This window comes from Microvirga tunisiensis (assembly GCF_009296175.1).
Taxonomy (GTDB): domain Bacteria; phylum Pseudomonadota; class Alphaproteobacteria; order Rhizobiales; family Beijerinckiaceae; genus Microvirga; species Microvirga tunisiensis.
In genome coordinates, this window is record NZ_VOSK01000021.1 from 1 (window position 1) to 53,506 (window position 53,506).

Sequence of the window (53,506 nt, forward strand, 5' to 3'; positions counted from 1 at the left end):
GGCGTCGACGAGCTACATCCAGCGCCGGCTGCAGATCGGCTACAACCGCGCCGCCTCGCTCATGGAGCGCATGGAGCACGAGGGCATCGTCGGACCCGCAAACCACGCCGGGAAACGCGAGATTCTGCTTGAAACTCCGGGGACGGGAGACGATTAAGGCTCCGTCGGAACCTTGGCCACTGCCCTGCGTCATCAGTGACCGCTGCTTGGCCATCGCACATGGCCCAGGATGGTTCCGAAGGAGATCGAATCGGATGCGTCCCGTCCCTCTTGCCAGCCTGGTGACGGCGCTCTTCGCGGGTGCCCTGCCGGCCATGGCACAGACGCTTCCGATCGAAATGATCCTGCCCCCCGCCCGGCCGGCTGCGACTCAGGGCTTCAGCCCGTCGCCCCCTCATCTGCCGACAGCCTCCTTCCATCGCGCCACACCCGAGACCCAACCGTCTCGGCCCGTCATCCCCAGACCGGCGAATGCGGAGCAGGTTGTGGCCGTGACCGCGCCCCTGCCGCCGAGCCGCCCCGTGATGGCGGAGACTCACGAAGCACCCGAACCGCAGCCTATCGCCATTGCGCCCAAGCCCATCGTCACCGCCGCCATGGGGCCTGTGGCCCTCCGCCAGCCGCTGCCGAACGACGTCGTGGTGGAGCGCGCCAATGCCTATTTCACGAACCTAAGCACTCTGGTGGCCGATTTCACGCAAGTGGGCGGCGACGGGCGCAGGCAGGGCGGCACCCTCTATCTCCAGCGTCCCGGCAAGGTACGGTTCGAATACGACCCGCCCGCCACCCTCCAGGTGATCGCCGACGGCCGGTCCGTCGCCGTGCGCGACCGCAAGCTCGCCACCCAGGATCTCTATTCGATCTCCCAGACGCCGCTGAAATTCCTCCTGCGCGAGCGGGTCAATCTCGGCCAGGACATCAGGATCACCGGCATCATCAACGATGGCGATTCGGTGCGAATCAACCTGGAAGACTCCTCGACCCTCGGTGGCACGTCCCGCATCGCGCTCTATTTCGACAGCCAGGTGGAGAGCCTGAACCAATGGCGCATCGTCGACGCCCAGGGCTTCCAGACGGTGGTGGTGCTGGGCAGGATCGAGCGCGGCCGCCGGATCGACCAGGATCTGTTCAAGATCCAGTACGAAGCCCTCGTGGGCGGGAACAAATAAGCGCCGCGCGCTCCGCCACGCTTCCCTCCGGCGGAAATCTGTCGTAGCCGGAAGGGATCTTCCGAAGGGCCACACCCCGTGCAACTGACCGTCTCGACCTGGAACATCAATTCCGTTCGCCTGCGCATCGACCAGGTGGGCCGCTTCCTGAAGGAGCGGCGTCCCGACATCCTGTGCCTGCAGGAAACCAAATGTCCGAACGACAAGCTGCCCCTGAAGGAGCTGCAGGCGTTCGGTTATCCCTTCGTCGTCCATATGGGCCAGAAGGGCTATAACGGAGTCGCCATCCTGTCGCGCTATCCCTTCACGGAGACCGGCGTGATGGAGATGTGCGGCCGCCAGGATGCGCGCCACATCACCGTCACCTTGAGCCGGGAAGCCAAGGCGGCGGCAGGCGTCACGATCCATAACTTCTATGTCCCCGCCGGCGGGGACATCCCCGATCAGGGACTCAACGAGAAATTCAAGCACAAGCTCGACTTCATGGCCGAGATGCGCTCATGGGGCAGCCGCTCGAAGCCCACCTCCGCGCCGGCCATTCTCGTGGGCGATCTCAACGTGGCGCCGCTCGAGCACGATGTCTGGAGCCACAAGCAGCTTCTCGACGTGGTGAGCCACACCCCGGTCGAAACGCAAGCGCTGGAGGAGCTGCGCCAGGAGGCGGAATGGGTCGACGCCATGCGGGCCCTCCGCCCCGAGCCGGAGAAGATCTACTCCTGGTGGAGCTACCGCTCGCCGGACTGGGCCGCCGCCGACAAGGGCCGCCGGCTCGATCACATCTGGCTGTCGAAGGACATGAAGGACACCCTGCGCTCCATCGACGTCACCCGCGAGACCCGCGGCTGGGACCGGCCCTCCGACCACGCACCCGTAACGGCGGTGCTGGAGCTGTAAGGGCTTCTGCGGAGCGGCATAACCGCCCAGCCGTTTCGTGGCGGAAAAACTCTGCTATGGTTTTCCCATGACACAAGGGAATGCCGTGGCTCGCGTTGAATCGGGCGCAGAGCAGGACGATAGCGCGGCCGTCGAAGCGGTCGGCCGTATCGATGCCGTCTCCTCCATCCTCGAACTCGTGCTGGACAGCACCGGCCTCGGATTCGGGGCCGTTGCCCGGGTGACCGACACCTCCTGGACCGCCTGTGCGGTGCTCGACCGGATCGGCTTCGGCCTTCCCGTCGGCGGAACGCTCGAGGTCGCGACCACCTTCTGCTCGGAGATCCGCGCCTCCAGCACGCCCATCGTGATCGATCAGGCCAGCACGGACCAAGTCTATTGTTCCCACCGGACGCCCAAGATGTACGGCTTCGAAAGCTACATCGCGGTTCCGATCATCCTGCGCTCAGGCGAAATCTTCGGCACGATCTGCGCGCTCGATCCCAAGCCGGCCAAGCTGTCCGACCCCAAGACCCTGAAGACCCTGCAGCTCTTTGCCGACCTGATCGGCTCGCAGCTCGAGCTCGACGAGACGCTAGCCGATCTCAGAGCTGAGCGGGAGCACCTGCACACATTGTTCCGGCAGATGCCGAGCATGATGAGCGTCGTCCGCGGGCCGGATCACATCCTCGAAATGGCCAACGACGCCTATCGCCGCTTCGTGGGCGAGGAGCGGGCGCTCATCGGGCGTTCCATGCGGGAGACCCTGCCGGAGCTCGCGAGCCAGGGTTTCTTCGAGCTGCGGGACCAGGTTTACCGGACCGGACGGCCCCATATCGGGCGCGGCCAGCGCGTGCTGCTGGCGGGCGATGCCGAGGGCACTCTCGAAGAGCATTTCCTCGATTTCATTTATCAGCCGATGAAGGATGCCGAGGGCCGTGTGATCGGAATCTTCAGCGAGGCCATCAACATCACCGATCACAAGCGGGCGCTCGACCACCAGGGACTGCTGATCAACGAGCTGAACCACCGGGTGAAGAACACTCTGGCGACCGTGCAGTCCATCGCGTTCCAGTCGCTCAAGAACGCCGAGACTCTGGACCATGCCCAGGAGAGGCTGGAGAGCCGGCTGATGGCGCTCGCGCGCGTCCACGACGTGCTGACGCGGGAGAGCTGGGACAGCGCCGAGCTGCGCACCATCGTGCACCAGGCGATCTCTCCCTTCGAGAGTGTGGATCTGCAGCGCTTCGTCCTGTCCGGCCCGGCGATCAAGCTGCCTCCGCGCCAGGTGCTGCCCCTGTCCATGGCGATCCACGAGCTTCTGACGAACGCCCTGAAATACGGGCCCTCTCCGTGCCGTCCGGCTGGATTTCCATCTCGTGGGACCTCGCCGCAGAGGGCGAGGAGGTGACGCTCCGATGGGACGAGAACGGCGGGCCTCCTGTCCAGCCGCCATCCGCCCGCGGCTTCAGCACCCGCCTGATCGAGCGTGGCTTGGCTCAGGAACTCGGCGGATCCGTCGTGATCGACTTCGACCCGTCCGGTGTGATTTGTACCATCGTGTTTCCGCTCGCGGGCTAGCGTATCCGGCCGCCCGCTGAAAGTGAGGGTCACCCTGGAAGCACATTGCGGAAAAGCGGCCCTTCAACCCGGCCTTTGACGGGTTGTTAACCGGTATTTGCGAAGGCTTCTGCACGACTTTCCCTAAGGTAAACAACCGTGCAGTTCCTCGCCCATCGGAAGCTTTCCCACCTCACGACGGCCGCCATGGTGGCTTTCGTCGTGATGACCGCCGCCGCTCTCTTCGCAGCCGTCTCGCTTCAGACCCGTTCCGACGTCGAGACCAAAGCGCTGGCTCAGCTCCAATCCAATGTGCGGACCTTCGTGGGCATCCTGCGCGGCTCGATCGACAATCTTGCGGTGAAGAAGGATGCCGCGGGCGCCGTCACCGGGATCACCGTGAACGACGACGCGGTGTTCTACAGCGACGAACTGGCCGATCGGATCGCCGAGGCCACGCAAGCTCCGGCGACCCTGTTCGTGAAGGACAAGACGAGCGGAAACATGGTTCGCCGCGCCACCAACATGCACAATCCCGACGGCTCCCGCGCCGTCGGCACGGCGATGGACCGCAACGGCGTCATCTTCCCCATCGTGTCGGCGGGCGGCACCTATGTGGGCAAGGCCACGATTCTCGGCAGCGACTATCTTCTGGTGAACCTGCCCGTCTTCGGCCAGAGCGGACAGGTTCTGGGCGTCCTCGGCAGCGGCTTTCAGGTCACCGCCCTCCAGGCCTCGGCCAACCGCCTCCTGTGGCAGGTAGGGGTCGTGTCCCTGGCCGCCGTCCTCGTGCTGACCCTGGCGGCGATCCTGTCGGCCCGGATGCTGTTCCGGCCGATCCCGAAGCTGGCCCAGACCATGAAGAGCCTGGCCCACGGAGAGACCGCGCTGACGGTTCCTTACCTCGCCTGGAGGAACGAGATCGGCGAGATGGCTCGCGCGGTGGAAATCTTCCGCGAGAACACGGCTGAACGTCAGCGGCTCGCCGTCGAGCAGGCCAGCGAGAGCGGCGCGAAGATGCAGCGCGCCATGAAGCTCGACGAGCTGACGCGCCAGTTCGAATCCAATGTCTCGGCGCTGACGCAAGGGTTGGCCGCCGCGGCCTCGGAAATGGAGGCAACCGCCCAGACCATGACGACCACGGCCGATCGGACCAACCGGCAATCCGTCAGCGTGGCGGCGGCAGCCGAGCAGACATCGAGCAGCGTGCAGACCGTCGCGGCGGCAACGGAAGAGATGTCGATCTCGATCCGGGAGATCGCCCGCCAGTTCAACCAGTCGTCCCAGATCTCCTTCGAGGCGGTCGAGAGCGCCAAGCGGACCAACGGCATCGTGCAGGCCCTGTCGAGCAGCGCCGAGCGCATCGGCGACGTGATCACGCTGATCAACAATCTGGCCGCCCAGACCAACCTCTTGGCGCTCAACGCCACCATCGAGGCGGCGCGCGCCGGCGAGGCCGGCAAGGGCTTCGCCGTGGTGGCCTCCGAGGTCAAGAACCTGGCGACTCAGACCGCCAAGGCCACCGACGAGATCGGCTCGCAGATCGCCCAGATCCAGGGTGCCACCCACGAAGCCGTCGGTGCCATCCACGGCATCCAGACGATCATCGATCAGATCTCGACCATCTCGACCGGGATTGCCGCCGCGATGGAGGAACAAGGCGCCACGACGGGCGAGATCTCGCGCAGCGTCCAGGACGCCGCCCACGGCACTGGTCAGGTGACGGAGAGCATCGAGAGCGTGAAGCATGGTGCGGGCGAGACCGGCGCGGCGGCAACCCAGGTCCTGAGTGCGGCCCAGGAGCTTGCCCGCTATGCGGAGAACCTCAGCCGCGAGGTCGACGTCTTCCTGACCGACGTCAGGCCGCGTGAGGGGCAAACCCCTCACGCCTCATCCGGCGCCTTTGCCGGGATGTCCTCGCCGTCGATGGCGATGAGTTGCTGGCGGACCCGCTCCAGGCCCTCCGTGAGGCGGGTCAGCTCCTCGGCCATGGCCTCCTGGATCGCCGCGGCGGCGTCCGGGAATTCCTCCAGCACCCGGCGCATGAGGCTCGGCGTCACGCGGATGATGGCCGAGGGCTCGCGGGCGGTCGCGGTCGCGCGGCGCTCGATGCGGGCGAACAAGGCCGCCTGCCCGATAAGAGAGCCGGGACCGGCCAGGAAGGTTTCGGGCGAACCGTCGTCGCTGGCGTCGAGCGCGATGGCACCGCGGCTCACCACATAGCCGCCGTCCGCGCGGTCTCCTTTTCGGAACAGCACGTCGCCTTCGCGGTAGGTCCGGCTCTCCGACGCGAAGGCGACGAGGCGCAGGGCATCCCGCTCCAGCAGGTTGAACAGCGGAGCCTGGCTTAAGACCGTGATGTCGTCGTCCAGCGCCATGACGCTTTTACGGAATCAGCTTGTAGCCACCGGGCTCGGTGACCAGGATGCTGGCATTGGACGGATCAGTCTCGATCTTCTGGCGCAGGCGGTAGATATGCGTCTCGAGAGTGTGCGTGGTGACGTTGGAATTGTAGCCCCAGACCTCGGTGAGCAGGGTGTCGCGCCCGACCACCGCCTGACCGGCGCGGTAGAGATAGCGCAGGATCGCCGTTTCCTTCTCCGTCAGCTTGAGCTTGGAGCCCTTGTCGGTGGTGAGAAGCTTCGAACCGGGGCGGAAGATGTACGGCCCGATCTGGAACACCGCATCCTCGCTCGCCTCGTACTGGCGCAGCTGCGCCCGGATGCGGGCGAGCAGCACGGCGAACTTGAACGGCTTGACCACATAGTCGTTGGCCCCCGCCTCCAGGCCCATCACCGTATCCGCCTCCGAGCCTTGGGCGGTCAGCATGATGATCGGGCTGCGGAAGCCGTTCTGGCGCATGACTTTCACCGCCTCGCGCCCGTCCATGTCGGGCAGGCCCACATCCATGATGGCGAGATCGATCCGGTCCCCCTTCACCGCATCGATGGCGCCCGTGGCCGTCTCGGCGGTCGCGACCTGAAACTCGTCATAGAATCCGAGCTGTTCGGCTAGGGTGTCGCGCAGGTCCTGATCGTCATCGACGACGAGGAGGCGGCTGGCATTCGACATCTCAAACCCTTCAACACGATGGACTGCACAAGTCGCGTAAGCGGCCTTCGAAAAGCGGACCCCCTGAGCCTCAAGCCGGTTCGTCCGCCCCTTTACCGCCGCGCACGATCCCGGACCGAAAATCGCCGCCTGGCCTTCAGCCAGCGCGAGCCTTGAGCTTTGGATCATGCTCGACGCATAAGAGTAGTCATTCCCAGCTTGACAACAAGAGGGACCTTCCATCCCTTCCACTGCCCATGAAACTCTCTCGCGTCAATGTCATCCGCGTCTTTCGCTCCCCGCTTGACCACAAGCGCGGGCGTCTCGAGGCCGGCAATCTCGTCATTCCCTGCGCCCTTGGACGCTCGGGCACTGCCTACGCCAAGCGCGAGGGCGACGGTGCCTCGCCGGTCGGGCGCTTCGCAATCCTGCAGGCCTTTTACCGCCCCGACCACATTCCCCGGCCCCGAACCGGCCTTCGCTTAAGGCCGATACGCCCCACCGACGGCTGGTCCGACGACGTGAAGGATCGCCGCTACAACCGCCTCGTCCCCCTGCCCTGCCCCACCGGCCACGAGAAGATGTGGCGGGACGACCATCTCTACGACGTGGTGCTCGACATCGCCTGGAACCGCCGGCCGATCAGACGAGGCCGCGGCAGCGCCATCTTCCTGCATCTCGCCCGCCCGGGCCTCCTGCCCACGGAAGGCTGCGTCGCCGTCGACAAACGCATGATCCGCCGCCTGCTGGAGCGGATCGGGCCGAACACGCGGATCGAGATCGTGGGCTGACCATGGGCCCTCATTACCCCTCCCGGCCATCCCGATGAGGAAAAGCTCAGTGCCTCACTTCATCGAGATCACTGGCACGAGGCCGGTGATGACGTCTTTCACTCAATTTCACGTCCGGTACTAAATTAAGCGCGGCTCTCACCCCTCACCCGACCACGCTCTCGTAAAACGTCTCCGGCCCGTCGATCTCCCGCACTCTGCCCTTGTCGATGAGCAGGAAGCGGGTGCCGATGGTTTTGACGAAGCTGCGGTCGTGGGACACGACGATGCATGTGGCTTCCGCGTCGAGGATTTCGGATTCCAGTTGCTCGCGGCCCGGAATGTCCACGTGGTTGGTGGGCTCGTCCATGAGGTAGAAGTTCGGTTCGGTCAGGCGCAGAGCGAGCAAACCGAGCCGCGCCTTCTGGCCCGGCGACAACTTTGCGATGGGAAGCCCCTGCCTCTCGATGGAAAAGCCCGCCTCCGCCAGCACCGCGCGGCTGCGCTGATCGCCGAGGCGAAAGCGCGACAGAATGAAATCGTGCGCGGTGCTTCTCTCGGGCAATTGCTGCATGTCCTGATCCACATAACCGAGGGCGAGGCTCGGAGTCACGCGGATGCCGGGCAGTCCCTCGGGCCGGTTCATCGCCTCGTGCAGCAGGCGAACGAGTTGCGACTTGCCGGCGCCGTTGCGGCCGAGCACCGCGATGCGATCGCCCTGGGCCACGTCGAGCTTCGGAACCGCGAAGAGCTTGCGCCCATCCGGCGTCTGCACGGTGACGTTCTCCAGCGCCACGAGCACCCGCGCATGGGTGCCGCGATTGGCCAGCCTGATCTCGCCCGGCCGTTCCTTGTGAACAGCGCGCGCATTCTGCTCCAGAGCATCGGCCCGGCGCTTGATCTGCGCGGATTTTATCTGCGCCGCATCGCTGCCGCTGTTGATGCCGACATTGCGCAGCGCCGAGGCGCTCTGCCGAAGGCGCTTCACCTCGCGCAGGGTTTTTTCGCGCTGCGTCTGCGCGGCTGCATCGTGCGCATCGAGCAGTTCGCGGGCGCGGCGGTAGGGATGCGCGAAGGAGATCGATTCCTCCGGTCTCAGGAAAAGGGTTCTTGTCGTGCAGGCATCGAGGAAATCGCGGTCGTGGCTCGCCACCACGATGGGCGCCGTATAGCCCGCCGCGTTGATCCAGGCCTCCAGCTTGAAGAGCTTTTCGAGATCGAGATGGTTCGTGGGCTCGTCGAGAAGCAGCAGATCGGGCTGTGTGATCCATGCACGGGCGATCAGCGCCAACCGCTGCCAGCCGCCGCTGAGCGCGCGCATCGGAAGGTTGCGCAGATCGGCGGGCGTCTCGAACTCGTCGAGCACCATGTCGACACGCCATTCGTGTCCCTCTCGCTCGTCAGCCGGGAGCGCCCGATGCAGCACGTCATGGAAGGCGAGGTCGAGCAGGTTTGCCGGAACGTCCTGCTCCACGAGGGCGACGCGCAGGCCGCGCGAACGGACGATGTCTCCCCCGGTTGGCTCGGCCAGGCCCGCAAGGCATTTGAGCAGCGTCGTTTTTCCGGCGCCGTTGGCCGCGACGAGCCCAAGGCGATCACCCTCGCCGATGACGAGGTTCAGGTTCTGGAACAGGGGGATATGGGCAACGACGCCGACATTGCGAAGGGTCAGGGAAGCCATGCGATCAATCTCACTGGTGCAACGCGCTCGGGCAACAGCCATCGAAAGCGCGAGAAGTCTCGAACGTGTCGGACGCGCGGGAGCCTTGCGGAGCCACAAGCGCGATAAGCCGTTCAGAGCTGACCAGGATGAGATGAGGACGCGGGGAGCATTTTCAGCGAAAGGGAAGCCGGTTCTGCTTCAAGAAAATGCGGCACGGAAAACCCGCCGTCAGATCCGTTCGATGGTCGGCCCTGCAACAAGCTGCTGCAGGGCATGCCAGGGGCCGAACGTGCGTTGATGCATCGCTTCAATCATGCAGCCCTCCCTGGTTTCGAATGGTGATCGGGATCCAAGGCTTATCCGGAAAGAGCCGCGGGCGCAATCTCGGGCGAGGGCCGCTTCTTGATGAAATCCACGAAGGCGCGCAGGGGTGCCGGCATGTGACGGCGGCTTTGATAATAGAGGAAGGGCCCGGAGAAGGGCTGCAGCCAATCGTCCAGCACGGGCACCAGGGCACCGCTCTTCAATTCCGGCTCGATAAATCCCTCGAAGGTGGCGATCAGGCCGAGCCCCTGGATCGCGGCGCTGATTTCCAGGTCGATGTTGTTCGCGATCACCCGGGCCGTGGGAGTGATCTTCACGATCTCGCCGTCGCGCTCGAATTCCCAAGGGTGCATCACGCCGCTGGCGAAGCGATGGCGGATGCAGGCATGGTTCAGAAGGTCCATCGGATGCGAAGGCCGGCCATGGGCAGCGAGATAGGCGGGCGCGCCGGCGACCAGGAAGCGCTGCACGCGCGGGCCGATGGGCACGGCGATCATGTCCTTCTCCAGTCGCTCGTCATAGCGGACACCGGCGTCGAATCCGGCCGCCAGAACGTCGACGAAGCTGTCCTCGGTGGTCACCTCCAGGGCGATGCCCGGATGGGCGGCCAGGAACGGGCCGATGATCGGCGGAAGCACGAGACGGGCCACCGCTGTCGGAACGTTGAGCCGCAGCGTCCCGGTCGGCGAATCGCGAAAGCCGTTCACCGCATCGAGCGCGGCGGCGACCTCGCTCAAAGCGGGGCTCAGGCGTTCGAGCAATCGCTGCCCGGCCTCCGTCGGCGTGACGCTGCGCGTGGTCCGGTTCAGAAGCCGCACGCCGAGCCGCGCTTCCAGTCGCCGCAGGGCCTCGCTCAAGGACGAGGCCGAGACGCCGCGCAAGCGCGCCACGCTGCGGAAGGAGCGCGCCCGCGCCACCGCCGCGAAGGCTTCGAGATCCGCGAGATCGACATCGCTCATTGTTCGAAAATCCAAACAGCCTGTTCTTGTTATGCCGGATTATCGCACGAACAGGAAGCGGGCATGATCCGTTGACGTCGGCGAAGAGCCGCCGGCCGACATTTTCAGGAGATCATCAGATGCAACACCGCCGCTTAGGGAAAACCGGTCCCTCCGTGTCCGCGCTCGGCCTCGGCTGCATGGGCATGTCGGGCATGTACGGGCCGGCGGACCGGGCCGAGGGAATCGCCACCATTCATGCAGCCCTGGAGGCCGGCATCACCCTTCTCGATACCGGCGATTTCTACGGCATGGGCCATAACGAGATGCTGGTCGGCGAGGCGCTCCAGGGGCGCGACCGCGATCAGGCCGTGATCAGCGTCAAGTTCGGCGCCATGCGCGATCCCGCCGGAGCGTGGCTCGGCGACGATGCCCGCCCGCAGGCCGTGAAAAGCTTTCTCGCCTATACCCTGCAGCGCCTGAGGGTCGACCATATCGACATCTACCGCCCGGCCCGGCTCGATCCGAACGTGCCGATCGAGGACACCATCGGGGCCATCGCCGACATGGTGAAGGCGGGTTACGTGCGCCATATCGGCTTGTCCGAAGTCGGCCCCGACACCATCCGCCGAGCCGCTGGCGTGCATCCGATCTGCGACCTCCAGATCGAGTACTCCCTGATCTCGCGCGGCATCGAGGACGCCATCCTGCCGGTCTGCCGCGAACTCGGCATCGGCATCACGGCCTATGGGGTGCTTTCGCGCGGTCTGATCAGCGGCCATTGGCAGGGCGAGACCACCGGCCCCGGCGATTTCCGCACCCATAGCCCTCGCTTCCAGGAGGGCAATGTCGAGAAGAACCTCGCGCTGGTCGAAGGTCTGCGGCGTCTGGCCGAGGCCAAGGGCGTCAGCGTCGCGCAGATCGCCATCGCCTGGGTGGCGGCGCAGGGCGATGACATCATCCCGCTCGTCGGCGCCCGCCGCCGCGATCGCCTCGCCGAGGCGCTCGGGGCCCTTGACGTCAAGCTCACCGAGGAGGATCTCGCGGCCATCGAGCAGATCGTCCCCAAGGGCGCGGCCGCCGGCGACCGCTATCCGTCCGCCCAGATGGCCATGCTGGACAGCGAGAGGGTGTGAGGAGGCGTGCGTAATCTCACCGCCGAGCGGATGTCATATGTTACAACAATCGGGGTCTCATTCATCGTATCGAGTCTCTCATGGGCCGCATCGTAATCGTTCCTTTTTTGCTGAGCATGGCGCTTGGCCCCCTTCTGTCGATGTCCTCAACCGCTCAGGCAGAGGATCTGGGCGCATGGCGGGTGCTCACGGCCGAGGAGGAAAAGATCCGCGTCGGAGAGACGCCAAGCAGTGAGGCCGATCCTTCAATGATCGAAGCCGACTTCGATGGCGATGGACGGAAGGACAAGGCGCTGATCGCAATCCGGAAGCCCGATGATGTGCTCGGCCTCATCGTCCTCCTCAAGAGCCGCCCTCAGATTTTTGTCCTATCCGAGCACAACAGAAGCGGTCTGGATGTTGATCAAAGCGGCCTTCCCCATTCGGGTCTTAGCGTTGCTGAGCCTGGGGCTTGGCAGCCGAACTGCTACGATGATGAGTGTTTCAAGCGTCCGCCAAAGAAAAGAATTCTGAAAAATCCAGGTATTCTTTTCTATGATGGCCCCAATACAGTGCTTTATTTTTGGGAGCCGAGAACCAAGAGCTTTGGTGGTTCCTTGATGGTCCACTAGCGGAGTTAAACCTTCAAGCCTTTGGCCGACTCCCAAAAATCGCGCTGCCGACCCGCACATGGGTGGCGCCGAGCTGGATCGCCGCGTCGAAATCGGCGCTCATGCCCATGGACAGCATGGCGAGGCCGTGGCGCCTGGCGATGGTGTTGAGCAGCGCGAAATGGGGCGACGGCGGGTCCTCCGCCGGCGGGATGCACATGAGGCCCGCGATCTCCAGGCCGTATTTGCTGCGGCAGGCCTCAAGGAAGGCATCAACCTCGGCCGGGATCACGCCGCCCTTCTGCGGCTCCTCGCCGGTGTTCACCTGTACCAGCAGGCGCGGCCTCTTGCCCTGCCTGACGATCTCCTTGGCGAGCGCTTCGGCGAGCGACGGGCGGTCGAGGGTGTGGATCACGTCGAAGAGCTCCACCGCCTCCCGGGCCTTGTTGGACTGCAGCGGGCCGATCATGTGGAGCTCCACATCGGCAAAGCGCTCGCGCAAGGCCGGCCATTTGGCCTTGGCTTCCTGTACGTAATTCTCGCCGAAGACCCGCTGGCCTGCGGCGAGCACCGGCTCGATCTCCTCCACCGGGAAGGTTTTGGAGACCGCCACGAGGGTGATGGAGGATAGGTCGCGGCCATAATCGGAGGCCGCGCGCCGGATGCTCTCCTGCACCTGTTTCAAGCCTTCGACCGCGCCGTTCTCGCTCATGGCATCCTCTCTCGCTCCGCACTGTCATCCCCGGCCGGAGATGGCGAATGCCATCACGCTAGAAGGGGATCCATGGTCAGGCACGCCCCGATGATCCCCCTTCCCGGCTCTGCGAGCCGCCGGGGATGACACACCGCGTCGAATCTTGACCGTCTCGCCCGCGCGAAACCGTTGACCGCGCGGGAGAGCTGTGTCCTAGTCCGCGCCAACGCTGCGGCGCAAGCCGCTTGAATCGCTAAACGACGGATGTGCTGAGAAAAATGAGGCCCGAGCGCTACAACGCCAAGGAAGCCGAGCTGAGATGGCGGCAGGTCTGGAATGACCGCGACCTGTTCAAGACGAACAACGACGACCCGCGTCCGAAATACTACGTGCTCGAGATGTTCCCGTATCCGTCGGGACGCATCCATATGGGCCACGTGCGCAACTACACCATGGGCGACGTGGTGGCGCGCTACAAGCGCGCGCGTGGCTTCAACGTACTCCACCCCATGGGCTGGGACGCGTTCGGAATGCCGGCCGAGAACGCCGCCATGCAGAACAAGGTCCACCCGAAGGAATGGACCTACGCCAACATCGCCACCATGCGCTCCCAGCTGCAATCGATGGGTCTCGCCATCGACTGGAGCCGCGAGATCGCGACCTGCGATCCGAGCTATTACAAGCATCAGCAGCGCATGTTCCTGGACTTCCTGGAAGCAGGCCTCGTCGACCGCAAGACCGCCAAGGTGAACTGGGATCCGGTCGATCACACCGTGCTCGCCAACGAGCAGGTGATCGACGGCCGCGGATGGCGCTCGGGCGCCCTGGTCGAGCAGCGCGAGCTGACCCAGTGGTTCCTGAAGATCACCGATTTCGCCCAGGATCTCGACGACAGGCTCGACACCCTCGACCGCTGGCCGGAGAAGGTGCGCCTGATGCAGCGCAACTGGATCGGCCGCTCGGAAGGCCTGCTGGTGCGCTTCGCGTTGAAGCCCGAGACGGTCCCGAACGGCGACACCGAGCTGCAGATCTACACCACGCGGCCGGACACCCTGTTCGGCGCGAAGTTCATGGCCGTCGCGCCCGATCATCCGCTCGCCAGGGCGGCCGCCGAGAAGAACCCCGAGCTTGCTGCCTTCATCGAGGAATGCAAGCGCATGGGCACGGCGCAGGAAGCCATCGACAAGGCCGAGAAGCTCGGATTCGACACAGGGGTTCGCGCCGAGCATCCGTTCGACCCGAACTGGACGCTGCCGGTCTATGTGGCGAACTTCATCCTGATGGAATACGGCACGGGCGCCATCTTCGGCTGCCCGGCGCACGACCAGCGCGACCTGGACTTCGTCAACAAGTACGGGCTGGGCAACACGCCGGTGGTCTGCCCGCCGGATGTCGAACCGAATGCCTTCGTCATCACCGACACGGCCTATGACGGCGACGGCCGGATGATCAATTCCCGCTTCCTCGACGGCATGACCATCGAAGAGGCCAAGGATGAGGTCGCCCGCCGCCTGGAATCGCAGACCCGCGGCAACCGTCCGGTGGCCGAGCGCAAGGTGAATTTCCGCCTGCGCGACTGGGGCATCTCGCGCCAGCGCTACTGGGGCTGCCCGATCCCGATCATCCATTGCGATGAATGCGGCGTCGTGCCGGTGCCGAAGGATCAGCTGCCGGTGGTGCTGCCGGAGGACGTGTCCTTCGACGTGCCGGGCAACCCGCTCGACCGTCACGCGACCTGGAAGCACGTGGATTGCCCGCAATGCGGCGGGAAAGCCCGCCGCGAGACGGACACCATGGACACCTTCGTGGATTCGTCCTGGTACTTCGCGCGCTTCACCGACCCGACCCTGACGGACAAGCCGACGGACCGCGCGACCGTGGACCATTGGCTGCCCGTCGACCAGTATATCGGCGGCATCGAGCACGCGATCCTGCACCTGCTCTATTCGCGCTTCTTCACCCGCGCGATGAAGAAGACGGGCCATGCCGGCGTCGACGAGCCTTTCGCCGGCCTGTTCACGCAAGGCATGGTGGTCCACGAGACCTACAAGGATGCGAGCGGCGGCTGGGTGCTGCCCTCCGACGTGCGCTTCGAGACGCAAGGCGCGGCACGCAAGGCGTTCCATGTGGAAACCGGCGCGCCTATCGAGATCGGCTCGATCGAGAAGATGTCGAAGTCGAAGAAGAACACGGTCGACCCGGACGAGATCATCGCATCCTACGGGGCCGATACGGCGCGCTGGTTCATGCTCTCCGACTCGCCGCCGGAGCGCGACGTGATCTGGACCGAGGAGGGCGTGCAGGGCGCAGGTCGCTTCGTCCAGCGCGTCTGGCGCCTCGTCGGCGATCTCGCCGAGCGCATGGCAGCCGGGAATTCCGCTGCCGCGGAAGGCCCCATCGCCACCGCCGTCCGCAAGGCGGCGCACAAGGCGCTGGCGGCCGTCGAGGACGATGTCGAGCGTCTGCGCTTCAACCGCTGCGTCGCCCATCTCTACGAGCTCGCCAACAGCCTGCAGGATCTGTCGAACCAGGCCAAGACCAGCGACGAGCCGGGCTTGGGCCAGGCCTTCACTGATGCCGGGCGCATCTTCGTGCAGCTGCTCGCCCCGATGATGCCCCATCTCGCCGAGGAATGCTGGGAATCCCTGGGCCAGCAGGGCGTCGTGTCCGACACGGCCTGGCCGACGGTCGACCGGTCGCTTCTGGTGGAGGACACGGTGACCCTCCCCGTGCAGGTCAACGGCAAGAAGCGGGCTGACGTGACGGTTGCCCGCGATGCGGATCAGGCTAGTGTCGAGGCGGCCGTGCTCTCGCTCGATGCCGTGCAAAAGGCGATGGAGGGGAAGCCCGCCCGCAAGATCATCGTGGTTCCCCAAAGGATCGTGAATGTCGTCGTTTAAGTTCAAAGGCCTCGCCCACGTCGTTCTCGTGGCAGGCCTGTCTCTCGGCCTGTCCGCCTGCTTTCGGCCGCTCTATGGCCCGACCGCCTCGGGCCAGTCGCTCCAGACGGTCCTGGCCTCCATCGACGTGCCGGAGCTGCAATGGCCGCCGGCGCTCGCCAATACGGGGCATTACCTGCGCAGCGAGCTGGTCTACCTGCTCAACGGCTCGGGATCGGACACGGCCAAGCGCTACAAGCTCGCACTGCGCATGACCGAAAGCCAGTCGAGCCCGGTGGTCGACAGCGAGACCGGCACGGCCAGCTCCGTCATCGTCGGCGGCACCCTGACCTATACGCTGACGAGCCTGGACGGAAAGACGGTGGTCACGCAGGGCACGGCCACATCGGCCACGAGCTTCGACCGCTTCCCGCAGCGTTTCGCCAATATCCGGGCGGCGCGTGACGCTGAGATCCGGCTCGCCACGGATCTGGCGCAGCAGGTGAGGACCCGCTTGTCGGCGACGCTCGCAACCCAAAGCTGACCCGATGGTCGCCGTCAAAGCAGGTGACGTGGACGGAGCGCTGCGGCGCCCCGATCCGCGCATCGGCGTCTTCCTATTCTACGGGCCCGACATGGGCCTGATCAACGAGCGTGCCCGCGCCGTCGCCGAGCGCTCGGTGGACGATCCCTCCGACCCGTTCCAGCTCATCCGCATCGATGGCGACGACATCGCCTCGGACCCGGGCCGCCTCGCCGACGAGGCCGGGACCATGGGTCTGTTCGGCGCTAAGCGCGCGATCTGGGTGAAATCGACCTCGCGCAACATCGCGCCGGCGGTCGATGCGGTTCTGAAGGGCGAGTTGCAGGACACGGTGATCGTCATCGAAGGCGGCGATCTGCAGAAATCCGCGCCGCTGCGGACATTGTGCGAGCGTTCGCAGAAGGCGCTCGCCCTGCCCTGCTATGCGGATACGGGCCGCGATCTCGGCACGGTCGTCGATGATGCCTTGAAGGCCAACGGTTTTTCGATCCAGCGCGAGGCCAGAACCGCGCTGATCGCGAGCCTCGGCGGCGACCGGCTCGCCACCCGCGGAGAACTCGCCAAGCTCATGCTGTATGCCCATGGCCAGCGCGAGATCACGCTGGCCGACGTGGACGCGATCATGAGCGACGTGTCGAGCCTCGCCATGGACGCGGTGGTCGATGCCGCCTTCGCCGGCGAGGGCACGGGCCTGGAGACAGGCTCCCGGCGCCTGGCCGCGGAAGGCGTGAATGCATCCGTGCTGCTCGGCGCCGCGCTCCGCCATGCCCTGATGCTGCTGACAGCGCGGATTTCCGTAGAGGAAGGTCGTCCGATCCCCAATGTGATGGAAGGCATGCGCAGCCTGCACTTCCGGCGCAAGCCCCTGGTCGAACGCCATCTCCAGCGCTGGACGAGCGGCAGCCTCAAGGATGCCGTCGCGTTGCTTCAGACCAATTTGCTGCAGACCCGTCGTCTCGCGGATCTCGCCGATACGATCGCGGCCAAGACCCTGCTCGACATCGCAAGAGCGGCAAGGCGGTAGCTCGGCGACTTTCTTTTTATGGAAATTCACCCCTCATTGTGAGGGTCTTGCTCACAACTCTCTCACCTCATCCTGAGGATCAGCCATGGCTGCGTCACGAAGGAGGATCCAGAGAGCACCGGAGGCGCCCTCGTCCTTCGAGACGGTGCTAAAGCACCTCCTCCGGATGAGGGCTCAGGGCTGCTCCCATTTCGGACTGGCCTCGCCGGATGAGGTTTTCGCGCTGGAGAAGGCGGTACGGGATTACGGATTCAACCGCCGGCACAGGCCGTCGAGCTGCTCGAGGGTCTTATACTTGATGCGCAATTCGCCGCCCTTGCCCTTGTGGTCGATGCTGACGGTGAGGCCGAGCACGTCCTGCAGGGCCCTTTCGAGCGCGCGGGTGTCCGGGTCCTTTTCCACCTTGGCGGGCTTCGCCGTCGTGGTCTCCGCCTTCGCGGGATCGGCATTGTCGTTCTGCGCGATCTCCTCGACCTGACGCACGCTCAGGCCCTCGTCGAGGACCCGCTTGGCCACCTGCAACGGATCCTTCACGGAGAGCAGGGCGCGGCCGTGGCCCGCCGTGAGCTTGCGCTCCATCAGGAGCTTGCGCACCCCGACCGGCAGATCGGCGAGGCGCAGCATGTTGGCGATGTGGCTGCGGCTCTTGCCGATGATCTTCGAGAGGTTCTCCTGCGTATAGGAGAACTCGACCATCAGCCGGGAATAGCCTTCCGATTCCTCGATCGGGTTGAGGTCGGCGCGCTGGACGTTTTCGAGGATCGCGTATTCGAGCGAGGTCTTGTCGTCGATCGTGACGACGACCACGGGCACCTTGTGCAGACCCGCCTTCTGCGCCGCGCGCCAGCGGCGCTCACCGGCGACGATCTCGTATTCCTCCCGGTGGTTCGGGATCGGCCGCACCACGATCGGCTGGATGATGCCGCGATCCTTGATCGACTGGGTCAGCTCCTGCAGATCGTCGTCGTCGAATCGCTTGCGCGGATTGCGCGGGTTCGGGCGCAGGAACTCCACCGGCACGTGGCGGGGCACGAAGCCCTTTCGCTCGAGGTTGCCCATTTCGTCCCCGACCTCGCCGATCAGGGCGGCCAATCCACGGCCGAGACGCGACTTACCTTCTTCTGCCATTGTCTCTCTCAAATGTTCTTAAGCCGCGCGCAGGGCGCGTTCACGCTGAATGACTTCGGACGCCAACCGGAGATAGGCCTGCGAGCCGGCGCATTTCAGATCGTAGAGCAGGACCGGCTTGCCGTGCGACGGAGCCTCGGACACGCGGACGTTGCGCGGGATCATGGTCTCGTAAACCTTGTTGCCCATGAACTGGCGCACGTCGGCGACGACCTGCCCCGAGAGGTTGTTGCGGGGGTCGAACATGGTCAGCACGACGCCGTGGATGGAGAGATCCGGATTGAGCGCCGAACGGACCTGCTCGACCGTCTTGATCAGCTGGCTGAGGCCTTCCAGAGCGAAAAATTCGCATTGGAGCGGCACCAGAACCGCGTCAGCAGCGGTCAAGGCATTGATGGTCAAAAGATTGAGCGATGGCGGGCAATCGATCAAAATATAGGTAAAAGGTTCACTTACCTCGGAGGCCGAAAGGCTCTGAATCGCCGAGCGGAGTCGATGCGACCGATTCCGCTCGTTCGCAATCTCCAGCTCGACACCAAGCAGGTCGAGAGTCGAGGGCGCGACCGATAATCCGGGCACCACGGTCTCGGTGATGCTCTCGGCCAGTGAGGCTTCACCGGCCAGCACATGGTAGGTCGAGATCTGGCGGCTCTTCCGGTCGATGCCGAGACCCGTCGAGGCGTTGCCCTGCGGGTCGAGGTCGATGATCAGCACCTTCTCGCCGATAGCGGCGAGCGCCGTGCCGAGATTGATCGCCGTCGTCGTCTTCCCGACGCCTCCCTTCTGGTTGGCGAGCACGAGAACGCGCGGCGTCACGCCACGCGCGCCTGCTTCGGGTCCGTTGCGGTCGGTCATCATGAATGGCTCTCGATGGAGGTTATGCGAAGAATCCTGGCCTCAGGATCGGTCAGGCTTGGCAGGATCTCTGCCTCGAATGTCCACTTTTTCCGGGCCTCGGTCAATTCAATCTCGGCGTCGCGCCCCTTGGGAAACAGGCCCATTGTCCCCGCTTTCAACAAGGGCTCGGTCCAATCCAGCAGCATAGGGAGCGACGCCAGGGCGCGGGCCGAGACCACATCCGCCTTGCCGACGAAGCCGGGCACCACGGTTTCGAGCCGCGCTTCGTGCACCTTGGCCGGGGCTCCCGTCAGCCGTGCGATGTGACGGAGGAAGGCGCATTTGCGCGAATTGCTCTCGACGAGGTGGACCTGGAGCCCCCTCTCCGCTCCCGCGATGGCGAGCACGAGACCGGGAAATCCGGCGCCGGCGCCCAGGTCGAGCCAGGTTTCGGCGTCCGGCGCGAGGTCCAGAAGCTGGAGCGAATCGACGATATGACGATCCCAGATCCGGTCGAGCGTGGCCGGCCCGACGAGGTTCTTGATCGCCTGCCAGCGGCGAAGTTCGCGCTCCAGCAACTCGAGCTTCTCAAATGTTTCACGTGAAACATTCAGGTCCGATGCGGTGATCATGGCCGACTTCATCACGACAGCGACTCGGCCGCACGGCTGTTTCGGTTCGTCGACCTGCGGGCATGGGCGGCGAGCAACGTCAGGGCCGCCGGCGTGATGCCCTCGATCCTCGCCGCCTGACCCAGGGTCTTCGGACGGATCAGGTCGAGCTTGGCCTTGATCTCGTTCGACAAGCCGGGAAGCCCCTGGAAATCGATGCTCTCCTCCAGAACCACACTCTCGTCACGGCGATAGGCGGCGATGTCCGCCTGCTGGCGGTCGAGATAAACCGCATAGGTGGCATCCGTCTCCAGCCGTTCCCGCACGGGTATGCTCACGGCTGACAGGTCGGGCCACACCTGTGTCAGGTCGTTCCAGCCGACGCTCGGATAGGACAGAAGCTGATAGGCCGAGCGGCGAATGCCGTCCTGGTTGAGTTCCAGGCCGTGGCGGGACCCTTCCTGAGGCGTCAGGGTCAGGGCGTGCAGCCGCTGCCGCGTCTCGCGGATCTCGTCCTGAGAGCGCCGGAAATGCGCCGCGCGCTCGGAGCCGACGCAGCCGAACTCCATGCCTTTGCCGGTCAGGCGCTCGTCCACATTGTCGATGCGCAGGCTGAGCCGGTATTCGGAGCGCGACGTGAACATGCGGTAGGGCTCGCTCACCCCGCGGGTGATCAGGTCGTCGATCAGCACACCGATATAGGATTCGGCCCGGTCGAATACGATGCCGTCCTGGCCGCAAGCCCGGCGTGCCGCATTGAGGCCTGCGACAAGACCCTGGGCCGCCGCTTCCTCGTATCCGGTCGTTCCATTGATCTGGCCGGCCAGAAAGAGGCCCTGCACCGCCTTGGTTTCGAGCGCAGCATTCAGGTTGCGTGGATCGACGTAATCGTACTCGATGGCATAGGCCGGCTGGAGCATCCGCACCTGCTCCAGGCCCGGAATGTGCTTCAGGAAAGCGAGCTGCACCTCCTCGGGCAGGGAGGTCGAGATGCCGTTCGGATAGACGGTGACGTCGTCCAGGCCCTCCGGCTCGAGAAAGATCTGGTGGCCGTCCCGGTCGCCGAAGCGCACGACCTTGTCCTCGATGGACGGGCAGTAGCGCGGTCCCCTGCCCTGGATCTCGCCGGAATACATGGCCGAGCGATGCAGATTGTCCCGGATCAGCTCATGCACCTTGGCCGTGGTGCGGGTGATGCCGCACTCGATCTGCGGGTTCGCAATCCGGGTCGTGAGCAGGGAGAACGACACCGGCTCGTCGTCGGCCGCCTGCTTGTCGACGCCGGCCCAGTCGATGGTGCGGCCATCGAGGCGGGGCGGGGTGCCGGTCTTCAGCCGTCCGAGGGTGAAGCCGAGCCGCTCGAAGCTCTTCGGCAGGCCGAGCGAGGGACGTTCGCCTATGCGACCGGCCGGGATCTTCTTCTCGCCAATATGGATCAGCCCCGACAGAAAGGTGCCGGTGGTGATGATTACGGCTGCGGTTGCGAGCACACGGCCGTCCGTGAGCAGGAGGCCCGTGACGCGGCCATCCTGGACGACGAGATCGTCCGCCTCCCCTTCCACGACGGTCAGATTCGGCGTCTGCAGCAGCTCACCCTGCATGGCGCGGGCATAGAGCTTGCGGTCGGCCTGGGTGCGCGGCCCGCGGACCGCCGGACCCTTGCGCCGGTTGAGCAGGCGGAACTGGATGCCGGCCCGGTCGGCGATACGGCCCATGACTCCGTCGAGGGCATCGATCTCACGCACGAGATGGCCTTTACCCAGGCCGCCGATGGCCGGATTACAGGACATGGCGCCGACGGTCGACAGTTTGTGCGTGACCAGGACCGTGCGCGCGCCCATGCGGGCCGACGCGGCGGCCGCCTCGGACCCCGCGTGGCCGCCTCCCACGACGATCACATCGAACACCTGACTCATGTTGATCTCCATGCCGGAGCCGCGGATCCAGAGGTGGAGTGCACCTCATGGAACCGGTCCGACGCTCGCTTTCCAGCCGAACACATCGTCCGGCGCGGAAAACCGAAAACACTTTCTCGCGCGATAGGCTTGGATCTAAATCCCGACGGGACAGAGGTCAAAAGGGCAAAATGTTTCACGTGAAACATTTCGGGCCCGACCTCGCTTCTGCACATCCTGTTCACAGGCTGTACCCATCCGATTCAGCATTGTTCCACCGATTCGTGAACAGCCGAAAATCAACTCTCGCCGATTCGATTCAGGGTTACCGCAGGGACCGGTCATTTCCCGATGCAGAAGTTGGAGAACAGGCGGTCCAGCACATCCTCCACGTCGACCCGCCCGGTGATCTCGCCAATGGCACGCGCGGCAAGCCGCACCTCCTCAGCCGCCAGTTCGAGCGGTCCATGGCCGACGAGCATGGTCCGAGCCCGCTCCAGGGCCGCATGGGCGCGCTCCAGGGCCTTGCGGTGACGCTCGCGGGTGAGGATGGCATCACCCTGCCCCATCAGCGCCGAGGCCTCCTCCTCCAGACGGGCGATCAGCTCCGGCAACCCCTCCCCGGTCGCGGCCGCGATCGTCAGATCGCAATCGTGCGGGACCCGATTCAAATCCGACTTCGTGCCTACCCTCAGAAGACGTTGAGCCTGAGGTGGTTCACTCTCCTCGCCTTCCGGCGGCACGAGCCAAAGCACGAGATCCGCATCCTGCGCCCGGGCCCGGGCCCGGGAGACGCCCTCCTGCTCGATCATATCGCCGCTCTCCCGCAGGCCCGCCGTATCGACGATGATCACGGGTAGGCCGCCGAGATCGCAATGGACCTCGATCACGTCGCGGGTCGTGCCGGCAATCGGCGAGACGATCGCCACGTCCCGTCGGGCGAGTGCATTCAACAGGGTCGACTTGCCCGCATTGGGCGGGCCTGCCAGCACGACGGTCAGACCCTCGCGCAGGCGCTCGCCGCTGCGGTTCGCCATGGCCCGTCCGATCTCGCCCCGCACCCGGTCGATCATCTGAAGGATCTCCTGCTCCAGATCCTCCGGCACGTCGCCCTCGTCGGAGAAATCGAGGCTCGCTTCGAGCAGCGCCAGGACGTGCAGCACGCTCTCGCGCCAGTTCTCGGCGGCGTTCCCGAGCCGTCCGCCGAGCTGGCGCATGGCCTGCCGGCGCTGCGCCTCGGTCTCGGCATCGATGATATCGGCGAGGCCTTCGACCTGGGCGAGGTCCATGCGCCCGTTGAGAAAGGCGCGGCGGGTGAACTCGCCGGCTTCCGCCGGGCGGCAATTGTTGATGACGCCGAGGGCGCGCAGCACCGCGGCCCGGGTCGCCAGCCCGCCATGGATCTGGAGCTCGGCCTGATCCTCGCCGGTAAAGCTCCCCGGCCCCGGCATCCACAGGACGAGGGCCTGATCGAGGGGTTCGCCGGTCGTCGGGTGCTTCAGCGTCCGCACGACCGCGCGCCGGGGCTCGGGCTCCCTTCCCGTCATCCGCTCCAGCACGGTGCGGCTCTCCGGTCCGCTGATCCGGATCAGGCACACGGCGGCGCGGCCGTGACCGGAGGCAGTGGCGAAGATGGTGTCGTCCGAACGCATGAGGCTGAACCTCGTGAGGAGAAGAGGATTTAAGGTTGATGAAGTCTTAAAACCTGAAGCGCGGTCAGGATCGGTTCTGATCCGAATCGATCGAACTTGGAAGCCTTCGCCGGAGCAGACATGATGAACCGCCTGAAAGAGGCCAGTTCCCCCTACCTTCTGCAGCACAGGGACAATCCTGTCCATTGGTGGGAATGGGGTCCGGAAGCCCTGGCCGAGGCCAGGCGGCTCGACAAGCCGATCCTCATCTCCATCGGGTACGCCGCCTGTCACTGGTGCCATGTGATGGCCCATGAGAGCTTCGAAGACCCCGATGTGGCCGCGGTCATGAACGAGCTCTTCGTCAACATCAAGGTCGACCGCGAAGAACGGCCGGATGTGGACCATGTCTATATGAGCGCGCTCCACCTGCTGGGCGAGCCCGGCGGCTGGCCCCTCACCATGTTCCTGACACCCGAGGGCGAGCCGTTCTGGGGCGGCACCTACTTTCCGAAAGAGGCCCGCTTCGGCCGCCCCGGTTTCGTCGGCGTGCTGCGGGAGATCAGCCGCCTCTACCACGCGGAGCCCGAGCGCGTCCTCAAGAACCGGGATGCGCTCAAGCAGCACCAGACCGACCGGAGCGACGGCGGCACGCTAGGGCCCGACGATCTCGACCGCATGGGCCTGCGGCTCTCCGAACTCATCGATACAGAAAACGGCGGGCTGCAGGGCGCGCCGAAATTCCCCAACCCGCCCATCCTCGAATACCTCTATCGCTATGCTGGCCGCACCGGCGACCAGGAGGCGAAGAGGCGTTTCCTCCTGACCCTAGAGCGCATGGCCCTCGGGGGCATCCGCGACCATCTCGGCGGCGGCTTCGCGCGCTATTCCGTCGACGAGCGCTGGCTCGTGCCGCATTTCGAGAAGATGCTCTACGACAACGCGCAGCTCCTGGAACTCTATGCGCTTGGCTTTGCGGAAACCGGCCGCGCCCTGTTCCGGGATGCCGCGGAGGGTATCGTCACCTGGCTCGACCGGGAGATGACCACCCCCGAGGGCGCCTTCGCGTCGAGCCTCGATGCGGATTCGGAAGGCGAGGAAGGTCGCTTCTATGTCTGGAGCCTGGGCGAAATCCGCGACGTCCTGGGCGCGGAGGACGCGGCCTTCTTCGCGCGTGTCTACGACATCTCGGAGGAGGGAAACTGGGAAGGCACGAACATCCCGAACCGGCTCATTTCCGGTGAGGCTCCATCGGCCGTGGAAGAACGGCTCGCGACCATGCGCGAAAACCTTCTGGAGCAGCGGGCTTCGCGGGTCAGGCCCGGCCTCGACGACAAGGTGCTGGCGGATTGGAACGGGCTGATGATCGCGAGCCTCGTGCGCGCCTCTCCCCTCCTCGATCGACCCGAATGGATTGCGCTCGCAAGCCGAGCCTATCGTTTCGTGGCGGAATCGATGAGCCGCAACGGCTCTCTCGGCCATTCCTGGCGCGGCGGCGCGCTGATCTTCCCGGGCTTCGCCCTCGACCACAGCGCGATGATGCGGGCAGCGCTCGCCCTCTACGAGGTGACCTCTGAGCCCGCCTATCTCCGGGACGCGCAGATCTGGCGCGATGGGCTGCTCTCGGAATTCATGATCGAGGAGACCGGCTGCCTCGCCATGACCGCTCGGGGTGCAGACCCTCTGGTCGTCCGTCCCCAGCCAACCCATGACGACGCCGTGCCGAACGCCAACGGGGTCTTCGCCGAGGCTCTGGTCCGGCTCGCCCAGATCACCGAGACACAGGACGATCTTCAACGGGCCTCGGAGATCCTGAGCCAGCTCGTCGGCATCGCCCGCTCGGCGCCGCTGGGCCATACCTCGATCCTCAACGCTCTCGACCTGCACCTGCGCGGCCTGAGCATCCTCGTCACGGGAAACAACGCGCAGGACTTGTTCGAGACCGCCCTGCAGGTCCCCTATCCCGACCGCAGCGTCCGCCGGCTGCGCGAGGACGAGACCCTCGACGAAAATCATCCGGCCGGCGCCCTCGCCTCCTCGGGCATGGACGCACAAGCCCTCGTCTGCGCCAGCATGCGCTGCTCCCTGCCGGTCACGGAGGCCGACGGGCTGAAGGCGCAGGTCGCGGAGATGCTGATGCCGGTGCAAGGGCACGATCCCGCCAGCGGGCATTAGATCAAGTGTGAGAACTTTCTTCCCAATGTCATCACCGGCCTTGTGCTGGTGATCCCGATGCGAGTGGTACGGAGTTCTTCGAAGCCGGATGGCCTGGTCAAGCCCGGCCATGACGAGGAGGGTGTCAAACCCGGCCGGAGCGCAGCGAAGGGGAAGGGAATCCATAGCGCTGAGCGTGCGGCTGGATCCCCTTCCCGGTCCTGCGGACCGCCGGGGATGACAGCGGAGCGCTTACTCAGCAATCGGGCTCGCGTCTTTCGGCCTCGCGCTTGAGATGCGTCAGAGGCAGAACCGCGTCGGATTTCACCCGGGTGAGGGCGAAGTTGGAGCGAATGTCGCCGATCATCCGCAGGACCAGGAGCTTCTCCGTCAGGAATTTCTCATAGGCCTTGAGATTGGCCACCACGATCTCGGCGATGAAATCGGCCGTGCCGGACACCATGTGGCAGGCCACCACCTCCGGCATGGCGGCGAGCGCCTGCTGGAGCGCCTGCGCGTTGTCGCGGGAATGCTTCTCGACCTTGATCTCGACGAAGACCGTGAGGCTTAAGCCCACCGACTCTCGCTCGAGGACGGCCCGGTAGGTGCGGATGAAGCCGTCGCGCTCCAGGCGCCTGACCCGCCGCAGGCAGGGCGAGGGCGAGAGGCCGACCTGATCGGCCAGTTCCTGGTTGGTCAAGCGCCCGTCAGACTGAAGCGCATTCAGGATCCGCAGGTCGATGGCATCGAGATCGATAAAGGGCATGGCTGCGCGAACCCCGCTTTCACGCAATTTTCTGCCAAGAATGCGCAACCTTCAAGCCGAACTTCGCAAGGACGTGCCCTGGCCTGAAAGCCTATGCTCAGGGTTGCTCAGGGTTGCTCACGGAGGCTTGCCATGTCCGATCTTGCTTATCCCCCGTCTCAGGCTCAGACCCGCCCTGCCCTGACCGGCTGGCTCGCGGCGCTCGCCACCGTCACGATCTGGGCCGTCTGGGCCGTCGCGACCCGCCATGCGGTAACGCATGATCTGCCCCCGGCCGCAATCGGCCTGTTGCGGTTCGGAGTCCCTGCCCTGCTGCTGATCCCGATCAGCTGGCGGACCGGCCTGTTTCCGAAAGGGCTCGGTTTCCGGAAAGGCCTCGGGCTTCTCGGGTCCGGTGCGCCATTCTTCCTCATCGTCGCGCTCGGCATGCAGTTCGCCCCGGCGGCCGAAATCGGTCCGCTGTTGCCGGGCACCATGCCGCTCTTCGTGGCGCTGATCGGCTGGCTCGTCTTCGGCGAGCGGCTCGGGCGATTCAGGATCGCGGGCTTCGCCCTGATCCTCATCGGCGTCGCCTGCATCGGCGGCTATGGCCTGCTGTTCGCCGGCAACGGCGCCTGGCGCGGACATGTTCTGCTTTTGAGCGGCGCCTGCTTGTGGGGGATCTACACCCACGCCTATCGCCGCAGCGGATTGTCCGCCCTTCAGGCCGCCGCCCTGATCGGATTGTGGTCCTTCCTCATCCTTCTGCCCTTCGGCGCCCCGTCACTGGTGCGTGCGCTCGGCGACGGATTGGCCGGACCCGTGATCCTGCAGGCTGTCGTGCAGGGATTTTTCTCGGGCGTCGCGGGCGTCGTTCTCTACGGACTCGCGGTCGACCGTCTCGGCGCCTCGCGCGCAGCCGCCGTCTCGCCCCTGTCGATCGTGATGGCGGCTGTGATCGCCGTTCCCGTCCTCGACGAGATCCCGGATCGCGCAGCATTGATCGGGATAACATTGGCGACGTTCGGCGTTGTGCTGGCAAGCGGCGTCTTCAGCCGGTCTGCGTCGAAGGGATCGACGAGGACCTGAGGACGCCCACGTTGGACAGGGCGCAGGAGCGACGATGTTCTTTTTCTTCTCGAACCGGCTGGGCTGCGCAGGCTCGCTCCTGATCTCCGCCGTCCTGACCGTGATCGTGCTGGCGCTCATGGGTGTGTTCTGACGTCGGGAGAAGTCAGCGCGTCCTTCCGGAAACGACACCGTCTCTGTCACGCGCTTTCCCGCCATGGCCGGCCCAGCGCCGGCCGTACCGATCCGAAAAAGCGTCGCATCTCTCCCAATCGGGATCACCGGGACAAGCCCGATGATGACGAGGGAAGCCAATCTCCGACTTCATCGTCATGAGCCGCAAAGCGGCTGTCTCAAAGGAGGGTCCAGACTGCGCAGGAAACGACGCCAAATGAAAAGCCCCACCCTCCAAGTCGGAGGATGGGGCCCATTGTCGGATACGGAATTTCCGGATCAGGTGTTCATCGAATCGAAGAAGTCGCCGTTCGATTTGGTCTGGCGCAGCTTGTCGAGCAGGAACTCGATGGCGTCGACGGTGCCCATTGGGTTGAGGATGCGGCGCAGCACGTACATCTTCTTGAGCGTGTCGCTCGGCACCAGCAGCTCTTCCTTGCGGGTACCGGAGCGGGTAATGTCGATCGCCGGGAAGGTGCGCTTGTCGGCGACCTTGCGGTCCAGAATGATTTCCGAGTTGCCGGTGCCCTTGAACTCTTCGAAGATCACCTCGTCCATGCGCGAGCCCGTGTCGATGAGCGCGGTCGCGATGATGGTGAGCGAACCGCCCTCCTCGATGTTGCGCGCCGCACCGAAAAAGCGCTTCGGGCGCTGCAGGGCGTTGGCGTCGACACCGCCGGTGAGCACCTTGCCGGAGGACGGCACCACCGTGTTGTAGGCACGTCCCAGGCGGGTGATCGAGTCGAGCAGGATGACCACGTCGCGGCCGTGCTCCACGAGGCGCTTGGCCTTCTCGATCACCATTTCGGCCACCTGCACGTGACGGGTCGCCGGCTCGTCGAAGGTGGAGGCCACGACCTCGCCCTTCACGGAGCGCTGCATGTCGGTCACTTCCTCCGGCCGCTCGTCGATGAGCAGCACGATGAGGTAGCACTCGGGATGGTTGGTGGTGATCGACTGCGCCACGTTCTGCATCAGCACGGTCTTGCCGGTGCGCGGCGGCGCGACGATGAGCGCGCGCTGGCCTTTGCCGATGGGCGAGACGATGTCGATGATGCGCGGCGAGAAGTCTTTTCGCGTGGGATCAGCGATCTCGAGATTGAAGCGCTCGTGCGGGAAGAGCGGCGTCAGGTTGTCGAAATGAACCTTGTGCCGGATCTTCTCCGGATCCTCGAAATTGATCGTGTTGACCTTGAGCAGCGCAAAATAGCGCTCGCCTTCCTTGGGGCCGCGGATCGGGCCGTCCACCGTGTCGCCGGTGCGCAGGCCGAACTTCCGGATCTGCGAGGGCGAGACATAAATGTCGTCGGGACCGGGCAGATAGTTCGAATCGGCCGAGCGCAGGAAGCCGAAGCCGTCCTGCAGTACCTCGACGACGCCGGCGCCGATGATTTCCACCTCGCGCGCCGCCAGCTGCTTGAGGATGGCGAACATGAGCTCCTGCTTGCGCATGGTGCTCGCATTCTCGACCTCGAGCTCTTCGGCGAAGGTGATGAGTTCAGTGGCGGATTTGGATTTCAGGTCTTGAAGTTTGATTTCCCTCATCGGGGAACACTCTCGGGGTAAAATCGCGGGCAGATGGGCTGTACGCGGAGGAGATTAAGGGAAACGTCGACAGGGCCGCTCAGTTCACGAGGGTGACTTGAGAGAGCCCTGAGGGCCCCTGCGGCGCACCTGTCTTTGAGGAAGAGGATTCTTATTTAGCCCTATTCGGGCCAAGGCTCAAGACCTCGCGTTCAAAAATGCGAAGAGGTTTTCAGGGCCTGCCCTGGCGGTGCCAGATTCTGAGATCGCCCACGGCCTCGAAACCGTTCCGGCACGCCACCGCGAGATCCGATCCCGTCTCGTAGCCAACGGGAGGCAGCCCGGGAAACCGGTTCGAAGCGAGCGTCGTCAATCCCTGCCAAACCTGATCGACAGCGTCTGCCGGGCCGAAGACGTTGGAGAGACCGACAACCCCGGCATCCCCGATTCAGGATGCCCCCGCCCACGATCACGCCGTCCCATAGGAGCGAGGCAAAGACGATATTGGGGTCGCTCAGAAGCTCCGGCCTGAACGGTCGCGCATCCGATCCCGTCTCGGGACCGGCCCACGCCCGCTCCCAGGCCGTCAGCTCCGTCTCGCTCGCGACGATCGCAAGATCATCCGGACCGATGTTCCCGGCAGGGGATTCGAGGAAAAGCCATTGCGCATCGAACAATACCTCGAAGCCCAGACAGGACAGCTCCAACCGGTTGAAGCTGTCCTTGATGGCCCAGCCGCGCTGGTGATCCGACGCGACCAGGGCAGTCACCACATCGACGAGGTCGGCTTCCGCCGCAGCATCGGCAAGCGTCACCGCATCCGGATAAAACCGGGGGGTGCCGTGCCGGTTGAACCAGAGGCTCGCCTGAAACTCACCCGGTCCGCCATTCACGCGGCAGACGGCATCGCACCAGAGAGCATTGTTGCGGGCAGCCTGTACGACGGGATCGTTCTTCATCGAAGCGGCCCATGAGGCTGAGATCAGAGAGGCTGAGATCAGAGAGGCTGAGATCAGAGAGGCTGAGATCAGAACGGCTTCACGATCACCAGGATCACGATGCCGATCATGAGGATCGTCGGGACCTCGTTGATCATTCGGTAGAACTTCGCCGGGCGCGTGTTCTTGTCGGCGGCGAAATCCTTCACGGTCTTCGACAGGAACCCGTGCACGCCGGACAGGATGAGCACCAGGAGCACCTTCGCGTGCAGCCAGCCGGAGGTGTACCAGCCGCCCTGCCAGACCAGGATCAGGCCGAGGATCCAGGTAAGTCCCATGGCCGGGTTGATGATCGCCTTGAGCAGGCGACGCTCCATGATCTTGAACGTCTCGGACTGGATCGAGCCCTTCGGCACGTCGCTGTGATAGACGAAGAGACGCGGCAGATAGAGCATGCCGGCCATCCACGCGATGATGGCGATCACGTGGAACGCCTTGATCCAAAGATACAACATGTCATGCCCCCCGCACGTGAGCGATCAGCTGCTCGACGTGCTCGACCGGTGTCTCCGGCAGGATGCCGTGCCCGAGATTGAAGATGTGCGGGCGTCCGCGCACCGCCTTCAGGATATGATCGGTCCCCCTGGTCAGCGCCTCGCCTCCGGCGATCAGCGCCAGCGGATCCAGATTGCCCTGGGTCGCCACATGAGCGGGAAGACCCGGCAGCACGTTCACGGGATCGAGCGTCCAGTCGAGGGCAAGCCCGTCGCCGATGCCGGCGGCCGCGAAGCGGTGGAGATGCGCACCGCCGCCGCGCACGAAGACGATGACCTTCGCCTGCGGCCGCGCGCTTTTGAGGCCTTCGACCATCCTGCGGATCGGGTTCAGCGACAACCGGTCGAAGAGCGCAGGCGGCAGGGCCGACCCGAAGCTCTCGAAGATCTGCACCGCTTCGGCACCCGCGTCGATCTGGCGGATGAGATAGGCCGCCGAGGCCCGCACCAGCCGGTCGATCAGCGCATCCATGAAAACCGGGTCGCGATAGGCGGTGAGCCGGGCCGGCGCCTGGTCGGGCGTGCCCTTGCCGGCGATCATGTAGCTCGCCACGGTCCAGGGCGCGCCGCAGAAGCCGAGAAGGGTCGTCTCCTTCGGCAGAGACCGGCTCAGGCGGTCCAGGGTTTCGAAGACCGGTTCGAGCCGCTCCAGCGGCAGCTCGTCGGTGAGCCGCGCAAGATCCGCCTGCGAGGTGACTGGATCGAGCTTGGGCCCCTCGTTTTCGACGAAGCGCACGTCCTGGCCGAGCGCATGGGGGATGACCAGGATGTCGGAGAACAGGATCGAGGCATCGAAGCCGAAGCGGCGGATCGGCTGGAGCGTCACCTCCTCGGCAAGCTTCGGATTGTAGCAGAGATCGAGGAAAGAGCCGGCCTGCTTCCGGGTCTCGCGGTATTCCGGCAGATAACGGCCGGCCTGGCGCATGATCCAGATCGGCAATGGCCAGACCGGTTCGCCGTTCAGCACGCGCAAAATCGCTTTGGTGGGACGCTCGCTCACAGGCCCTCTCTAATAAAATAGAATCTTTGAATCTTAGAATCTGATGTTTCTCTTGGGCCGTGAATCACGAAGCCGCAACCCCGTCCACAGACGGTCCACACCGGGTCGGCCGTTAACGGTTCATTAACGGCTGGGGCGGGCCCGCCACAATCCTTTCCGAATTGTTAAACCTTAACAGCCCGTTAACGAACCTTAACCAAATTTGAATCGAAAACTTTTGGGTGATTCGTGCCGGATTCTCCCAATTCGACATTTTAAGAGTCGCACAACAGGCAGCCTTGTTGATGGATTGAGACGAATCCCACAGGCCCTTGTGCTGGACCTCTTGAAGCAAGCGATCTATCCACATTGATCGACTCCTTGTCCGCAGAGAGACCGATCGTGGGACGCAGCTATTTTCATCTCCATCTCGTCTCGGATTCGACGGGCGAAACGCTCATCACCGTCGCCCGCGCGGTGGTCGCGCAATATGAGGGCGTGGCCGCTATCGAGCATGTCTATCCGCTCGTGCGCTCCAACACCCAGCTCGAGCGCGTGCTCAGCGAGATCGAAAACGCACCGGGCATCGTGCTCTATACCCTGGTGGAGCAGGATCTGGCACAGCGGCTCGAGGAGGTCTGCCGCAACACGGGCTCGCCGCATCTCTCCGTGCTCGAACCGGTGCACGCCCTGCTCTCCTCCTATCTCGGCACCCATTCGACCGCCCGGCCCGGCGCGCAGCACATGCTGAACGCGGAATATTTCAAGCGCATCGATGCGATGAACTTCACGCTTCTCCATGACGACGGGCACCTGCCGCACGATCTCGACGAGGCGGACGTGATCCTGGTGGGCGTGAGCCGCACCTCGAAGACGCCGACTGCCATCTATCTCGCCAATCGCGGCCTGAAAACGGCGAATATTCCTCTCGTTCCCGGCGTGCCGCCGCCGGCCGTCCTGGGGACGGCCCGGAAAGCGCTGATCGTCGGCCTCGTCGCGACGCCGGAGCGCATCGTGCAGATCCGGCAGAACCGTCTCCTCAGTCTCAAGGCCGATGACGACACCTCTTACGTGGATCGCGACGCGGTGGCGGAGGAACTTGCAGCCTCCAGGCGGCTTTTCGCCCGCAACGGCTGGCCGGTGATCGACGTGACCCGCCGTTCCATCGAGGAGACGGCGGCGGCGATCATCGACCTCTATCGCGACCATCGTCTGCGCTTCATCGCGGAATAAGTTCATGCCGGCGCTCTGGACCCATTCCGAAAAGCTGCTTCTCGCCTCGCTGAGCGCGACCCGGCTCACGCTGCTGGTGAGCGCGGGTCTTCCCGTCGAGACGCAGAATTCGAGCATCGACGAGCGGGCCGTCGAAGAGGCGGCCGCCCATGAGGGGCTCGACCCGCCGACGCTTGCCGGACGCTTGGCGGCGGAGAAGGCACTCGCCGTCAGCCGTCGCCATCCGGAACGGGTCGTTCTCGGCGCCGATCAGGTGCTCGAATGCGAAGGCGAGGTGTTTCACAAGCCTGTCGACGGTGCGGCGGCACGGGCGCAGCTGATGCGGCTGTCCGGACGGCGCCACGCCTTGCATTCGGCCGGTGCCCTCGCCATCGGCGGGCAGGTGGTCGAGCATTTCCTAGGAAGCGCCCATCTCACCATGCGGCCTTTGACCGAGGAAGCGGTCGACCTCTATCTCGACCTTGCCGGGCCCGATGTGCTGAAAAGCGTCGGCGTTTACCAGCTCGAAGGGTTCGGGGTTCATCTCTTCGAGACGGTCGAGGGGGATCATTCGACCATTCTGGGGCTCCCTCTCCTCCCGCTTCTCGCCGCCCTGCGCCGCCTCGGCTGCTTGGCTCTTTAAGGACTGTCTCTTCATGGCGAAGGCCTTCGTCGTCGGCCATCCGATCAAGCATTCCCGCTCGCCCCTGATCCACGGGTATTGGCTGAAGCAATACGGGCTCGATGGAAGTTACGAGCGCATCGAAGTCGCTCCTGTGAATTTCGGGGATTTCCTGAAGAGCTTCCCCACCCGGGGCTTCGCCGGCGGCAACGTCACCATCCCGCATAAGGAGATGGCCTTCCTGGGCGTCGATCGTCGCACAGAGCAGGCGGAGCGCGTGGGAGCCGTGAACACCCTCTGGATCGAGGACGGCGTGCTCTGGGGCGACAACACCGATGTCACCGGCTTCATGGCCCATCTCGATGCGAGCCTGGGGACGGGCTGGGAACAGGATGTGGAAACGGTTCTCGTGCTCGGGGCCGGCGGAGCCGCCCGCGCCGTGGTGGCAGGTCTCCAGAACCGGCCTTGCAAGCGCATCTTCGTGGCGAACCGCACCCTGTCGAAGGCCGACGACCTGGTCCGCGATCTCAGGCGGGGCAGCCCTGTCGGTCTGGAGACCTCGGCGTGGGAGGCCCTCGGGCGGGTGATCCCCCATGCCCAGCTCATCGTCAACACCACGTCGCTCGGCATGGCCGGCCAGCCGCCGCTTACCCTCGATCTGGCCAAAGCGCCGCGCAACGCCGTCGTCGCGGACATCGTCTATGTTCCGCTCGAGACTCCCCTCCTCGCGGCCGCGGCCGCGCATAACCTGAGAACCGTCGACGGGCTCGGCATGCTGCTGCATCAGGCGGTGCCGGGCTTCCGGCGCTGGTTCGGCGTGACGCCGGAGGTGACGCCCGAATTGCGGGCGTTGATTCTCGCCGATATCGAGGCCCAAAGATGACCTTCGTGCTCGGCCTCACCGGCTCCATCGGCATGGGAAAATCGGCTACCGCCGATCTCTTCCGCCGGCTCGGCGTTCCGGTCCACGATGCCGACGCCACCGTGCACAGGCTCTACCGCGGCCGCGCCGCGCCGCTGATCGAAAAAGCCTTTCCGGGCACGGCCACGGACGGAGTCGTCGACCGGGCACGCCTGGGCGCTGCCGTTCTCGACAGCCAGGAGCGCATGCAGCAGTTGGAGGCGATCGTGCATCCGCTCGTGCGGGAGGAGGAGGAAAGCTTTCTCAAGAGACTCGCGGCCCTGGCGCCGGTGGCCGTGCTGGACATCCCGCTCCTGTTCGAGACCGGCGGCGAGACGCGCTGCGATGCGGTTCTCGTCGTCACCGCGCCTGCGGCTGTGCAGCGCGACCGGGTGCTCGCCCGTCCGGGCATGACGGAGGCGAAATTTCATGCCATCCTGGACAGGCAGATGAGGGACGAGGACAAGCGCACCCGGGCTCATTTCCTGGTCGATACAAGCCGCGGCTTTTCTTCCGCCGAGGCGCAGGTCAAATCGATTCTCGCCTGTCTCGCCGGCCGGCCGGGCCGACGCCGCCATTTTAATGAAGAGTTTTCGTGATGTTGCGTGAAATCGTTCTGGATACCGAAACCACCGGCACCGACCACGCCAAGGGCGACCGGGTGATCGAAATCGGCTGCGTCGAGCTTCTCAATCACATCCCCACGGGCAAGAGCTATCACGTCTACATCAACCCGGAATGTCCGGTCTCGCCCGGCGCCTTCGCGGTGCACGGGCTCTCCGACGAGTTTCTCAAGGACAAGCCCGTCTTCGCAGCCATCGCGGACGAGTTCGCCGAGTTCGTCCGCGATGCGCGGCTCGTCATCCACAACGCCGCCTTCGACATCGGCTTCCTCAATGCGGAATTCGCCCGCACCGGGCACACGCGGTTCAACCTTCCGGACGCGGTCGACACGCTCTCGATGGCCCGGCGCAAGCATCCGGGTGCGGCGAACAACCTCGATGCGCTCTGCACGCGCTACGGGATCGACAATTCCAGGCGCACCAAGCACGGGGCGCTCCTCGACGCCGAAATCCTCGCCGAGGTCTATATCGAGCTGATCGGCGGCCAGCAGGTCGGCTTCGACCTGTCGCTGCGGCCCGCCGCACGGGGCCGCGCGGCAGCGCGGGGCCAGATCGCGGCACAAGACGCCCGTCCGCGCACCCTGATCTCGCGGCTGACCGAAGCCGAGCGCGCGGCGCACGAAGCCTTCATCCAGTCGCTGGGACCCAACACCCTCTGGCGCGAATATCTCGGCGAGACGACGCCCGAGGCGTCTTAAAGACCATCATCCCGCAGCCTCATCTGAGGAGCGCAGCCGTCCTGAACCTCTCTCCCGTCATGACCGGGCTTGTCCCGGCCATCCCGATTCTGAACAGCGCTGCGTCTCACAAATCGGGATCACCGGCACAGGGCCGGTGATGACGTGGAGGGTGAATGGCCGGCCAGTCTCTGAAGAGGTCTGCGCGCATAAAAAATCGGACGAAACGCTCCCCGCTTCGCCCGATTGGAAAACGCGAATTCGGCCGACCGTTTACGACAGCGTCTGGCCGCCGTTCGGCTGATTCTGCACTTCGGCGGCGCGCTGGCGGTAGAGGGCCACGAAATCGATCGGGTCGATGTAGAGAGGCGGGAAGCCGCCGTTGCGCACCGCATCGGCCACCATCTGGCGGGCGAAGGGGAAGAGCAGGCGCGGGCACTCGATCATCACCACCGGGTGCAGCTGGTCCTGCGGGATGTTCTGGATGCGGAACACGCCCGAATAGGTCAGCTCGAAGGCGAACAGCACGTCCTTGCCGCCGATCTTGGCATCGCCCTCGAGGGTGAGGTCGACCTCGAAATCGGCCTCGGCGAGCTGCTTGGCATTCACATTGACCTGCAGGTTGATCTGCGGGCCTTCCGATTGCTGCTGCAGGGAGCGGGGGGCGTTGGGGTTCTCGAAGGAGAAATCCTTGCAGTACTGCGCAAGGGCGTTGAGCGCGGGCGCTCCGTTGGTTGCCGGGTTCTCGGCCATGGGTTCATGCTCCCTTAAGGGTGTCTTGTCGGGCCCGGACGAAACACGTCGTCAGGCAAAGCGCCGGCTCGCTTCGGGCCATGGATCTTCGCGCTATCAGCTTCTCCTACACGAAGCAAGATTTGAGCCGACTCATTCGCTTGTCGGGGGCAAAGGTGGATGTTACGACCTCAAGACCCCATATGCGAAGGATGACACCTTCGCCTCCTTGACACAACGCCCGGCGAAACCCGGGCGCGGGCAGGCTCACAACGGATCGACGATGCAGGATTCCTTCGACATCACGACCCTCATATTTATTGGACTCGCCGTTTTCGTGATCTGGCGTTTGCGCTCCGTTCTGGGGCAGAAGACTGGCAGCGAGCAGCCGCCTTTCGACCCGATGTCGCGCCGCGATGCGCCTCTTCGTCCCGGCAATGCGCCGGCCGAGCCGGATCACAATGTGGTGCGCCTGCCCGGCGCCAATGGCACCCGTCCCGCCGCCGAGGTCCCGTCGGCCGAGCGTTGGAAGGGCATCGCCGAGCCCGGGTCGCCCATGGCCCAGGCCCTCGACGGCATTGCCCGTGCCGAGCCGAACTTCAACCCCGCCGAGTTCCTGGAAGGCGCCAAATCCGCCTATGAGATGATCGTCACCGCCTTCGCGCAGGGTGACCGCAAGACCCTCAAGGATCTCCTCGCCAAGGAGGTCTATGAAGGCTTCGAGAGGGCGATCACCGAGCGCGAGCGCCGGGGGGAGACGGTGGAAACCACCTTCGTTTCCATCGATAAGTCCGAGATGGCCGGAGCCGAGCTCCAGAACAAGACGGCCCAGATCGTGGTGCGCTTCCATTCGAAGCTGATCACCGCGACCCGCGATGCCTCCGGCAGCGTGGTCGATGGCAGCCCCGAGACCGTGGCCGACGTCACCGATGTGTGGACCTTCGCCCGCGCGCTCGGCAGCCGCGATCCCAATTGGCAGCTCGTGGCGACCGAAGCGGGGCAATGAGGCATGCCGGACAGGCCCTCCTCGCTTGTCTCATTCCTTGGATGCTGAGCATGTCCGCCGAAGCGGCATCGGCGCTGAAGGATCAGGCGCGCCTCGAGCCCCTGCCCTTCCAGGACCTTGCCGGCTGGGAGACCGACGATCACGCCGCTGCCTTCCAGGCCTTTCTGCGCTCCTGCCGCGCTCTCGACGCCAGCGCCGCCGAGCTCCGCCCGGCCCAGGCGCCTCGAGGAGACCTCCTGGCCGCTTGCCGCAAAGCCTTGAAGACGCCTCGACTCGGCAGGAGTGAAGCCCGGCGCTTCTTCGAGACGCATTTTCAGCCCGTTGCCGTCATTCCCCATTCCGGCAACGGCTTTCTCACCGGCTATTACGAGCCCGAATTCCAGGGCTCGCGCACGCCCGACACCACCTATCGCGTCCCCCTGCTCGACCGGCCTTCGGATCTCGTCACCATCCCGCAGGGAGAAGCCCTGCCCGGCCTCGAAAAGGGGCTCCAAGCCGCCCGGCGCGCCAAGAACGGCTACGAGCCCTATCCCGACCGCGCCGCCATTGAGAACGGAGCCTTAGGGAGGCTCGCCAAGCCCATCGTGTATCTGCGCGAGCCGGGCGAAGCCTTCATCATCCATGTCCAGGGCTCGGCCCGCATCCGCCTCGATGACGGGTCGGTGATGCGGGTGGCCTATGCCGGCCGCAACGGTCGGCCTTACACCTCCATCGGACGCCTCCTGGTGCAGCGGGGCGAGATGGATCTGGAGACCATGACGCTCGAAAAGCTCATGGGCTGGCTGAAGGATCATCCGGAACCGGCCAGGGCCCTGATGCGGCAGAACCAATCCTACATCTTCTTCCGCGAAGCGAGCGAGCTCGCCCCCGAGGATGGACCCATCGGCGGTGCGGGCACCCCGCTCGTGCCCGGCCGGAGCCTCGCGGTGGATCGCTCCCTTTGGGCCTATGGCCTGCCTGTCTGGCTCGACGGGTATTTGCCGCTGACGCTCGACAAGACCGAGCCCCTGCGGCGGCTGATGATCGCGCAGGATACGGGCTCGGCCATCGTCGGCCCGGCGCGGGGCGATTTCTTCTTCGGCGGCGGCGAGGAGGCGGGGCGCCGGGCCGGCCTCCTGCGTCATGCCGTGCGCTTCGTGGTTCTGCAGCCCAAACCCCGTTCATGACCAAGAAAAGCCGTACCCGCCAGCTCAGCTCAGAGGAGAAGCGGCTCTGGTCCCATGTGGCCAGGCACGTGAAGCCCATGAAGGGCAAGCCCCTGCCGCCCGAGCCGGAACCCGAGGACAAGCCCGCCACGGCCCCTGCCCCGAAGATTGCTGCACTCGCGCCCGTTCTGCCCCCGCTCCCGCCCCAGACGAAACCGGCCGTGCCCCCGCTCGCTCCCGTGGAGCGCAAGACGCTCCAGGCCCTCCGGCGCGGCCGCAAGGATGTGGACAGCGTCATCGACCTACACGGGATGCGCCAGGAGGAGGCCCATTTCGCTCTCCTGCATTTCCTTCATCGGGCGCAAAGCTCCGGCCACGGGCTCGTTCTGATCATCACCGGCAAGGGCGGCGCGGCCGCCGGCAGCGGCATGTTCGAGGAACGCGGGGTTCTCAGGCGCATGGTGCCGCACTGGCTGCGCCTGCCCGATCTCCGCTCCCTGGTGATCGGCTTCGAGGAAGCCTCTCCCCAGCATGGCGGATCCGGTGCACTCTATGTCAGGCTCCGCCGCCGGCGGGGTGCGGGATAAGCAGATGACCCCCTTCGGCGAACGGGTACGGCAGCTGCGCAGCGAGCGCGGGCGGATGTTGAAGGACATGGCCGCGCATCTGGGCGTCTCGAGCGCTTACCTCTCGGCGCTCGAGCGCGGCGAGCGCGGCAAACCCACCTGGGCTCTGATCCAGGGGGTCCTGCAGTATTTTCACATCATCTGGGACGAGGCCGACGAGCTCGCTCGCCTTGCGGACTTTTCCGATCCGAAAGTGAAAATCGATACGGCCAACACCGATCCCGTGGCGACCCTTTTCGCAAACCGTCTGGCGCGGGAGATCCGCGGACTCACGTCCGAGGAACTCCACCAGATGATCGCCGTCCTCGATCAGGCTCAGGAGCGGGAGCGCAAGGCTGCTTGTGCCATTCCAGGCGACGCCCAGGCTCCTGTCTCACCCCGGTGAGAGCTTGACCTCCCTCACCATGGATGCGAAAGCGCCCCGTCTTTCCCCAACCGTGGTGGCTCATGTCCCAGACCCGCATCGACGTTCTCACCCTCGGCAACGCCATCGTTGACGTGCTCGCCCATACGGACGAGGCCTTCCTCATCCAGAAGAAGGTCCACAAGGGCGCCATGCAGCTCATCGACGAGGCCCGCGCCGAGGAGCTTTACGGCGACATGGGCCCGGCGATCATCGTGTCGGGCGGCTCGGGCGCCAACACGGCGGCGGGCGTCGCCTCCTTCGGGGTCAAGGCGGGCTTCATCGGCAAGGTGAAGAACGACGAGACCGGCAAGCTCTTCGCCCATGATCTCAAGGCGATCGATGTGCATTACGACGTGACGCTCGCCGAGGATGGTCCCGCCACCGCCCGCAGCTTCATCCTGGTGACGCCGGACGGCGAGCGCACCATGAACACCTATCTCGGCGCCTGCCAGAACCTGACCCCCGACGACGTGAACCCGGACACGGTGCGCGCCTCGAGCATCGTCTATCTCGAAGGCTATCTCTGGGATCCGCCGGCCGCCAAGGAGGCCTTCCGCAAGGCCGTGAAGATCGCCCACGAGGCCGGCAACAAGGTGGCCCTGACTCTCTCCGATGCCTTCTGCGTCGACCGCTATCGCGACGAGTTCCTGGGGCTGATGCGCGACGGCAGCCTCGACATTCTCTTCGCCAATATCCACGAATTGCAGAGCCTCTACGGCACGTCCGACGCCGACACCGCATTGGCTGCGTTGCGCGAGGAAAACGTGCTCGGCGCGATCACCCGCTCGGCCGAGGGCGCGTTGATCGTCAGCCGCGGCGAGACCAAGGCCGTGCCGGCCTTCCCCGTGGAGCGCGTGGTCGACACCACGGGCGCCGGCGACCTCTTCGCCTCGGGCTTCCTCGCCGGCCTCGTTAACAACCTGGACCTCACCGACTGCGCTCGCCTCGGTGGCCTGGCCGCCGCCGAGATCATCAGCCATCTCGGCGCCCGCCCGCAGGCGAACCTCAAGGAGCTGGCGCAGCAGGAAGGGCTGCTCTCGTAAGGATCGCCCTCCCCGTCATGGCCGGCCCTGTGCCGGCCATCCACCTCTTGAATCCATCAAGTCTCGCTCTGTCCTCATCCTGAGGAGGATTGCGTGAGCAATCCGTCTCGAAGGAGCTTCCAGTGCTCTCTGGATCCTCCTTCGAGACGCAGACCGCGTCTGCTCCTCAGGATGAGGTGAGAGCTTGTGGCAAAAGGGTCTAACCCCTTCCCGTCTGCCCGAACCACAGTCCGAACAAAGCCGCGAGCGAGACGAGCGCCAGGAAGCCGTTGAACATCACCAGGAGGAACGGCGGAATGCGCTGCACGTCCGGATGCGGCGGTTGCGATCCCGTAAAGATCTGACGCCAGACGGCGGAGGCGAAGCAGAAGGCGCTGAACAGGATCAGGACCGAGCCGGTGGAGAGGATCATCCAGTCCGGCACGACGCCCTCCAAAAGCTTCTTCGCGCCGATGCCGGACGCGAGCGACGCCAGTCCCGTTCGCACCCAGGCCGCGTAGGTGCGCTCGGCCGCGAAAACCGTCCGGTTGGCCGCGAGTTCCGTGCGCCGGTCGGCGCTGTCCTTCATCTGCACGCTGGCGGTTGCGGTCGTCTTGGCGGCGGCCTGCGTGTGTTCGGCCGCCTCTTGCGTCTGCTCGGCGGCCTCCTGGCTCTGGGTTGCCGCTTCCTTCGCGTGCTCGGCGCTTTGCTTGAGTTTTTCGTCGACCGGCTGCGTCGCCATGCATCCTCCGCTCATCTGGAGGCACAACGCTCAAGGTTATGAAAAGGTCAGCGCCGTCAAAGCCGTCGCAGCGCCACCGTCTCGATCCGGTGGCTCGGGCCCTTCTTCAGGATCAGGCTCGCGCGCTGGCGGGTCGGAACGATGTTTTCCTGCAGGTTCACCAGGTTGATGCGGTTCCACAAGCCGTCGGCGATGTTGATGGCCTCGTCCTCGCGCAGTTCCGCATAGCGCCGGAAATAGGACAGCGGATCGCGGAAGGCGGTGTGGCGCAGGCGCAGGAACCGGTTCACGTACCAGCGGTGCAGGTCGTCCTCGTCAGCGTCGATATAGACCGAGAAGTCGAAGAAGTCCGACACGAAGGGAATGGCCGTGCCGTCCTTGGGCATGCGTGCGGGCTGGAGCACGTTGAGCCCTTCGACGATCAGGATGTCCGGCCGGTCGACCATCGTCTCCTCGCCGGGCACCACGTCATAGACCAGGTGGGAATAGAGCGGCGCCTTCACGTTGCGCTTGCCTGCCTTGATGTCGGCGAGGAAGTGCAGGAGCTTCCCTGTGTCGTAGCTTTCCGGAAAGCCCTTGCGCTCCATCAATCCGAGCCGCGTCAGCTCCGCATTGGGCAGGAGGAAGCCGTCGGTGGTGACGAGGTCGACCTTCGGGGTGTTGGGCCAGCGGGCCAGGAGTGCCTTGAGCACGCGGGCCGTGGTGGACTTGCCGACCGCGACCGAGCCCGCCACGCCGATGATGTAGGGTACTTTCTCCTGATGCTCCGCGAGGAGGAAGCGTTGGGTCGCCTTGAACAGCCCTTGCGTGGCCGCGACGTAGAGGGACAGAAGGCGCGAGAGCGGCAGGTAGATCGCCGCCACCTCGTCGATGGAGATTGGATCGTTGAGGGATTGCAGCCGCATCACCTCGTCGACGGTCAGCGTCATCGGCGCGTCGGCGCGGAGGCGGGCCCATTCGTCACGGGGGAATGTGCGGTAGGGCGAGAGGCCGTCATCGTCCTCGTCGGCGGACATCAGGTTGGGCTGGTCCATGCGAACCACCTCTTTTCCATGTTAGGTCTTGCGCGCGGCCTTCTCCGCAAGACCCGACTGCGCCGTGCGGCGCTCCAGTTCGGCCATGACGTCACTTAGCGGAATGTTTGCGCCCTGCAACACGACCAAAAGATGATACAGCACATCCGCCGCTTCCGCCGTGAGGTTCTGCCGGTCGCCCTCGACGGCCGCGATGGCGGCCTCCACCGCCTCCTCGCCCAGCTTCTTGGCCGCCTTGGCCGGTCCGCCGGCGATGAGCTTGGCCGTATAGGATTCGGTGGCCGGCGCCGCCGCGCGCTCGGCCACGATGCGGGCGAGGTCGTCGAGGGTGAAGGAGGTCATGTCGCTTTCACTGTCATTCCCGGCCGGAGCGTAGCGGAGGAGAAGGGAATCCATCCTCCGTGCTTAATCGTAGATCCCTTTCCCGGCCTTTCGGGCCGCCGGGGATGACACTCGGTCCTTATTCTCTGTTCTCAGGCCGCCTTGTCCAGCCGCATCTTCAAGCCCTTGTCGGCCATGTAGCCCTTGGCCTCGCCGATCGTGTGCGTGCCGAAGTGGAAGATCGAGGCGGCGAGCACGGCGCTGGCATGGCCCTTCTCGACGCCGTCGACCAGGTGATCGAGATTGCCGACGCCGCCGGACGCGATGACGGGCACGGAGACGGCATCCGCGATGGCGCGCACGAGAGCGAGATCGTAGCCGCCCTTGGTGCCGTCCCGGTCCATGGAGGTGACCAGAAGCTCCCCTGCCCCCCGTTCAGCGACCTGTCTGGCGAACGCGATGGCGTCGATGCCCGTGGCGTTGCGCCCGCCGTGGGTGAAGATCTCCCAGCGCGGAGCCTCGCCCTCCTCCGACACCTTCTTGGCGTCGATGGCCACGACGATGCATTGGTTGCCGAATTTTTCCGCGGCCTCGCGCACGAAATCCGGGTTTTTCACCGCCGCCGTGTTGATCGAGACCTTGTCGGCCCCGGCGAGCAGAAGCTTGCGGATGTCCTCCACGGTGCGAACGCCGCCGCCGACGGTGAGCGGCATGAAGCAGGCCTCCGCCGTGCGCTGCACCACGTCGAGCAGGATCCCCCTCGCCTCGTGGCTTGCCGTGATGTCGAGGAAGCAGAGCTCGTCGGCCCCGGCCGCATCGTAGGCCTTTGCCGCTTCGACCGGATCGCCCGCATCGACGAGATCGACGAACTGCACGCCCTTCACGACGCGCCCGTCCTTCACGTCCAGGCAGGGAATGAGACGCACTTTGAGCATCAGGCAGGTTCCTTGCGCACGGAGCGGAGCAGCGCCAGCGCCTCTTCCGGGTCGATGCGCCCGTCATAGAGGGCACGGCCGGAGATGGCACCGTTGAGGACGCTGCAATCGGGCCTCGTGAGGCGCTCGATATCGGCCATGGAGGCAAGGCCGCCCGAGGCGATGACCGGGATCGAGACGGTGCGGGCCAAGCCTAAGGTCATCGGGAAGTTGAGGCCTTTCAGGATGCCGTCGCGGGCGATGTCCGTGTAGATGATGGCGGCGACGCCCGCATCCTCGAAGCGGCGCCCGAGCTCTTCCGCCGACAGGGTCGATGTCTGGGCCCAACCCTCGACGGCGACCAGCCCGTCCTTGGCGTCGATGCCGACGGCGATCTTGCCCGGATGGAGCCGGGCAACTTCCCGCACGAAGGCAGGATCGCGCACGGCGGCCGTGCCGATGATGACGCGGGACACGCCCTTCCCGAGCCAGCCCTCCACGGTCTTCATGTCGCGGATGCCGCCGCCGAGCTGCACGGGGATCGTGACCCGCGTCAGGATGTTCTCGACGGCAGCGGCATTCATCGGCTTGCCGGCGAAGGCTCCGTCGAGATCGACCACATGCAGCCACTCGAAGCCCTGAGCCTCGAAGGTGGCGGCCTGGTCGGCCGGGTCGTCGTTGAACACGGTCGCCTGGTCCATGTCGCCTTGAATGAGGCGGACGCAGCGGCCCTCTTTGAGATCGATTGCGGGGTAGAGGATCACGGGCGCCACCTCAAGAAATTGGCGATGAGCTTGAGGCCGAGCGCCTGGCTCTTTTCGGGATGAAACTGGGTGCCGACGAGATTGTCCCGTCCGACGACGGCCGTGACCGGGCCGCCGTAATCGGCGGTTGCGACCACGTCGTCCGGGCTGGCGGGCGAGAGCGCATAGGAATGCACGAAATAGGCGTGCAGCCCGTCCGGCCCGGTCGGAATGCCGTCGAGCAGCGGGTGCGGCTTCGCCAGCGTCAGAGTGTTCCAGCCCATATGCGGGATCTTCAGGTGAGGATCGCTCGGCCGGATGGGCTTCACGTCGCCCTGGATCCAGTCGAGGCCGTAGCTCGTGGTGTGCTCGAGACCCCGTGTCGCCATGAGCTGCATGCCGACGCAGATGCCGAAGAACGGACGCTTGTCCTCATGGACGCGCCGCTGCAGCACCTCCACCATGCCGGGTACGGCATCGAGGCCGCGGCGGCAATCGGCGAAGGCGCCGACGCCCGGCAGCACGATCCGGTCGGCCCTGGCGACGAGGCTCGGGTCGGACGAGACGGCAATGGAGAGGTCGAGCTCCGCCTCGCGCGCCGCCCGCTCGAAGGCCTTGGCGGCGGAGTGCAGGTTGCCGGACCCGTAATCGATGATGACGACGCTCACCGGGGACGCTCCGCATCGGGAAAGAGGCCGATCACCGGCTCGGGCCTCCGGGGGGTGGACAGAACGGCTGACGGCGCCGGGTTGCGGGGCAGGGCGGACGGCTTGGCCTCGAGCCAGCGGGCGAAGGCCCTGGCCTCCGCCTCGTCCTGGTCTTCCGCCGTGACCGCGTCGACCATGGGCAGGCCGCGGCGCGCCAGGGTCCAGCGCCGGAGGCTGTTGGCCTCAAGCCCGATCAGGGCCTGCAGCAGAGCTTGAGCGATGGAGCCGGCGAGGGGATGCACGTCCAGCACGGCCATGAGGCCGCCGAAGGCGAAGACGACGATCAGCACGCCGATCCCGGCGAGCCAGAGCCGGTGGTAGAAGAACCAGAGGAAGGTGAAGAAGAAGGCCCCCCAGGAGAAGGCATCCTTCACGAGCTCGGATTCGTCCAGAGCTGTCGGATCGCCCGGCCGCGCATCGCGCGGAAGGTGCAGGGTATAGGTGGTCATGGCGACGTTTCCTCAAGCCCCGTCCGGTGAGGTGACGACAAGTGTCTCGCCGGACAAGGCGTTCTCTTGTTTAGAACTAGAGCGTACCCTTGGTGGAGGGAACGCGGCCCTCTTCCCTTGGGTCCAGTGCCACGGCCTGACGCAAGGCCCGTGCCAAGCCCTTGAAGCAACTCTCGGCAATATGGTGGCTGTTCTCGCCGTAGAGCGTTTCCACGTGCAGGGTCAGCCCCGCATTGATGGCAAACGCCTGATAGAACTCACGCACCAGCTCGGTGTCGAAAACGCCGATCTTCTCCGTCGGGAAGGTGGTCCGGAACACCAGGAAGGGGCGGCCCGATATGTCGAGCGCGACGCGCGTCAAGGTCTCATCCATCGGACAATGGATGTCGGCATAGCGCGAGATGCCCTTTTTATCGCCAAGCGCCTGCAGGATAGCCTGACCCAGCGCAATCCCGGTATCCTCGGTCGTATGATGCTGGTCCACATGCAAGTCGCCGGTTACCTTCACGGTCAGGTCGAAGAGACCGTGTCGGGCAAACAGTTCGAGCATATGGTCGAGGAAGCCGACCCCCGTGGAGATTTCGGCCTTGCCGGTGCCGTCCAGGGCAATCGACACGGCGACATCGGTCTCGGCGGTGCGACGGCTAACGCTCGCGGAGCGCATCATCAAAATCCTTTGCGGAACAGGAGACGAGGCCTTCTAGCAAGCCGCGACGAGAAATGCCACCCGCGTTGCTTTTGGCCGATGAATGATTAAGTCAGCCCTGAAATGGCCTTGTGGCCGATGCTGAGTTATTCCCGCCCGCCGGAGTTCTATCCTCGTGTCCGAAGACGCCACCCCCCGCATGCATGCCACCACCATCCTCATGGTCCGGAAAGGAGGCCGCGTCGTCATCGGCGGCGACGGTCAGGTGAGCCTGGGGCAGACCGTCGTGAAGGGCAATGCGCGAAAGGTCCGCCGCCTCGCCAAGGGCGGCGTGATCGGCGGCTTCGCCGGCTCCACGGCCGATGCCTTCACCCTGTTCGAGCGCCTCGAGGCCAAGCTCGAGCAATATCCCGGCCAGCTCACCCGGGCCTGCGTCGAGCTCACCAAGGACTGGCGCACCGACCGGTATCTGCGCCGCCTGGAGGCGATGATGCTCGTCGCCGACAAGGACGTGGGCCTGCTGTTGTCCGGCGCCGGTGACGTGCTGGAGCCGGAAAACGGCATCATGGCCATCGGTTCCGGCGGCAACTACGCCCTCGCTGCCGCGCGCGCCTTGGCTGATTCCGAGATGGATGCGGAAGCCATCGTGCGCCGGTCCCTTGGCATCGCCGCCGAGATCTGCGTCTACACGAACTCGAATATTGTCATTGAGACCTTGGACATCGAATGACCACGTTTTCTCCCCGCGAAATCGTTTCCGAACTCGACCGCTACATCGTCGGCCAGAACGACGCCAAGCGCGCGGTCGCCATTGCGCTGCGCAACCGCTGGCGCAGGCAGCAGCTCGAAGGTAGCTTGCGCGAAGAGGTGGCGCCGAAGAACATTCTCATGATCGGCCCGACCGGCTGCGGCAAGACCGAGATCTCGCGCCGCCTCGCCAAGCTCGCGGGCGCGCCGTTCATCAAGATCGAGGCGACCAAGTTCACGGAGGTCGGCTATGTCGGCCGCGACGTGGAGCAGATCGTGCGGGATCTCGTGGAGATCGGCATCGGTCTCGTGAAGGACGAACGCCGCCGTCAGGTCCAGGCGAAAGCACATGTGGCGGCGGAAGAGCGCGTGCTCGATGCGCTCGTCGGCTCCACGTCCAGCGCCGCGACCCGCGATTCCTTCCGCCGCAAGCTGCGCGCCAACGAACTCGACGACAAGGAGATCGAGGTCGAATTGCAATCGGGCGGAGGGCAGGGCATGCCCATGTTCGATATCCCGGGCATGCCCGGAGCATCGGTGGGCGCGATCAACCTCTCCGATATGTTCGGCAAGGCCTTCGGCGGAGGACGCGCGAAAACTCGCCGCACCACCGTGCGCGAGGCTTATGAGCCGCTGGTGATGGAAGAGGCCGACAAGCTGCTCGACCAGGACGCCATCGTGCAGGAGGCGCTGCGCCAAGTGGAGAACAACGGCATCGTGTTCCTCGACGAGATCGACAAGATCTGCGCCCGGGAAAGCCGTGGCGGAGCCGATGTCTCCCGCGAGGGCGTGCAGCGCGATCTTCTGCCGCTGATCGAAGGCACCACCGTGTCGACGAAATACGGCCCGGTGAAAACGGACCACATCCTGTTCATCGCCTCCGGCGCGTTCCACGTGTCGAAGCCGTCGGATCTGCTGCCCGAACTGCAGGGCCGTCTGCCGATCCGCGTCGAGCTCGCACCGCTGACGGTAGAGGATTTCAAGCGCATCCTGACCGAGACGGAAGCAAGCCTCATCAAGCAGTCGGTAGCGCTGATGCAGACCGAGGGCGTGGGCCTCGTCTTCACGGACGATGCCATCGATGCGCTGGCGCAAGTGGCCGTCGACGTGAACAACTCGGTCGAGAACATCGGCGCACGTCGTCTGCAGACGGTGCTCGAGCGGGTGCTCGACGACGTGTCGTTCACGGCGCCCGACCGTTCGGGCGAGACGGTGACCATCGACGCCGCTTACGTGCGTGGCGAGGTGGAAACGCTGGCGAAGAACACGGACCTGAGCCGGTTTATTTTGTAACTCCACACTGTCATTACTGTCATTCCGGGGCGAGCGAAGCGAGAGCCCGGAATCCATAACCGCTAACGATGCAGGATGGGGCGACGCGGTGTCCGAAGCGCCTTACATGATAGGCGTCGTGTTTATGGATTCCGGGCTCGGCTCTACGAGCCGCCCCGGAATGACAGTGACAGGCGTGCATGGAACCACCCTGCTGATTCGCGACTTGCATCGGGATGAATCCGGACCTGCAGGATCTGAAAGTGAAGGCGCTGATCATCCACCAGCGCCTCTGTGAGGTCTATGGCTGTCCCATTCCGTATTTCCACTCCCTCGATCCTCTGAGCGAGCTGATCTCCTCGCTGCTGTCCCACCGCACACGCAACGCGGATTCGGGCCGCGCCTTCAAGGCGTTGCGAGCACGCTACGGCGATTGGCGCGCCATGATGAACGCGCCGACGGAGGAGGTGGAGGAGACCATCCAAGGCGTGACATGGCCCGAGCAGAAGGCACCACGCCTGCAAGCGGTGCTTCGCGCCATCGAGGAGCGGCATGGCAGCCTCTCGCTCGATTTCCTTAGCGCCATGCCGGTCGCGGAGGCGAGGGCGTGGCTCGAGAGCATTCCGGGAATCGGCCCGAAGACGAGTGCTGCGGTGCTGTCGTTCTCGATGCTGCGGAAGGCGGCTCTGCCCGTCGACAGCCACCATCATCGGGTCGCGCAGCGCACCGGCCTCATTCCGCAATCGGCGGCGGTCGGCCCGTCCCATGCGGCGCTCGCCGGCCTGCTGCCCGAGGACTGGAACGCGCAGCAGGTCTACGACCATCACGAGGTCATGATGCTCCACGGTCAGCGCTGCTGCTTCTTCAAGAGCCCGGCCTGCGGGCGCTGCGCCATTCTCGATCTCTGTCCGACCGGGCAGGGGCGGGTGGCGGGGACGCGGAGTATCGCCATCAAGTCGGAAGGCGCGGTGCAGGATCATCGATCCTCACGTTCCCGCGAGAGATAGCCCGAAATTCCTCGAATACGGAACGAGCTGCGGGTTTTCCGCGTTCGCCTCCCACGATTGAAGGAGTGAACTCATGCGTAAGTTCGTCTTGGCTGTCGCCGCCACGGCAGCCCTTAGTACCCTAGGCTTTGCCGCTCCGGCTTCCGCTGCCGAGACGCGGACCATGCCGATCGATCAGCTTGCTGCCGCAGTGCGGAACGGCGACGTGATGACCGCCTATGTGCAGGATTACTATCGTGGACGCGCCGTTCGGCGTGCTTATCGCGGCGGCGGCCCGCGCTACGTGGAGCGCCGCGGCTACGGTCCGCGCGGCTATTATGGGGGCCGCTATTACGGCAATCGCGGCTATTACCGCCGCGATTACGGCTCGGCCGCCGCAGCGGGCGCCATCGGCTTGGCTACCGGCGCCATCATCGGCGGTGCGATCGCCCAGTCGCAGGCTGCGCCGGCCTATGGTGGCAATGCCTATTGCGCCCAGCGCTTCAAGTCCTACGACCCGGGCTCGGGCACCTATCTCGGCTATGACGGCCTGCGCCATCCCTGCCCGTAACGGTATCGAAGCATGAATGAAAGAAGCGGGCCTCATGGCCCGCTTCTTTTGCGTCTTACTTGGCCGCGATGACGGCGATCTCGACCTTGAAGGCGGGAGTGGCGAGCTTCGCCTCGACGGTGGCGCGGGCCGGGGTGTTGCCGGCCGACACCCAGGCATCCCACACGGCATTCATCTCCTGGAACGTGCCCATGTCGGTGAGCCAGATATTGGCCATCAGGATCTTCGACTTGTCGGTGCCGGCCTCAGCCAGCAGGCTGTCGATGATCGCGAGGATTTCCGTCGTCTGCTCGGTGACGCTTTGCCCGGCGCTCTGGTTGGCGACCTGGCCGGCGAGATAGACCGTGTTGCCGTGAACGACGGCGCCGCTCATCCGCGGGCCGGGCTTGATGCGTTGAATCGTCATGGGATGTCCTTGTGCCTTTTGCAGAACAAGTGGAACCTGCCTTTTCGGGGGCAGGGGACCTCAGGTCAAGCGCATCCTGCGTCAATAGAGGGTTGTCCGCTGCCTTTCCGGCAGTTCCTTGTCGTAAGCTTCGCCGCCCACCTGGTTGTTCGACAAGGCCGCGAGGATCTGGCCGGCGCTCGGCAATGAGCCGCGCGCCACATGCTTCTGCGGATTCCACAGCTCCGAGCGCAGGATCGCGCGGGCGCATTGGAAATACACCGCTTCGACCATGATCGCGATCACCGATTTCGGCGCCTTGCCGTCGATGGCGAAGCTTTCGAGCAGGGTTGGTTCGACCGAAATCCTGGCACGGCCATTGACGCGCAGGGTCTCGCCGATGCCGGGAATCAGGAACAGCAGCGCCACGCTCGGATCGCGCACGATGTTGCGCAGGGAATCGATGCGGTTGTTGCCGCGCCGGTCCGGCAGCAACAGGGTTTTTTCGTCCCGCACGCGCACGAAGCCCGGTCCATCGCCGCGCGGCGAGCAATCGAGCCCCTCCGGCCCCCGGGTGGCCAAGGCTACGAAGGGCGCGGCCTCGATGAAGGCCCCGTATTCGGGCACGACCCGATCCGTCTCCTTCAGCAGCGAGCCCTTGTTGATCTCGCCGTAAACGGCTTCAAGTTCGGAGAGGGTGGTGATTGTGGTGGACATGTCTCGAGGAGCCGGTGCAGGGAACGTGATTTGACAATCGACACCTTGGTGCAACTGCATAGCTGCCGGCAAGCCCGAAAGCCTTTGAGGCTGGTCCGGTGTGAAAGACGCGTATGAATAGTTTTCAAGGCAAACCGACACCTGAGGCAGCGGTCTCCGAGATCCACATCCGGACGCGCGAGATCCGCCTGGTCACGGGCCTCGTGCTTAGTGCCTTTCTCCTCACCCATTTTTCCAACCATGCCCTCGGCCTCGTTTCGGTCGACGCGATGGAGGCCGGACGCACCTGGTTCAACCGCCTGTGGCGAAACCCCATCGGCACCGTGATCCTGTACGGGTCGGTTCTCGTGCATTTCCTGCTGGCGCTGCTGGCGCTCTACCGGCGGCGGACCCTGCGCATGCCCTTTCGCGAGGCGGCGCAGCTGATCCTCGGCCTGAGCCTGCCGTTTCTCCTGATCGGCCACGTGGTCGGAACCCGGATCGAATGGGCCCTGACCGGGCACGATTCCGGCTATCCCGAAGTGGTTCGAAATCTCTGGATCCTCAATCCGGAAATCGGCGCCCGGCAAGCCGCTGCCCTCGTCATCGCCTGGCTGCACGGATGCCTCGGGATCTATTTCTGGCTGCGCCCGAAAACCTGGTTCCCGCGCTCCGCGCTGCTTCTCTACACGGGCGCCGTTCTCGTCCCGGTTCTCGCGCTGCTCGGCTTTGCGGAGGCCGGGAGGGAGATCGCCGAAGCGCCGGAGCAGTTTACCCGGATTCCGGCTCCTCCCACCTCTGACATCCTGCCCATGTTCGGCCCTGGCCTCTATGCCGCCTTCGGAGGACTGATCGTGGCCACGCTGGCCGCCCGTTTTCTCCGCAGGGTGCCCTTATGGTCGCGGCGGGTGCGCGTCTTCTATCCCGGCGACCAGGTCGCCACCGTGCCGCTCGGCTTCAGCGTGCTGGAAGCAAGCCGCAGCGCCGGCATTCCGCACATCTCGGTCTGTGGCGGACGAGGACGCTGCTCCACCTGCCGGGTGAGGGTGCTCGATGGCCATCAGAGGCAACCGCCGCCGAGCGCGCAGGAGCGCGGTACGCTCGCGCGCATCAAGGCCGGTCCCCATGTGAGGCTTGCCTGCCAGTTCAGGCCGTCCCACGACGTGTCGGTCGTGCCGATCCTGTCCACGGGGCGCAACGGCGTGACCTCCCTCGTGCGCAGCGGCAGGGCCCAGGGGCAGGAGCAGGAGATCGCGGTGCTGTTCTGCGATCTGCGCGGCTTCACGAGCCTTGCCGAACGGCGCCTGCCGTTCGATACGGTCTTCATCCTCAACCGCTATTTCGAGGCGGTGGGCGAGTCCGTCGAGGAAGCGGGCGGCTATATCGACAAGTTCATCGGTGACGGTGTGCTCGCCCTCTTCGGCCTCAAGGCCTCGCCGCAGCAGGCGGCGAAACAGGCGCTCGATGCCGCGCTCCGGATCAAGGCGGCGCTCGTGCATCTCAACGAGGAATACGAGAGCGAGTTCGAGCACCCGCTGAAGATCGCCATGGGGCTCCACGCCGGTCCCGCCATCGTCGGGCAGATGGGTTACGGCCAGGCCACGAGCCTGACCGCCGTGGGCGACACCATCAACGCCGCAAGCCGCCTCGAAGGGCTCGCCAAGGAACTCAACGTCGAACTCGTGATCTCCGAGGACCTCGCCTCCCGCGCCGGCCTCGACCTCTCCGACCGCGACCGCCAGATCGTCCAGATCCGCGGCCGCGCGGCGCCCCTGGGGAGCTGGATCATCCCGCAAGCGGACAGCCTCTCTCGCTGACACAAAAGAGCAGGATTTATCAAAGGCGCTCCGCTTAAGGTTGGTTCAACGACCTTGAAGACGGATGCCGCGCAATGGAACAAGCGACTTCTGAAAGCTATGCGAGCCGCCTCACGCGGGTATCCGCCTACATCCACGATCATCTGGACGAGGAACTCAGCCTCGACGTGCTCGCCAGAATCGCATGCCTCTCCCCCTATCACTGGCACCGGATCTACCACGCTCATTTCGGCGAAACGGTTGCGGCCACCGTCCGGCGCTTGCGATTGCAGCGCGCCGCCGCCGATCTCGCCCATACCGACAGGCCGATCCTGAAAGTGGCGGAGCGGGCCGGCTATGACAGCCAGGCGGCGTTTACGCGCGCCTTCTGTGCTGCCTTCGGCCTGCCTCCTGCCAGATATCGCGAGGTCGGCAATCACTCCGTCTTCAAAGCCAGCACGCCACAAGGAGTCCATGTCATGTATGATGTCGGCATCACGACCATTGCTCCAAAGTCCCTGATCGCCGTCGAGCATCGCGGTTCCTACATGGCTATCGGCAAGAGCTTCGACCTGCTCTTCACGACGCTCGCGCACCGCAACCTGATCAGGCCTGACCTGCGCATGGTCGGCGTCTATCTCGACGATCCGACGAGTGTTCCCGAAGCCGAATGGAGGTCGCAGGCCTGTGTCGTCGTGGATGAGCCCATGACTGTCGAAGCACCTCTTTTCAGCACGCACATTCAGGGCGGCGATCATGCAGTGCTGAAATATAAAGGTCCTTACGGGGACATGCGCGCGGCCTATGACTGGCTCTATGGCCAGTGGCTTCCCTCGTCGGGGTGTGACGCCGCCGATGCGCCGGTCTTCGAGCATTATCTCGACAGCCCGCGCGACACGCCGCCGACCGAGCTGCGGACGGACATCTACCTACCGCTGAAGTAAGGTACGCATCCGAGGTGGGCCGCCTTGTAGGAATTGTCGGATTTGGCACTGACTGTCCTTATTGACGTCAAAAAGGACAGTGCGGCTATGGATCGAGTTGAGATTGTCGATACGGGTCGGCGTCGTCG

The 53,506-nt window shown here is 65.0% G+C and carries 55 protein-coding genes and 1 pseudogene; 30 read left to right on the forward strand and 26 right to left on the reverse strand.

Annotated elements, in window-relative coordinates; genetic code table 11:
• The 6 genes and pseudogenes from FS320_RS08645 to FS320_RS47720 all read left to right on the forward strand — a co-directional run.
• Positions 1–157 (forward strand): DNA translocase FtsK (locus FS320_RS08645; protein ID WP_152710857.1); only part of this gene is annotated, 157 nt, incomplete at its 5' end.
• Positions 158–254: 97 nt separating this feature from the next.
• Positions 255–1,169: an outer-membrane lipoprotein carrier protein LolA gene (locus tag FS320_RS08650; protein WP_152710859.1), complete on the forward strand. Its 915-nt coding sequence runs from the start codon at positions 255–257 to the stop codon at positions 1,167–1,169.
• A gap of 78 nt (positions 1,170–1,247) precedes the next feature.
• Entirely contained in the window at positions 1,248–2,063 is an 816-nt protein-coding gene (gene xth / locus FS320_RS08655) for an exodeoxyribonuclease III (protein ID WP_162002888.1), read from the forward strand.
• An 85-nt stretch (positions 2,064–2,148) separates the two neighbouring features.
• The gene (locus FS320_RS08660) at positions 2,149–3,453 is read left to right on the forward strand and encodes an HWE histidine kinase domain-containing protein (RefSeq protein ID WP_162002889.1); all 1,305 of its coding nucleotides are present in this window, start codon (positions 2,149–2,151) and stop codon (positions 3,451–3,453) included.
• Positions 3,450–3,623: a sensor histidine kinase gene (locus tag FS320_RS45105; RefSeq protein ID WP_153885294.1), complete on the forward strand. Its 174-nt coding sequence runs from the start codon at positions 3,450–3,452 to the stop codon at positions 3,621–3,623. Before FS320_RS08660 ends, FS320_RS45105 begins: the two co-directional genes overlap by 4 nt.
• Before the next feature lie 204 nt (positions 3,624–3,827).
• Positions 3,828–5,342, forward strand: a pseudogene (locus FS320_RS47720) (methyl-accepting chemotaxis protein); the annotation flags it as partial.
• Between the two features lie 143 nt (positions 5,343–5,485).
• Here FS320_RS47720 and FS320_RS08670 read toward each other — a convergent pair.
• Together FS320_RS08670 and FS320_RS08675 are read right to left on the reverse strand one after the other, a co-directional pair.
• Positions 5,486–5,980, reverse strand: a complete 495-nt coding sequence (locus FS320_RS08670; RefSeq protein ID WP_152710864.1) for a cyclic nucleotide-binding domain-containing protein — start codon at positions 5,978–5,980, stop codon at positions 5,486–5,488.
• Positions 5,981–5,987: 7 nt separating this feature from the next.
• Positions 5,988–6,674, reverse strand: coding sequence for a response regulator transcription factor (locus FS320_RS08675; RefSeq protein WP_152710866.1), 687 nt, complete (start codon positions 6,672–6,674; stop codon positions 5,988–5,990).
• Positions 6,675–6,910: 236 nt separating this feature from the next.
• Between FS320_RS08675 and FS320_RS08680 the strand changes: the two genes are divergently transcribed.
• Entirely contained in the window at positions 6,911–7,444 is a 534-nt protein-coding gene (locus tag FS320_RS08680; RefSeq protein ID WP_152710868.1) for a L,D-transpeptidase family protein, read from the forward strand.
• A gap of 145 nt (positions 7,445–7,589) precedes the next feature.
• Here FS320_RS08680 and FS320_RS08685 read toward each other — a convergent pair whose 3' ends face one another.
• Positions 7,590–9,104: an ABC-F family ATP-binding cassette domain-containing protein gene (locus FS320_RS08685; RefSeq protein ID WP_152710870.1), complete on the reverse strand. Its 1,515-nt coding sequence runs from the start codon at positions 9,102–9,104 to the stop codon at positions 7,590–7,592.
• A 338-nt stretch (positions 9,105–9,442) separates the two neighbouring features.
• Entirely contained in the window at positions 9,443–10,369 is a 927-nt protein-coding gene (locus FS320_RS08690; protein ID WP_152710872.1) for a LysR family transcriptional regulator, read from the reverse strand.
• 119 nt (positions 10,370–10,488) lie between these two features.
• Here FS320_RS08690 and FS320_RS08695 point away from each other — a divergent pair, with 119 nt between their 5' ends.
• Together FS320_RS08695 and FS320_RS08700 are read left to right on the forward strand one after the other, a co-directional pair.
• Positions 10,489–11,484 carry an aldo/keto reductase gene (locus FS320_RS08695; protein WP_152710874.1) on the forward strand — a complete coding sequence of 332 codons (996 nt, stop codon included), beginning with the start codon at positions 10,489–10,491 and terminating at the stop codon, positions 11,482–11,484.
• Between the two features lie 80 nt (positions 11,485–11,564).
• Positions 11,565–12,095: a hypothetical protein gene (locus tag FS320_RS08700; protein ID WP_152710875.1), complete on the forward strand. Its 531-nt coding sequence runs from the start codon at positions 11,565–11,567 to the stop codon at positions 12,093–12,095.
• A gap of 13 nt (positions 12,096–12,108) precedes the next feature.
• On the opposite strand, the gene FS320_RS08705 is transcribed toward FS320_RS08700, so the two are convergent.
• A complete protein-coding gene (locus FS320_RS08705) occupies positions 12,109–12,786 on the reverse strand; it encodes a YggS family pyridoxal phosphate-dependent enzyme (protein ID WP_152710877.1) in 678 nt (225 codons plus the stop codon).
• 260 nt (positions 12,787–13,046) lie between these two features.
• Between FS320_RS08705 and leuS the strand changes: the two genes are divergently transcribed.
• From leuS to holA, 3 genes are read left to right on the forward strand one after another with little or no spacing between them, the layout of a single operon-like run.
• A complete protein-coding gene (leuS, locus tag FS320_RS08710) occupies positions 13,047–15,668 on the forward strand; it encodes a leucine--tRNA ligase (protein WP_152710879.1) in 2,622 nt (873 codons plus the stop codon).
• Positions 15,655–16,191 carry an LPS assembly lipoprotein LptE gene (gene lptE / locus FS320_RS08715; protein ID WP_152710881.1) on the forward strand — a complete coding sequence of 179 codons (537 nt, stop codon included), beginning with the start codon at positions 15,655–15,657 and terminating at the stop codon, positions 16,189–16,191. Before leuS ends, lptE begins: the two co-directional genes overlap by 14 nt.
• 4 nt (positions 16,192–16,195) lie before the next feature.
• The gene (gene holA, locus FS320_RS08720) at positions 16,196–17,215 is read left to right on the forward strand and encodes a DNA polymerase III subunit delta (RefSeq protein WP_152710883.1); all 1,020 of its coding nucleotides are present in this window, start codon (positions 16,196–16,198) and stop codon (positions 17,213–17,215) included.
• Positions 17,216–17,458: 243 nt separating this feature from the next.
• Here holA and FS320_RS08725 read toward each other — a convergent pair whose 3' ends face one another.
• The 5 genes from FS320_RS08725 to mnmE form a co-directional block, all read right to left on the reverse strand.
• Positions 17,459–18,343 (reverse strand): ParB/RepB/Spo0J family partition protein, encoded by an 885-nt coding sequence (locus FS320_RS08725; RefSeq protein ID WP_152710885.1) that lies wholly within the window; start codon positions 18,341–18,343, stop codon positions 17,459–17,461.
• A gap of 18 nt (positions 18,344–18,361) precedes the next feature.
• The gene (locus FS320_RS08730; RefSeq protein ID WP_152710887.1) at positions 18,362–19,201 is read right to left on the reverse strand and encodes a ParA family protein; all 840 of its coding nucleotides are present in this window, start codon (positions 19,199–19,201) and stop codon (positions 18,362–18,364) included.
• Positions 19,198–19,812, reverse strand: a complete 615-nt coding sequence (gene rsmG, locus FS320_RS08735) for a 16S rRNA (guanine(527)-N(7))-methyltransferase RsmG (protein WP_420846715.1) — start codon at positions 19,810–19,812, stop codon at positions 19,198–19,200. The genes FS320_RS08730 and rsmG overlap by 4 nt, the downstream gene beginning before the upstream one ends.
• A gap of 11 nt (positions 19,813–19,823) precedes the next feature.
• Positions 19,824–21,707, reverse strand: coding sequence for a tRNA uridine-5-carboxymethylaminomethyl(34) synthesis enzyme MnmG (gene mnmG, locus FS320_RS08740; RefSeq protein ID WP_152710889.1), 1,884 nt, complete (start codon positions 21,705–21,707; stop codon positions 19,824–19,826).
• Between the two features lie 320 nt (positions 21,708–22,027).
• Entirely contained in the window at positions 22,028–23,338 is a 1,311-nt protein-coding gene (mnmE, locus tag FS320_RS08745; RefSeq protein WP_152710890.1) for a tRNA uridine-5-carboxymethylaminomethyl(34) synthesis GTPase MnmE, read from the reverse strand.
• A 123-nt stretch (positions 23,339–23,461) separates the two neighbouring features.
• Between mnmE and FS320_RS08750 the strand changes: the two genes are divergently transcribed.
• Positions 23,462–25,492, forward strand: coding sequence for a thioredoxin domain-containing protein (locus FS320_RS08750; protein ID WP_192926265.1), 2,031 nt, complete (start codon positions 23,462–23,464; stop codon positions 25,490–25,492).
• A gap of 235 nt (positions 25,493–25,727) precedes the next feature.
• Here the strand turns inward: FS320_RS08750 and FS320_RS08755 are convergent, their stop codons facing one another.
• The gene (locus FS320_RS08755) at positions 25,728–26,237 is read right to left on the reverse strand and encodes an Lrp/AsnC family transcriptional regulator (protein ID WP_152710894.1); all 510 of its coding nucleotides are present in this window, start codon (positions 26,235–26,237) and stop codon (positions 25,728–25,730) included.
• 132 nt (positions 26,238–26,369) lie between these two features.
• Here FS320_RS08755 and FS320_RS08760 point away from each other — a divergent pair, with 132 nt between their 5' ends.
• Positions 26,370–27,305, forward strand: a complete 936-nt coding sequence (locus FS320_RS08760; RefSeq protein WP_192926263.1) for a DMT family transporter — start codon at positions 26,370–26,372, stop codon at positions 27,303–27,305.
• Between the two features lie 432 nt (positions 27,306–27,737).
• On the opposite strand, the gene rho is transcribed toward FS320_RS08760, so the two are convergent.
• The 4 genes from rho to hemE all read right to left on the reverse strand — a co-directional run bounded on the left by rho (position 27,738) and on the right by hemE (position 31,474).
• Entirely contained in the window at positions 27,738–29,003 is a 1,266-nt protein-coding gene (gene rho / locus FS320_RS08765) for a transcription termination factor Rho (RefSeq protein ID WP_152710897.1), read from the reverse strand.
• Between the two features lie 191 nt (positions 29,004–29,194).
• Positions 29,195–29,941, reverse strand: coding sequence for a hypothetical protein (locus FS320_RS08770; protein ID WP_152710899.1), 747 nt, complete (start codon positions 29,939–29,941; stop codon positions 29,195–29,197).
• A 68-nt stretch (positions 29,942–30,009) separates the two neighbouring features.
• The gene (gene hemJ / locus FS320_RS08775) at positions 30,010–30,435 is read right to left on the reverse strand and encodes a protoporphyrinogen oxidase HemJ (RefSeq protein ID WP_192926264.1); all 426 of its coding nucleotides are present in this window, start codon (positions 30,433–30,435) and stop codon (positions 30,010–30,012) included.
• A gap of 1 nt (position 30,436) precedes the next feature.
• Positions 30,437–31,474 carry a uroporphyrinogen decarboxylase gene (hemE, locus tag FS320_RS08780; protein WP_162002892.1) on the reverse strand — a complete coding sequence of 346 codons (1,038 nt, stop codon included), beginning with the start codon at positions 31,472–31,474 and terminating at the stop codon, positions 30,437–30,439.
• 381 nt (positions 31,475–31,855) lie between these two features.
• On the opposite strand from hemE, the gene FS320_RS08785 reads away from it, so the two are divergent.
• The 5 genes from FS320_RS08785 to dnaQ are packed head-to-tail and all read left to right on the forward strand — an operon-like array spanning position 31,856 to position 35,509.
• The gene (locus tag FS320_RS08785; RefSeq protein WP_162002894.1) at positions 31,856–32,686 is read left to right on the forward strand and encodes a pyruvate, phosphate dikinase/phosphoenolpyruvate synthase regulator; all 831 of its coding nucleotides are present in this window, start codon (positions 31,856–31,858) and stop codon (positions 32,684–32,686) included.
• A 4-nt stretch (positions 32,687–32,690) separates the two neighbouring features.
• The gene (locus FS320_RS08790) at positions 32,691–33,308 is read left to right on the forward strand and encodes a Maf family protein (protein ID WP_152710902.1); all 618 of its coding nucleotides are present in this window, start codon (positions 32,691–32,693) and stop codon (positions 33,306–33,308) included.
• A 13-nt stretch (positions 33,309–33,321) separates the two neighbouring features.
• Complete coding sequence (locus tag FS320_RS08795) at positions 33,322–34,170, forward strand: shikimate dehydrogenase (RefSeq protein WP_152710904.1); 849 nt, start codon at positions 33,322–33,324, stop codon at positions 34,168–34,170.
• A complete protein-coding gene (coaE, locus tag FS320_RS08800; protein WP_152710906.1) occupies positions 34,167–34,787 on the forward strand; it encodes a dephospho-CoA kinase in 621 nt (206 codons plus the stop codon). The genes FS320_RS08795 and coaE overlap by 4 nt, the downstream gene beginning before the upstream one ends.
• The gene (gene dnaQ, locus FS320_RS08805; RefSeq protein ID WP_152710908.1) at positions 34,787–35,509 is read left to right on the forward strand and encodes a DNA polymerase III subunit epsilon; all 723 of its coding nucleotides are present in this window, start codon (positions 34,787–34,789) and stop codon (positions 35,507–35,509) included. The genes coaE and dnaQ overlap by 1 nt, the downstream gene beginning before the upstream one ends.
• Positions 35,510–35,761: 252 nt before the next feature.
• Here dnaQ and secB read toward each other — a convergent pair whose 3' ends face one another.
• Entirely contained in the window at positions 35,762–36,241 is a 480-nt protein-coding gene (gene secB / locus FS320_RS08810; RefSeq protein WP_152710909.1) for a protein-export chaperone SecB, read from the reverse strand.
• A 262-nt stretch (positions 36,242–36,503) separates the two neighbouring features.
• On the opposite strand from secB, the gene FS320_RS08815 reads away from it, so the two are divergent.
• From FS320_RS08815 to FS320_RS08835, 5 genes are all read left to right on the forward strand, one after another.
• Positions 36,504–37,226: a Tim44/TimA family putative adaptor protein gene (locus tag FS320_RS08815; RefSeq protein ID WP_152710946.1), complete on the forward strand. Its 723-nt coding sequence runs from the start codon at positions 36,504–36,506 to the stop codon at positions 37,224–37,226.
• 50 nt (positions 37,227–37,276) lie between these two features.
• Positions 37,277–38,392, forward strand: coding sequence for a murein transglycosylase A (mltA, locus tag FS320_RS08820; protein WP_244627047.1), 1,116 nt, complete (start codon positions 37,277–37,279; stop codon positions 38,390–38,392).
• Positions 38,389–38,958: a Smr/MutS family protein gene (locus FS320_RS08825; protein ID WP_152710913.1), complete on the forward strand. Its 570-nt coding sequence runs from the start codon at positions 38,389–38,391 to the stop codon at positions 38,956–38,958. The genes mltA and FS320_RS08825 overlap by 4 nt, the downstream gene beginning before the upstream one ends.
• Before the next feature lie 4 nt (positions 38,959–38,962).
• On the forward strand, positions 38,963–39,382 hold the full coding sequence (locus tag FS320_RS08830) for a helix-turn-helix domain-containing protein (RefSeq protein ID WP_152710915.1): 420 nt from the start codon (positions 38,963–38,965) through the stop codon (positions 39,380–39,382).
• A gap of 62 nt (positions 39,383–39,444) precedes the next feature.
• Positions 39,445–40,446 carry an adenosine kinase gene (locus tag FS320_RS08835; RefSeq protein WP_152710916.1) on the forward strand — a complete coding sequence of 334 codons (1,002 nt, stop codon included), beginning with the start codon at positions 39,445–39,447 and terminating at the stop codon, positions 40,444–40,446.
• Positions 40,447–40,645: 199 nt separating this feature from the next.
• Here the strand turns inward: FS320_RS08835 and FS320_RS08840 are convergent, their stop codons facing one another.
• From FS320_RS08840 to hisB, 8 genes are all read right to left on the reverse strand, one after another.
• On the reverse strand, positions 40,646–41,167 hold the full coding sequence (locus FS320_RS08840; RefSeq protein WP_152710918.1) for a YidH family protein: 522 nt from the start codon (positions 41,165–41,167) through the stop codon (positions 40,646–40,648).
• Positions 41,168–41,223: 56 nt separating this feature from the next.
• Positions 41,224–42,201: a type I pantothenate kinase gene (gene coaA / locus FS320_RS08845; protein ID WP_152710920.1), complete on the reverse strand. Its 978-nt coding sequence runs from the start codon at positions 42,199–42,201 to the stop codon at positions 41,224–41,226.
• Between the two features lie 21 nt (positions 42,202–42,222).
• Positions 42,223–42,543, reverse strand: a complete 321-nt coding sequence (locus FS320_RS08850; protein WP_152710922.1) for a phosphoribosyl-ATP diphosphatase — start codon at positions 42,541–42,543, stop codon at positions 42,223–42,225.
• Positions 42,544–42,674: 131 nt separating this feature from the next.
• Positions 42,675–43,457: an imidazole glycerol phosphate synthase subunit HisF gene (hisF, locus tag FS320_RS08855; protein WP_152710924.1), complete on the reverse strand. Its 783-nt coding sequence runs from the start codon at positions 43,455–43,457 to the stop codon at positions 42,675–42,677.
• On the reverse strand, positions 43,457–44,209 hold the full coding sequence (gene hisA / locus FS320_RS08860; protein WP_162002895.1) for a 1-(5-phosphoribosyl)-5-[(5-phosphoribosylamino)methylideneamino]imidazole-4-carboxamide isomerase: 753 nt from the start codon (positions 44,207–44,209) through the stop codon (positions 43,457–43,459). Before hisA ends, hisF begins: the two co-directional genes overlap by 1 nt.
• Positions 44,197–44,847 carry an imidazole glycerol phosphate synthase subunit HisH gene (gene hisH / locus FS320_RS08865; RefSeq protein ID WP_162002896.1) on the reverse strand — a complete coding sequence of 217 codons (651 nt, stop codon included), beginning with the start codon at positions 44,845–44,847 and terminating at the stop codon, positions 44,197–44,199. The genes hisA and hisH overlap by 13 nt, the downstream gene beginning before the upstream one ends.
• Positions 44,844–45,335 carry a DUF2628 domain-containing protein gene (locus FS320_RS08870; protein WP_152710925.1) on the reverse strand — a complete coding sequence of 164 codons (492 nt, stop codon included), beginning with the start codon at positions 45,333–45,335 and terminating at the stop codon, positions 44,844–44,846. Before FS320_RS08870 ends, hisH begins: the two co-directional genes overlap by 4 nt.
• A 76-nt stretch (positions 45,336–45,411) precedes the next feature.
• On the reverse strand, positions 45,412–45,999 hold the full coding sequence (gene hisB / locus FS320_RS08875) for an imidazoleglycerol-phosphate dehydratase HisB (protein WP_152710949.1): 588 nt from the start codon (positions 45,997–45,999) through the stop codon (positions 45,412–45,414).
• 181 nt (positions 46,000–46,180) lie between these two features.
• On the opposite strand from hisB, the gene hslV reads away from it, so the two are divergent.
• The 4 genes from hslV (at position 46,181) to FS320_RS08895 (ending at position 49,557) form a co-directional block, all read left to right on the forward strand.
• Entirely contained in the window at positions 46,181–46,711 is a 531-nt protein-coding gene (gene hslV, locus FS320_RS08880) for an ATP-dependent protease subunit HslV (protein ID WP_152710951.1), read from the forward strand.
• Positions 46,708–48,021, forward strand: coding sequence for an ATP-dependent protease ATPase subunit HslU (hslU, locus tag FS320_RS08885; protein WP_152710927.1), 1,314 nt, complete (start codon positions 46,708–46,710; stop codon positions 48,019–48,021). Before hslV ends, hslU begins: the two co-directional genes overlap by 4 nt.
• A 215-nt stretch (positions 48,022–48,236) precedes the next feature.
• Complete coding sequence (locus tag FS320_RS08890; RefSeq protein ID WP_152710929.1) at positions 48,237–49,007, forward strand: endonuclease III domain-containing protein; 771 nt, start codon at positions 48,237–48,239, stop codon at positions 49,005–49,007.
• Between the two features lie 73 nt (positions 49,008–49,080).
• The gene (locus FS320_RS08895) at positions 49,081–49,557 is read left to right on the forward strand and encodes a BA14K family protein (protein WP_420846716.1); all 477 of its coding nucleotides are present in this window, start codon (positions 49,081–49,083) and stop codon (positions 49,555–49,557) included.
• 55 nt (positions 49,558–49,612) lie between these two features.
• On the opposite strand, the gene FS320_RS08900 is transcribed toward FS320_RS08895, so the two are convergent.
• Together FS320_RS08900 and FS320_RS08905 are read right to left on the reverse strand one after the other, a co-directional pair.
• Positions 49,613–49,963 (reverse strand): RidA family protein, encoded by a 351-nt coding sequence (locus tag FS320_RS08900; protein WP_152710931.1) that lies wholly within the window; start codon positions 49,961–49,963, stop codon positions 49,613–49,615.
• 81 nt (positions 49,964–50,044) lie between these two features.
• Positions 50,045–50,659 carry a pyridoxamine 5'-phosphate oxidase family protein gene (locus tag FS320_RS08905; protein WP_152710933.1) on the reverse strand — a complete coding sequence of 205 codons (615 nt, stop codon included), beginning with the start codon at positions 50,657–50,659 and terminating at the stop codon, positions 50,045–50,047.
• A gap of 113 nt (positions 50,660–50,772) precedes the next feature.
• On the opposite strand from FS320_RS08905, the gene FS320_RS08910 reads away from it, so the two are divergent.
• Together FS320_RS08910 and FS320_RS08915 are read left to right on the forward strand one after the other, a co-directional pair.
• Complete coding sequence (locus FS320_RS08910; protein ID WP_152710935.1) at positions 50,773–52,455, forward strand: adenylate/guanylate cyclase domain-containing protein; 1,683 nt, start codon at positions 50,773–50,775, stop codon at positions 52,453–52,455.
• Between the two features lie 74 nt (positions 52,456–52,529).
• Entirely contained in the window at positions 52,530–53,378 is an 849-nt protein-coding gene (locus FS320_RS08915; protein ID WP_152710936.1) for an AraC family transcriptional regulator, read from the forward strand.
• Positions 53,379–53,506: the final 128 nt, after the last annotated feature.

Coding starts and splice junctions, on each gene's coding strand:
- FS320_RS08705 (WP_152710877.1), bottom strand. CDS start 12,786: ATGAGCGAGAACGGCGCGGTCGAAGGCTTGAAACAGGTGCAGGAGAGC.
- hslU (WP_152710927.1), top strand. CDS start 46,708: ATGACCACGTTTTCTCCCCGCGAAATCGTTTCCGAACTCGACCGCTAC.
- dnaQ (WP_152710908.1), top strand. CDS start 34,787: ATGTTGCGTGAAATCGTTCTGGATACCGAAACCACCGGCACCGACCAC.
- FS320_RS08725 (WP_152710885.1), bottom strand. CDS start 18,343: ATGGCAGAAGAAGGTAAGTCGCGTCTCGGCCGTGGATTGGCCGCCCTG.
- FS320_RS08915 (WP_152710936.1), top strand. CDS start 52,530: ATGGAACAAGCGACTTCTGAAAGCTATGCGAGCCGCCTCACGCGGGTA.
- hslV (WP_152710951.1), top strand. CDS start 46,181: ATGCATGCCACCACCATCCTCATGGTCCGGAAAGGAGGCCGCGTCGTC.
- FS320_RS08900 (WP_152710931.1), bottom strand. CDS start 49,963: ATGACGATTCAACGCATCAAGCCCGGCCCGCGGATGAGCGGCGCCGTC.
- FS320_RS08730 (WP_152710887.1), bottom strand. CDS start 19,201: ATGATGACCGACCGCAACGGACCCGAAGCAGGCGCGCGTGGCGTGACG.
- FS320_RS08750 (WP_192926265.1), top strand. CDS start 23,462: ATGAACCGCCTGAAAGAGGCCAGTTCCCCCTACCTTCTGCAGCACAGG.
- FS320_RS08850 (WP_152710922.1), bottom strand. CDS start 42,543: ATGACCTCCTTCACCCTCGACGACCTCGCCCGCATCGTGGCCGAGCGC.
- rho (WP_152710897.1), bottom strand. CDS start 29,003: ATGAGGGAAATCAAACTTCAAGACCTGAAATCCAAATCCGCCACTGAA.
- FS320_RS08815 (WP_152710946.1), top strand. CDS start 36,504: ATGCAGGATTCCTTCGACATCACGACCCTCATATTTATTGGACTCGCC.
- hisF (WP_152710924.1), bottom strand. CDS start 43,457: ATGCTCAAAGTGCGTCTCATTCCCTGCCTGGACGTGAAGGACGGGCGC.
- FS320_RS08790 (WP_152710902.1), top strand. CDS start 32,691: ATGCCGGCGCTCTGGACCCATTCCGAAAAGCTGCTTCTCGCCTCGCTG.
- FS320_RS08895 (WP_420846716.1), top strand. CDS start 49,081: ATGCGTAAGTTCGTCTTGGCTGTCGCCGCCACGGCAGCCCTTAGTACC.
- FS320_RS08890 (WP_152710929.1), top strand. CDS start 48,237: ATGAATCCGGACCTGCAGGATCTGAAAGTGAAGGCGCTGATCATCCAC.
- FS320_RS08675 (WP_152710866.1), bottom strand. CDS start 6,674: ATGTCGAATGCCAGCCGCCTCCTCGTCGTCGATGACGATCAGGACCTG.
- coaE (WP_152710906.1), top strand. CDS start 34,167: ATGACCTTCGTGCTCGGCCTCACCGGCTCCATCGGCATGGGAAAATCG.
- FS320_RS08700 (WP_152710875.1), top strand. CDS start 11,565: ATGGGCCGCATCGTAATCGTTCCTTTTTTGCTGAGCATGGCGCTTGGC.
- FS320_RS08905 (WP_152710933.1), bottom strand. CDS start 50,659: ATGTCCACCACAATCACCACCCTCTCCGAACTTGAAGCCGTTTACGGC.
- FS320_RS08755 (WP_152710894.1), bottom strand. CDS start 26,237: ATGCCCTTTATCGATCTCGATGCCATCGACCTGCGGATCCTGAATGCG.
- rsmG (WP_420846715.1), bottom strand. CDS start 19,812: ATGATCACCGCATCGGACCTGAATGTTTCACGTGAAACATTTGAGAAG.
- hemJ (WP_192926264.1), bottom strand. CDS start 30,435: ATGTTGTATCTTTGGATCAAGGCGTTCCACGTGATCGCCATCATCGCG.
- mnmG (WP_152710889.1), bottom strand. CDS start 21,707: ATGAGTCAGGTGTTCGATGTGATCGTCGTGGGAGGCGGCCACGCGGGG.
- FS320_RS08685 (WP_152710870.1), bottom strand. CDS start 9,104: ATGGCTTCCCTGACCCTTCGCAATGTCGGCGTCGTTGCCCATATCCCC.
- holA (WP_152710883.1), top strand. CDS start 16,196: ATGGTCGCCGTCAAAGCAGGTGACGTGGACGGAGCGCTGCGGCGCCCC.
- FS320_RS08770 (WP_152710899.1), bottom strand. CDS start 29,941: ATGAAGAACGATCCCGTCGTACAGGCTGCCCGCAACAATGCTCTCTGG.
- FS320_RS08870 (WP_152710925.1), bottom strand. CDS start 45,335: ATGACCACCTATACCCTGCACCTTCCGCGCGATGCGCGGCCGGGCGAT.
- FS320_RS08830 (WP_152710915.1), top strand. CDS start 38,963: ATGACCCCCTTCGGCGAACGGGTACGGCAGCTGCGCAGCGAGCGCGGG.
- coaA (WP_152710920.1), bottom strand. CDS start 42,201: ATGGACCAGCCCAACCTGATGTCCGCCGACGAGGACGATGACGGCCTC.
- lptE (WP_152710881.1), top strand. CDS start 15,655: ATGTCGTCGTTTAAGTTCAAAGGCCTCGCCCACGTCGTTCTCGTGGCA.
- mltA (WP_244627047.1), top strand. CDS start 37,277: ATGTCCGCCGAAGCGGCATCGGCGCTGAAGGATCAGGCGCGCCTCGAG.
- FS320_RS08680 (WP_152710868.1), top strand. CDS start 6,911: ATGAAACTCTCTCGCGTCAATGTCATCCGCGTCTTTCGCTCCCCGCTT.
- FS320_RS08670 (WP_152710864.1), bottom strand. CDS start 5,980: ATGGCGCTGGACGACGACATCACGGTCTTAAGCCAGGCTCCGCTGTTC.
- secB (WP_152710909.1), bottom strand. CDS start 36,241: ATGGCCGAGAACCCGGCAACCAACGGAGCGCCCGCGCTCAACGCCCTT.
- FS320_RS08650 (WP_152710859.1), top strand. CDS start 255: ATGCGTCCCGTCCCTCTTGCCAGCCTGGTGACGGCGCTCTTCGCGGGT.
- FS320_RS08795 (WP_152710904.1), top strand. CDS start 33,322: ATGGCGAAGGCCTTCGTCGTCGGCCATCCGATCAAGCATTCCCGCTCG.
- mnmE (WP_152710890.1), bottom strand. CDS start 23,338: ATGCGTTCGGACGACACCATCTTCGCCACTGCCTCCGGTCACGGCCGC.
- FS320_RS08760 (WP_192926263.1), top strand. CDS start 26,370: ATGTCCGATCTTGCTTATCCCCCGTCTCAGGCTCAGACCCGCCCTGCC.
- FS320_RS08695 (WP_152710874.1), top strand. CDS start 10,489: ATGCAACACCGCCGCTTAGGGAAAACCGGTCCCTCCGTGTCCGCGCTC.
- FS320_RS08690 (WP_152710872.1), bottom strand. CDS start 10,369: ATGAGCGATGTCGATCTCGCGGATCTCGAAGCCTTCGCGGCGGTGGCG.
- FS320_RS08825 (WP_152710913.1), top strand. CDS start 38,389: ATGACCAAGAAAAGCCGTACCCGCCAGCTCAGCTCAGAGGAGAAGCGG.
- hisB (WP_152710949.1), bottom strand. CDS start 45,999: ATGCGCTCCGCGAGCGTTAGCCGTCGCACCGCCGAGACCGATGTCGCC.
- FS320_RS08835 (WP_152710916.1), top strand. CDS start 39,445: ATGTCCCAGACCCGCATCGACGTTCTCACCCTCGGCAACGCCATCGTT.
- FS320_RS08910 (WP_152710935.1), top strand. CDS start 50,773: ATGAATAGTTTTCAAGGCAAACCGACACCTGAGGCAGCGGTCTCCGAG.
- FS320_RS08840 (WP_152710918.1), bottom strand. CDS start 41,167: ATGGCGACGCAGCCGGTCGACGAAAAACTCAAGCAAAGCGCCGAGCAC.
- leuS (WP_152710879.1), top strand. CDS start 13,047: ATGAGGCCCGAGCGCTACAACGCCAAGGAAGCCGAGCTGAGATGGCGG.